The sequence below is a fragment of the Eubacterium ramulus ATCC 29099 genome, from assembly GCF_000469345.1.
Taxonomy (GTDB): Bacteria; Bacillota; Clostridia; order Lachnospirales; family Lachnospiraceae; genus Eubacterium_I; species Eubacterium_I ramulus.
The window spans coordinates 100,255-150,112 of record NZ_KI271096.1; the positions used below are offsets into that span (position 1 = coordinate 100,255).

The 49,858-nt window shown below is 44.4% G+C and carries 41 protein-coding genes, 1 tRNA gene and 2 other RNA genes; 39 read left to right on the forward strand and 5 right to left on the reverse strand.

Going from position 1 to position 49,858, the window contains the following annotated elements; all coding sequences use genetic code 11:
* Positions 1 to 54 precede the first annotated feature (54 nt).
* The 4 genes from HMPREF0373_RS03650 (at position 55) to purB (ending at position 5,687) form a co-directional block, all read left to right on the forward strand.
* Positions 55 to 1,404: an MATE family efflux transporter gene (locus HMPREF0373_RS03650; protein WP_044962734.1), complete on the forward strand. Its 1,350-nt coding sequence runs from the start codon at positions 55 to 57 to the stop codon at positions 1,402 to 1,404.
* 271 nt (positions 1,405 to 1,675) lie between these two features.
* Positions 1,676 to 2,557, forward strand: coding sequence for a phosphoribosylaminoimidazolesuccinocarboxamide synthase (locus HMPREF0373_RS03655; protein ID WP_021738252.1), 882 nt, complete (start codon positions 1,676 to 1,678; stop codon positions 2,555 to 2,557).
* A gap of 26 nt (positions 2,558 to 2,583) precedes the next feature.
* Entirely contained in the window at positions 2,584 to 4,032 is a 1,449-nt protein-coding gene (gene purF / locus HMPREF0373_RS03660) for an amidophosphoribosyltransferase (protein ID WP_021738253.1), read from the forward strand.
* A gap of 221 nt (positions 4,033 to 4,253) precedes the next feature.
* A complete protein-coding gene (purB, locus tag HMPREF0373_RS03665) occupies positions 4,254 to 5,687 on the forward strand; it encodes an adenylosuccinate lyase (RefSeq protein ID WP_021738254.1) in 1,434 nt (477 codons plus the stop codon).
* 516 nt (positions 5,688 to 6,203) lie between these two features.
* Here purB and HMPREF0373_RS03670 read toward each other — a convergent pair.
* A complete protein-coding gene (locus HMPREF0373_RS03670) occupies positions 6,204 to 7,052 on the reverse strand; it encodes an AraC family transcriptional regulator (protein ID WP_021738255.1) in 849 nt (282 codons plus the stop codon).
* A gap of 200 nt (positions 7,053 to 7,252) precedes the next feature.
* Between HMPREF0373_RS03670 and HMPREF0373_RS03675 the strand changes: the two genes are divergently transcribed.
* The 35 genes from HMPREF0373_RS03675 to HMPREF0373_RS03835 all read left to right on the forward strand — a co-directional run bounded on the left by HMPREF0373_RS03675 (position 7,253) and on the right by HMPREF0373_RS03835 (position 48,205).
* Entirely contained in the window at positions 7,253 to 8,422 is a 1,170-nt protein-coding gene (locus HMPREF0373_RS03675; RefSeq protein ID WP_021738257.1) for a galactokinase, read from the forward strand.
* A 56-nt stretch (positions 8,423 to 8,478) separates the two neighbouring features.
* Positions 8,479 to 9,975: a UDP-glucose--hexose-1-phosphate uridylyltransferase gene (galT, locus tag HMPREF0373_RS03680; protein WP_044962737.1), complete on the forward strand. Its 1,497-nt coding sequence runs from the start codon at positions 8,479 to 8,481 to the stop codon at positions 9,973 to 9,975.
* Positions 9,976 to 10,065: 90 nt separating this feature from the next.
* Positions 10,066 to 11,082, forward strand: a complete 1,017-nt coding sequence (gene galE / locus HMPREF0373_RS03685; protein WP_021738259.1) for a UDP-glucose 4-epimerase GalE — start codon at positions 10,066 to 10,068, stop codon at positions 11,080 to 11,082.
* 18 nt (positions 11,083 to 11,100) lie between these two features.
* Positions 11,101 to 11,613: a YwiC-like family protein gene (locus HMPREF0373_RS03690; protein ID WP_021738260.1), complete on the forward strand. Its 513-nt coding sequence runs from the start codon at positions 11,101 to 11,103 to the stop codon at positions 11,611 to 11,613.
* Positions 11,610 to 12,545, forward strand: a complete 936-nt coding sequence (locus HMPREF0373_RS03695; protein ID WP_021738261.1) for a helix-turn-helix domain-containing protein — start codon at positions 11,610 to 11,612, stop codon at positions 12,543 to 12,545. Before HMPREF0373_RS03690 ends, HMPREF0373_RS03695 begins: the two co-directional genes overlap by 4 nt.
* 388 nt (positions 12,546 to 12,933) lie before the next feature.
* Entirely contained in the window at positions 12,934 to 14,274 is a 1,341-nt protein-coding gene (locus HMPREF0373_RS03700) for an ABC transporter substrate-binding protein (protein WP_021738262.1), read from the forward strand.
* Positions 14,275 to 14,369: 95 nt separating this feature from the next.
* Positions 14,370 to 15,263, forward strand: coding sequence for a carbohydrate ABC transporter permease (locus HMPREF0373_RS03705; RefSeq protein WP_021738263.1), 894 nt, complete (start codon positions 14,370 to 14,372; stop codon positions 15,261 to 15,263).
* Entirely contained in the window at positions 15,256 to 16,086 is an 831-nt protein-coding gene (locus HMPREF0373_RS03710; RefSeq protein ID WP_021738264.1) for a carbohydrate ABC transporter permease, read from the forward strand. Before HMPREF0373_RS03705 ends, HMPREF0373_RS03710 begins: the two co-directional genes overlap by 8 nt.
* 171 nt (positions 16,087 to 16,257) lie before the next feature.
* Positions 16,258 to 18,264, forward strand: coding sequence for a beta-galactosidase (locus HMPREF0373_RS03715; RefSeq protein WP_021738266.1), 2,007 nt, complete (start codon positions 16,258 to 16,260; stop codon positions 18,262 to 18,264).
* Between the two features lie 54 nt (positions 18,265 to 18,318).
* A complete protein-coding gene (locus tag HMPREF0373_RS17245; protein WP_021738267.1) occupies positions 18,319 to 20,310 on the forward strand; it encodes a hypothetical protein in 1,992 nt (663 codons plus the stop codon).
* A 376-nt stretch (positions 20,311 to 20,686) separates the two neighbouring features.
* The gene (gene eno, locus HMPREF0373_RS03725) at positions 20,687 to 21,997 is read left to right on the forward strand and encodes a phosphopyruvate hydratase (protein ID WP_044962804.1); all 1,311 of its coding nucleotides are present in this window, start codon (positions 20,687 to 20,689) and stop codon (positions 21,995 to 21,997) included.
* 274 nt (positions 21,998 to 22,271) lie between these two features.
* A complete protein-coding gene (locus tag HMPREF0373_RS03730; protein ID WP_021738270.1) occupies positions 22,272 to 24,824 on the forward strand; it encodes a sialate O-acetylesterase in 2,553 nt (850 codons plus the stop codon).
* A 23-nt stretch (positions 24,825 to 24,847) separates the two neighbouring features.
* Positions 24,848 to 26,266, forward strand: a complete 1,419-nt coding sequence (locus HMPREF0373_RS03735) for a vWA domain-containing protein (RefSeq protein WP_021738271.1) — start codon at positions 24,848 to 24,850, stop codon at positions 26,264 to 26,266.
* Between the two features lie 39 nt (positions 26,267 to 26,305).
* On the forward strand, positions 26,306 to 27,823 hold the full coding sequence (locus HMPREF0373_RS03740; protein WP_021738272.1) for an ATP-binding protein: 1,518 nt from the start codon (positions 26,306 to 26,308) through the stop codon (positions 27,821 to 27,823).
* Entirely contained in the window at positions 27,798 to 29,267 is a 1,470-nt protein-coding gene (locus tag HMPREF0373_RS03745) for a leucine-rich repeat domain-containing protein (protein ID WP_021738273.1), read from the forward strand. The genes HMPREF0373_RS03740 and HMPREF0373_RS03745 overlap by 26 nt, the downstream gene beginning before the upstream one ends.
* A gap of 11 nt (positions 29,268 to 29,278) precedes the next feature.
* Positions 29,279 to 30,031 (forward strand): threonine/serine exporter family protein, encoded by a 753-nt coding sequence (locus HMPREF0373_RS03750; protein WP_021738274.1) that lies wholly within the window; start codon positions 29,279 to 29,281, stop codon positions 30,029 to 30,031.
* Between the two features lie 15 nt (positions 30,032 to 30,046).
* Positions 30,047 to 30,481, forward strand: coding sequence for a threonine/serine exporter family protein (locus tag HMPREF0373_RS03755; protein ID WP_021738275.1), 435 nt, complete (start codon positions 30,047 to 30,049; stop codon positions 30,479 to 30,481).
* A 176-nt stretch (positions 30,482 to 30,657) separates the two neighbouring features.
* A complete protein-coding gene (gene secG / locus HMPREF0373_RS03760; RefSeq protein WP_022035508.1) occupies positions 30,658 to 30,900 on the forward strand; it encodes a preprotein translocase subunit SecG in 243 nt (80 codons plus the stop codon).
* 97 nt (positions 30,901 to 30,997) lie between these two features.
* Positions 30,998 to 33,121, forward strand: a complete 2,124-nt coding sequence (gene rnr / locus HMPREF0373_RS03765) for a ribonuclease R (protein WP_021738277.1) — start codon at positions 30,998 to 31,000, stop codon at positions 33,119 to 33,121.
* Between the two features lie 43 nt (positions 33,122 to 33,164).
* On the forward strand, positions 33,165 to 33,632 hold the full coding sequence (gene smpB / locus HMPREF0373_RS03770; RefSeq protein WP_021738278.1) for an SsrA-binding protein SmpB: 468 nt from the start codon (positions 33,165 to 33,167) through the stop codon (positions 33,630 to 33,632).
* Positions 33,633 to 33,829: 197 nt separating this feature from the next.
* Positions 33,830 to 34,174, forward strand: a transfer-messenger RNA (tmRNA) gene (ssrA, locus tag HMPREF0373_RS16320).
* Between the two features lie 259 nt (positions 34,175 to 34,433).
* Entirely contained in the window at positions 34,434 to 35,108 is a 675-nt protein-coding gene (locus tag HMPREF0373_RS03775) for a response regulator transcription factor (RefSeq protein ID WP_021738280.1), read from the forward strand.
* A 155-nt stretch (positions 35,109 to 35,263) separates the two neighbouring features.
* Positions 35,264 to 36,733 carry a sensor histidine kinase gene (locus tag HMPREF0373_RS03780; protein ID WP_021738281.1) on the forward strand — a complete coding sequence of 490 codons (1,470 nt, stop codon included), beginning with the start codon at positions 35,264 to 35,266 and terminating at the stop codon, positions 36,731 to 36,733.
* Positions 36,734 to 36,751: 18 nt separating this feature from the next.
* A complete protein-coding gene (gene hisH, locus HMPREF0373_RS03785) occupies positions 36,752 to 37,372 on the forward strand; it encodes an imidazole glycerol phosphate synthase subunit HisH (protein WP_021738282.1) in 621 nt (206 codons plus the stop codon).
* On the forward strand, positions 37,372 to 38,133 hold the full coding sequence (hisF, locus tag HMPREF0373_RS03790; RefSeq protein ID WP_021738283.1) for an imidazole glycerol phosphate synthase subunit HisF: 762 nt from the start codon (positions 37,372 to 37,374) through the stop codon (positions 38,131 to 38,133). The genes hisH and hisF overlap by 1 nt, the downstream gene beginning before the upstream one ends.
* A 19-nt stretch (positions 38,134 to 38,152) precedes the next feature.
* Positions 38,153 to 38,827 carry a uracil-DNA glycosylase gene (gene ung / locus HMPREF0373_RS03795; protein WP_021738284.1) on the forward strand — a complete coding sequence of 225 codons (675 nt, stop codon included), beginning with the start codon at positions 38,153 to 38,155 and terminating at the stop codon, positions 38,825 to 38,827.
* Positions 38,828 to 39,028: 201 nt separating this feature from the next.
* A complete protein-coding gene (locus HMPREF0373_RS03800; RefSeq protein ID WP_022035511.1) occupies positions 39,029 to 40,036 on the forward strand; it encodes a deoxyguanosinetriphosphate triphosphohydrolase in 1,008 nt (335 codons plus the stop codon).
* A gap of 53 nt (positions 40,037 to 40,089) precedes the next feature.
* Positions 40,090 to 41,874, forward strand: coding sequence for a DNA primase (gene dnaG, locus HMPREF0373_RS03805; RefSeq protein ID WP_021738286.1), 1,785 nt, complete (start codon positions 40,090 to 40,092; stop codon positions 41,872 to 41,874).
* 65 nt (positions 41,875 to 41,939) lie between these two features.
* The gene (rpoD, locus tag HMPREF0373_RS03810) at positions 41,940 to 43,049 is read left to right on the forward strand and encodes an RNA polymerase sigma factor RpoD (protein ID WP_129899575.1); all 1,110 of its coding nucleotides are present in this window, start codon (positions 41,940 to 41,942) and stop codon (positions 43,047 to 43,049) included.
* A 1-nt stretch (position 43,050) separates the two neighbouring features.
* Positions 43,051 to 43,782 carry a tRNA (adenine(22)-N(1))-methyltransferase gene (locus HMPREF0373_RS03815; protein ID WP_021738288.1) on the forward strand — a complete coding sequence of 244 codons (732 nt, stop codon included), beginning with the start codon at positions 43,051 to 43,053 and terminating at the stop codon, positions 43,780 to 43,782.
* On the forward strand, positions 43,763 to 45,427 hold the full coding sequence (locus HMPREF0373_RS03820; RefSeq protein ID WP_021738289.1) for a nucleoside kinase: 1,665 nt from the start codon (positions 43,763 to 43,765) through the stop codon (positions 45,425 to 45,427). Before HMPREF0373_RS03815 ends, HMPREF0373_RS03820 begins: the two co-directional genes overlap by 20 nt.
* A gap of 49 nt (positions 45,428 to 45,476) precedes the next feature.
* An RNA gene (gene rnpB, locus HMPREF0373_RS15945) (RNase P RNA component class A) lies at positions 45,477 to 45,991 on the forward strand.
* Between the two features lie 142 nt (positions 45,992 to 46,133).
* The gene (locus tag HMPREF0373_RS03825; protein WP_049946805.1) at positions 46,134 to 46,574 is read left to right on the forward strand and encodes a hypothetical protein; all 441 of its coding nucleotides are present in this window, start codon (positions 46,134 to 46,136) and stop codon (positions 46,572 to 46,574) included.
* A gap of 102 nt (positions 46,575 to 46,676) precedes the next feature.
* Positions 46,677 to 47,522, forward strand: coding sequence for a DUF5685 family protein (locus HMPREF0373_RS03830; protein ID WP_044962746.1), 846 nt, complete (start codon positions 46,677 to 46,679; stop codon positions 47,520 to 47,522).
* On the forward strand, positions 47,519 to 48,205 hold the full coding sequence (locus HMPREF0373_RS03835) for a J domain-containing protein (protein WP_021738292.1): 687 nt from the start codon (positions 47,519 to 47,521) through the stop codon (positions 48,203 to 48,205). The genes HMPREF0373_RS03830 and HMPREF0373_RS03835 overlap by 4 nt, the downstream gene beginning before the upstream one ends.
* 254 nt (positions 48,206 to 48,459) lie before the next feature.
* Here the strand turns inward: HMPREF0373_RS03835 and HMPREF0373_RS03840 are convergent.
* The 4 genes from HMPREF0373_RS03840 to HMPREF0373_RS03855 all read right to left on the reverse strand — a co-directional run bounded on the left by HMPREF0373_RS03840 (position 48,460) and on the right by HMPREF0373_RS03855 (position 49,835).
* Positions 48,460 to 48,533 (reverse strand) — tRNA-Met (locus HMPREF0373_RS03840).
* 96 nt (positions 48,534 to 48,629) lie between these two features.
* Positions 48,630 to 48,953, reverse strand: coding sequence for a GHKL domain-containing protein (locus HMPREF0373_RS03845; protein ID WP_081695194.1), 324 nt, complete (start codon positions 48,951 to 48,953; stop codon positions 48,630 to 48,632).
* The gene (locus HMPREF0373_RS03850) at positions 48,940 to 49,188 is read right to left on the reverse strand and encodes a hypothetical protein (protein WP_044962749.1); all 249 of its coding nucleotides are present in this window, start codon (positions 49,186 to 49,188) and stop codon (positions 48,940 to 48,942) included. Before HMPREF0373_RS03850 ends, HMPREF0373_RS03845 begins: the two co-directional genes overlap by 14 nt.
* Complete coding sequence (locus tag HMPREF0373_RS03855; protein WP_021738296.1) at positions 49,185 to 49,835, reverse strand: LytR/AlgR family response regulator transcription factor; 651 nt, start codon at positions 49,833 to 49,835, stop codon at positions 49,185 to 49,187. Before HMPREF0373_RS03855 ends, HMPREF0373_RS03850 begins: the two co-directional genes overlap by 4 nt.
* Positions 49,836 to 49,858 lie beyond the last annotated feature (23 nt).

Here is a 49,858-nt window from a genome sequence, read left to right on the forward strand (position 1 = left end):
CACCAAGTCTCACGTGCGTTCGACTTGAATTTCTGGTAGAAGGAGTATAAGCAATTGAACGAAACATTTATGAAAGAAAAACCGATTTTCCCGCTATTGTTGTCGATGTCCCTTCCGATGGTCATTTCTATGGCGGTAAACTCACTTTACAATATTGTAGACAGTTATTTTGTGGCAAAGATCAGTGAGGATGCCATGACGGCACTCTCTCTGGTATTTCCGATTCAGAACTTTATTAATGCAGTGGCGATTGGTTTTGGTGTAGGTATTAATGCTATGATCGCCCAGTATCTTGGCGCGGGAAGAAGAGACAAAGCAGATGAGGCACTGACACAGGGGATGGTGCTGGCAGTGATCCACGGGATTGTCATGATGATTTTATGTATCATCGGCATTCCGTATTTTTTGAGATTATTTACCACAGATGCAAATGTGATCGCATTGGGGGTACGTTATGCAACGATTGTATTTTCTTTTTCTGTTATTCTTAGTGTGAATCTGACTTTTGAAAAAATGAATCAGGCGATTGGAAATATGAAAATCACCATGATAAGCCTGCTGATCGGATGTGGCCTGAATATTATACTGGATCCAATGATTATTTTCGGCATCGGACCATTTCCGGAACTTGGAATTGCAGGAGCTGCACTGGCAACCGGATTCGGACAGTGTGTACCGATTGTGATTTATATAGCTGCATATCTGAAAAGACCAAAGCGGGTGGCCTTCCGCCGGGAATATTTGCATTTGACCAGGGAAGTGACGAAGCGGCTCTACAGTATCGGTGTGCCGGCTATTTTGAATATGGCGTTGACCTCTGTATTGACCACAGCGCTGAATGCGATTCTGGCAGCATTTTCCCAGACATATGTATTGGTGCTTGGTATTTATTATAAACTGCAAACGTTCTTATACATGCCGGCTAACGGAATTATTCAGGGGATGCGCCCACTGATCGGCTACAACTATGGTGCAGGAGAGCATAAACGTGTGGAGAAGCTGTACCGCCTGACATTGCTCTTGAATATTTGCATTATGACAGCAGGCATGATCCTGTGCCTGACAATTCCGGGAAAACTGATGGGGGCATTTGCTGAAAATCCACAAACTATTCAGAATGGTGTGACTGCATTACATATTATCTGTTTCGGGTTCATTTTATCCGCAGTGTCTGTTACAGCCTGTGGTGCACTCGAAGGATTAGGGAAAGGAATACCATCTTTACTTATTTCCTTATCGCGTTATGTGGTACTGATTATTCCACTGGCATTAATTTTTAGTCGATTCTTTGGAGCTGCTGGCGTATGGCATGCTTTTTGGGTGACAGAAGCATTGAGTGCAGTATTTGCAGTGATAATCTATCGGCGTAGTGTGAAGGCAGAATCATTTATAGAAGCAGAATAGGAAATAAATATTAGAAATGCTAATAAAAGAGAAAAAATATACAAAAACACTAATAAATAAAGCGGGATTTTCTACATGCACTTTTCCATTCTGGAGCCTTTGTTGATTGACGAATGTTTTTCAAATGTATTATACTTAAATTACGTTGCAAAAGTTCTGTTTATGATAAATACAATGTATGTGGTTTGACCATGTTTTTGTAAACAGAATCGTTTGCGGAAAATACAGAGACTAAATAAGTACAATACAGAGAAAAGGGGAATCAATCGCTATGAGTATTCAGACATTCAAACCGGTGAAAGAGGGAAAAGTACGTGAGGTTTATGATATTGGTGACAGCCTGATCATTACCGCAACAGACAGAATTTCTGCTTTTGATGTAATTTTAAAAAATAAAGTAGAGAAAAAAGGTACGATTCTGACAAAAATGTCAGAGTTCTGGTTCGATTTTACAAAGGATATTTTACCGAACCATATGATTTCAACGGATGTAAAAGATATGCCAGAATTTTTCCAGAATGAGAGATTTGATGGAAACAGCATGAAATGTAAGAAACTTGAGATGCTGCCGGTAGAGTGTATTGTACGTGGCTATATTACAGGAAGCGGCTGGGCAAGCTACTGTGAGAACGGAACCGTTTGTGGCATCAAACTTCCGGAGGGATTAAAAGAATCCGAGAAACTGCCGGAGCCGATCTACACACCATCCACAAAAGCTGAGATCGGTGATCATGATGAGAATGTAAGTTTTGAGCAGACAGTGATCAATCTGGAGAAAATCTATCCGGGCAAAGGACAGGAGTATGCTGAGAAATTGCGTGATTACACGATCGCACTTTACAAAAAATGTGCAGAGTACGCATTAAGCAAAGGGATTATCATTGCAGATACAAAATTTGAGTTTGGTCTGGATGAGAACGGCAATGTCATCCTCGGTGATGAGATGCTGACACCGGACAGCTCCCGTTTCTGGCCATTAGAGGGATATGAGCCGGGTAAAGGACAGCCGTCCTATGACAAACAGTTTGTAAGAGACTGGTTAAAAGCAAATCCGGACAGCGATTACCTGCTCCCGGAAGAAGTAATTAAAAAGACAGTTGATAAATATAAGGAAGCATATGAACTGTTGACTGGAAAAGAATTCCAGGCATAAACCGCATAGTTGGAGGGAATAGATTCATGCTGGAAAACAAAATGGAACAGACCATTGCACAGGACGAATTACATGAGGAGTGCGGTGTCTTTGGTATCTATGATTTAGACGGACAAGATGTGGCATCTACCATTTATTATGGCCTGTTCGCCCTGCAGCACCGTGGACAGGAGAGCTGCGGTATCGCAGTCAGCGAGACACAGGGACCGAAAGGTAAAGTATCCAGTTTTAAGGATATGGGGCTTGTCAATGAAGTATTTGATGCAGAGAAACTGGAGCGTCTGAAAGGTGATATCGGTGTCGGTCATGTGCGTTATTCTACTGCCGGTGCATCCACCAGAGAAAATGCACAGCCGTTAGTGCTGAATTATGTGAAAGGTACACTGGCACTGGCTCACAACGGAAACCTGATCAACGCCAATGAACTGCGTCACGATCTGGAATATACAGGTGCAATTTTTCAGACAACCATTGATTCTGAAGTTATCGCATATCACATTGCAAGAGAGCGTTTGAAAGTCGGTACCGTTGAGGAAGCCGTACAGCGCGCTGCCGCAAAAATGAAAGGTGCGTATTCTATCGTTGTCATGAGTCCGAGAAAATTGATCGGTGCCCGCGATCCATATGGATTCAAGCCATTATGTATCGGCAAACGTGACAACTCTTATATTATTACATCTGAAACCTGCGCCCTGGAGACGATCGGTGCAGAGTTTGTACGTGATGTGAAACCGGGTGAGGTCGTTACCATTAACGGTGAGGGCGAGATTTCATCTGATATGACAAACGCCATTGATCCGTGCAAACAGGGAAGATGTATTTTTGAGTATATTTATTTTGCAAGAGCTGACAGTCACTTTGACGGCATCAGTGTCTATGATGCCAGAATTAAAGCCGGCAGATTCCTGGCGCAGGATTCTCCGGTGGAGGCAGATCTGGTAGTAGGTGTTCCGGAGTCCGGAAATGCGGCCGCTCTTGGCTATGCCATGGAATCCGGCATTCCATACGGTACCGCATTTGTCAAAAACAGTTATGTGGGACGTACTTTCATCAAGCCGAAACAGAGCAGCCGTGAGCAGAGTGTCCGCGTAAAATTAAATGTTGTAAAAGAAGCAGTTGCAGGAAAGCGGATCATTATGATCGACGATTCCATCGTGCGGGGAACGACATCTGGCCTGATCGTAAATATGCTGAAGGAAGCAGGCGCAAAAGAAGTGCATGTGCGTATCAGTGCACCGCCATTCTTATGGCCGTGTTACTTCGGAACAGATATCCCTGCCAGAGAGCAGCTGATTGCTTACAATCGTTCGATTGAGGATATCCGCGATCTGATCGGAGCAGATTCCCTTGGCTATCTGCGCATTGAACGTCTGAAGGAAATGGTGAGCGGTCTGCCGATCTGTGAGGGATGTTTCACAGGGACATATCCGTTAGCTCCGCCGACAGAAGACATTCGTGGCGAATACGAGCGATAAAATTTTATCTCAGTCGAGAAGACTCCCACTTCTGCAAGTGGTGAGTAATAACAAGTCTTTCTCAGTGGGAGTACAATCTCCGACTGAGATAAACGCTCCGCGAGGATGTGCAGTGATTCTGAGAAGAATATGTCAGCTTTCGCTGACCAGATTCACGCACCAAGTCTCACGTGCGTTCGACTTGAATGCAATGAAAATTAACAGAAATGAGGAGAACAACTATGAGTACAGATAGATATACAAGTCCGCTTTCTGAGCGTTATGCAAGCAAGGAAATGCAGTATATTTTTTCACCGGAAATGAAATTCCGTACATGGAGACGTCTCTGGATCGCACTTGCTGAGACAGAGAAGGAATTGGGCCTGGATATTACACAGGAGCAGATTGATGAGCTGAAAGCACACAAAGACGACATCAACTTCGAAGTAGCAAAAGAACGTGAAAAACTGGTGCGTCATGACGTGATGTCTCATGTTTACGCATATGGTGTACAGTGTCCGAAAGCAAAAGGCATTATTCATCTCGGTGCGACATCCTGTTACGTTGGCGACAACACAGATATTATTCTGATGTCTGAGGCTCTGAAATTAGTTCGTAAAAAACTGGTAAACGTTATCGCAGAGCTTGCAAAATTTGCCGATCGTTACAAAGAACTGCCGACGCTGGCCTTTACTCATTTTCAGCCGGCACAGCCGACTACAGTTGGAAAACGTGCCACATTGTGGACACAGGAATTTCTGATGGATCTGGAAGATCTTGATTATGTGCTTGACTCGTTGAAATTACTTGGTTCTAAAGGAACCACAGGAACACAGGCAAGTTTTCTGGAATTATTTGAAGGAGATCAGGAAACCATCGATAAGATTGATCCGATGATCGCAGCAAAGATGGGATTCAAGGACTGCTACCCGGTATCCGGACAGACTTATTCCAGAAAAGTAGATACCAGAGTATTGAATGTTGTTGCAGGAATCGCTGCAAGTGCACATAAAATGTCAAATGATATCCGTCTGCTTCAGCATCTGAAAGAAGTAGAAGAACCGTTTGAGAAAAATCAGATTGGATCTTCTGCAATGGCTTACAAGAGAAATCCAATGAGAAGTGAGCGTATTGCTTCCATTTCCAGATATGTGATGATCGATGCCTTAAATCCGGCGATCACATCCGCAACCCAGTGGTTCGAGCGTACACTGGATGATTCTGCAAACAAACGTCTCAGTGTGGCAGAAGGCTTCCTTGCTATTGACGGCGTACTTGATCTGTGCCTGAACGTCGTAGACGGACTGGTCGTGTATGATAAAGTTATTACCAAACATCTGATGAGCGAACTTCCGTTTATGGCTACAGAGAATATCATGATGGATGCTGTAAAGAACGGTGGAGATCGTCAGGAACTTCATGAAAAAATCCGTCAGCTCTCCATGGAGGCCGGTGCAAATGTAAAACAGAATGGTCTGGACAATAATCTTCTGGAACTTATCGCAGCAGATGAAAGCTTCGGCCTGACACTGGAAGATCTGCAGGCAAATATGGATCCATCCAAATATGTGGGACGTGCTCCGCTGCAGGTGGAAAACTTCCTGAAAAACCATGTAAATCCGGTTCTGGAAGCAAACAAAGAAATACTTGGAATGACAGCAGAAATCAACGTGTAAAATTCTGCTTCGTGTAAATTATTAAAGAACAAACTGAAAATAACTCCAACATGGACATGAAAAATTTTCCAACGATCCATTGTTTGGAGTTATTTTCAGTTTTGTTCTATTTACACTACGGCGCCATTACATGCCGCGCGTGCATATACGGGATTACTAAAATGCGCATTGTGTCGCACGCGCAAAAAACAGATGCGAGTAATGTTACATGGCGTGTTCTGCACAGAATGTTGATAACATAACATGCCGTCTGCCTGACCTTTGTAATTAGGTGAAGAATATTTTTATTGTTATTTTTCAATATGTAAATGGCGAAATCAGAGAAAATTTCCTCAACGAACGATTAAGTGAATGACCGAGTTTTACGAGGTTTTGCGCGAGTGGGAACGACCTCTTTTTCAGGCGTGGGAACGAGCGCGATGAAACCGAAGTGAAATGAGGGTAATGAACGTCTAGTGAGTGAGGAAATTTTCTCTGATTTCGCCTTAAATAAAAAACAAAAAATAAAAACAAATCTCAAGCCTCCCTGGGAACGGAAGTTTTGTGCTGCCGTGCATATTCCGTGGGCGGCATCCCCATCTGTTTATGAAATACCTTGGAAAAGTAGAGACTGTTTTCAAATCCAACGGATTCTGCAATATCGATCATAGACATTTCGTTATGCGTCAGCAGATAACATGCCTGCTTGATGCGATACTCACTCAGATATTCTTTCGGGGACTTGTTCAGTACCGCCTGAAATGCCCGGCACAGATAGCTACGGCTCAGCCCGACATATGCTGCCATGTCATTCACGGTAATGGGAGAACTGTAATTGGAAGAAATGTACTCAATGGTTTTTATGACATAACTTTCCTTACGGCTCAGTTTGTTCTTATTTTCTGCTTCCCTCATATAAATAGCAAGGAGCATGTACAGATAACCGGCCATTTCCACCGAGTTGATAAAGTCATTGCCCCGGGTATTGTAAATCTGGTTCATGCGCTGGTTGATCTCACCGCTGTGGATGTTATTGTAGGTCACCGGAAAGGATGGTGTGAACCGTGTGGCCTTCAGTATGGAAGGTGCATCGTTTCCGGTAAATCCGATCCAGGAATATTCCCATGGATTTTCCTTGTCGGCATAGTACCAGACTTCGTGATTTGGATAGATCAGAAAGGAATCCCCGGTCTTTAGTGTATAGAGTTTTCCGTTGCAGTGATAGTATCCCTTGCCGGTCACGATGTGGTGGATCAGGTAATGATCTTTCACGCCGGGTCCCCAGTGGTGGTTTGGGTCACATTTTTGATGGCCTACATTGCATACTGACAGGGAAAAAAGTTCATATTTGCGTATTTTGTAAGAATCTTTGTAAAAATCACTCATTTTTTTGCCCCCTATGATAAATCAAGATTAGCATAAAAGAAAAGAAAAAACAACATTTTTACATATTTTGCACACATTTCCATATAGGAATTTATGCAGAAAGAAAGTACAATGAACTTAATCAGAGCGGAAAAGAAAAACACTGGCTCTGGAGTGTTAAAATGTAATAAAAAGAAAAATGAAGAAGATGGAGGGGTTCGATGAAAGAGCAGTTAGTAAAAGTATTTAAAGAAAAATTTGGAAGCGAAGGTGATATCCGCAGCTATTTTGCTCCGGGCAGAGTAAACCTGATCGGTGAGCATACCGATTATAATGGCGGACACGTATTTCCATGTGCACTGACCATTGGTACCTATGCGATTGTCAGAAAACGTGAAGACCGCAACTTCCGTTTTTATTCTACAAACTTTGAGAGTCTTGGTGTGATCGAGGCGAGTCTTGATAATCTGAAATATGACAAAGCACTTGACTGGACTAACTATCCACTGGGGGTTGTATGGGCATTCATTGAGAAAGGCTACCCGGTTGACTGTGGTTTTGATATGCTGTTATTCGGAAATATCCCGAATGGTTCCGGACTTTCCTCTTCTGCATCCGTAGAAGTTGTAACCGGTGTAGCACTGCGTGATCTCTTTGGATATGATGATATTTCCATGATTGACATTGCATTGTTTGGTCAGTATTCCGAGAATAACTTTAATGGTGTAAATTGTGGTATCATGGATCAGTTTGCCATCGCAATGGGCAAAAAAGATCAGGCTATCTTTCTGGATACCAGTGATCTTTCCTATACATATGCACCGATCAAACTGGCAGATGAGAAGATTGTTATCGCATGCAGCAACAAGAAACGTGGTCTTGGAGATTCCAAATACAACGAGCGCCGCGCAGAGTGCGAGGAAGCTCTGGCAGAACTTCAGACAAAACTGGACATCAAAGCACTTGGTGAACTTTCTGAGGAAGAGTTTGAGGCAAACAAAGATCTGATCAAGAGTGAAGTACGTCAGCGTCGTGCAAAACATGCCGTTTATGAGAATCAGCGTACATTAAAAGCAGTAGATGCCCTGAAAGCAGGTAATCTGGAAGAATTCGGAAAACTGATGAACGCATCTCATGTATCCCTCCGTGACGATTACGAAGTAACCGGCATTGAGTTGGATACATTGGTAGAGAATGCATGGGAGCAGGAAGGCGTTATCGGTTCCCGTATGACCGGAGCAGGTTTCGGTGGTTGTACCGTAAGTATTGTAAAAACAGACTGTGTAGATAAATTTATTGAAAATGTAGGAAAAGCATATCTGGAGAAAATCGGTTATGCGGCTGATTTCTATGTAGTAGAAATCGGTGACGGCGGAAGAGTATTAGCATAATGCAGGAATGCCTTCGGCATTCTTACTGCTGTGTGATAGGAGGAGGAACATACGAAATGTCTGATTTATATGTGGCAAGACTGGTACAGTACGGAATTGAGTCCGGTCTGATCCCGGAGGAGGAGCGGATTTACAGTACGAACCAGATTCTTGAAGTAATGAAAAAAGATGATTATGAGGCACCGACAGCCGAAGAAGTCGGCACAGAGATCGATCTGGCAGATACATTGGGGCATCTTCTGGATGAAGCATTGGAGAGCGGTGTACTGGAGGATGGTGGAATCGTATCCAGAGATTTGTTTGATACAAAGCTGATGAACTGTCTGACCCCGCGTCCGGCACAGGTGATCGCGAAATTCCGTGAGGACTATGCAGAAAACCCGAAGAAAGCGACCGATCATTATTATAACTTCAGTGTGGCTACCAACTATATCCGTAAGGATCGTATTGCAAAAGACCGTCGCTGGAAAGTGCCGTCAGAGTATGGCGAGATCGATATCACCATCAATCTGAGTAAACCGGAAAAAGATCCGAAAGCCATTGCGGCAGCAAAACTGGCAAAACAGTCTGCTTATCCGAAATGTCAGCTTTGTGTGGAAAATGAAGGTTATGCAGGGCGTCTGAATCATCCGGCCCGTCAGAACCATCGTATCATTCCGATCACGATCAATGGCGGAAACTGGGGATTTCAGTATTCACCGTATGTATATTATAACGAGCACTGCATCGTATTTAACGGCGAGCATACACCGATGAAAATTGAACGTGCTACCTTCCGTAAACTGTTTGATTTTGTAAAACAGTTTCCACATTATTTCCTTGGGTCCAATGCGGATCTGCCGATTGTTGGCGGTTCTATCCTGAGCCATGATCATTTCCAGGGAGGACACTACACCTTTGCCATGGAAAAGGCAGAGTTTGAGAAGAACATTACCATTCCGGGATTTGAAGATGTGGAAGCAGGTATTGTGCACTGGCCGTTATCTGTGATCCGTATCCGTAGCAATGATGATGAAAGACTGGTAGAACTTGCAGATCACATTCTGAAAGCATGGCGTGGTTATACCGACGAAGATGCATTTGTTTTTGCAGAGACAGATGGAGAACCGCATAATACGATCACACCGATCGCGCGTATGCGTGATGGCAAATATGAGCTGGATCTGGCATTGCGTAACAATATCACCACGGAAGAATGCCCGTTGGGTGTATATCATCCGCATGCAGAGCTGCATCACATCAAAAAAGAAAATATCGGTCTGATCGAGGTAATGGGGCTTGCGGTACTTCCGGCCCGTCTGAAGAATGAGATGGATGAGCTGGCTGCCTATATTCTGGAAGGCAAAGACATCCGTTCCAATGAGACCATTGAAAAACATGCAGACTGGGTAGAGACTTTCCGTGATCAGTATACATTTACGGAAGAAAATGTAGAAGATATTCTGCAGCAGGAAATCGGAAAAGTTTTTGTAAAGGTACTGGAAGATGCCGGTGTATATAAATGCACCGAAGAAGGCAGAAAAGCATTTGACAGATTTATTGCAAGTTTATAGAATATAACTATTCAGGGGCGCATCGTAAACGCAATTTTACGGGCTGGTTCTGAACCGTTATAAAAATGTATATATAAGGAGGAAATTAGTATGCATATTTTAGTGACCGGAGGCGCAGGCTACATTGGAAGCCATACATGTGTCGAACTGCTGAACGCAGGTTATGAAGTAACTGTCGTAGATAATCTTTACAATTCCAGCGAAAAAGCACTGGATCGTGTACAGGAGATCGCAGGCAAAGCAGTGAAATTTTACAAAGCAGATATTCAGGACAGAGATGCCATGAACAAAGTTTTCGATGAAAACAAGTTCGATGCTGTTATCCATTTCGCAGGATTAAAAGCAGTTGGCGAGTCTGTCGCAAAACCAATCGAATATTATCAGAACAATATCGGCGGAACACTTGTGCTGACAGATGTTATGCGTCATCACGGGTGCAAAAATATCATCTTCAGTTCTTCCGCAACAGTATATGGAGATCCGGCAATCATCCCGATCACAGAAGAGTGCCCGAAAGGAACATGCACCAATCCGTATGGCTGGAGCAAGAGTATGTTAGAGCAGATCCTGACAGATATCCATACTTCTGATCCGGAATGGAATGTAGTATTACTTCGCTACTTTAATCCGATCGGAGCACACAAGAGCGGTAAGATTGGTGAAGATCCGAAAGGTATCCCGAACAATCTGCTTCCGTATGTCGCTCAGGTTGCTATCGGAAAATTAGAATGCCTTGGTGTATTCGGAGATGACTATGATACACCGGACGGAACCGGCGTGCGCGATTATATCCATGTTGTAGATCTGGCACTCGGTCATGTAAAAGCTGTTGAGAAGCTGGCAGATAATGAGGGTGTATCCATTTACAATCTCGGTACCGGAAACGGATACAGTGTACTTCAGGTAGTTCATGCATTTGAAAAAGCATGCGGACATGCGATTAACTATGCAATTAAACCGCGTCGTCCGGGTGATATCGCTATGTGCTACTGTGATCCGGCAAAAGCAAAGAAAGAGCTTGGCTGGGAGGCTCAGTATGGTATTGAGGATATGTGTGCCGATTCCTGGAGATGGCAGAGTCAGAATCCAAACGGATATGCGGACTGAAAGGATTTTTTTGACTGAATGAATGACTATAAGATTACGCAACAGGTAAAGCGGAAATCAAAACGGTTTGCAAAACCATTGTCCATATTTATGGTTGTGATGGCTGTGGTACTGGTAATTCTTGCAATCATTTTTGATACGGGACTGATGCTTCCTGCATTTTTGTTTGCAGTGCTGTACTATATTTTTTCTATTAATACTGACCGAGAGTACGAATATTGCCTGGAAAACGGCGTGCTGACTATAGCTGTGATCCGGGGAAAGCGGCGCCGGAAAACAGCACATACGCTGATGATGCAGGATATGGAAGTGATCGCACCGAACTGGCATGAAGCCGTGGCAAAATATCGCAAGAACGGTGGTACGGAAAAACTGAAAAAGTTTGACTATACTTCTTACGATGACAATATTCCGTATTATACGATGATCGTGTATGAGAACAAAGAAAAAATCAAACTGTTACTGGATTTGAACGACAGCATGCTGGAAGCAGTCAAACGTGTTTATCCGCAGAAGGTGTATATGCGATGAAAAAAGCAAAAGGTAAAATGGAATTGCGCTATTACGATATTCCGCAAAACGAGTTCCTGATTGCCTTACAGAATCAGAACTGGCAGAATAAATACCAGACAGAGGAAGACGGGCTTCACTTTCACAATCTGTTGGAGATCGGCCTTTGCGTTCAGGGATATGGTATTATGCGCCTGGAAGAAGAAAACGTACATTTTGAAACCGGTATGCTGAGTATTATCCCCGCAAATTTCCCGCACAGCACGATGCCGCAGGCACCGGAAGGAAATACATGGGCTTACTTATTTGTAGACCCGGAGAAGATCCTGGCATCCGTTTATCCGGATGATATTTTGATGCAGCAGAAGATGTTGGAAAATATCAACCAGAGAGCATACATCGGTAAAAAGGAGACGGTTCCGAATCTGAACCGCATTGTTTCTGCTATTTTTTATGAGATGCAGCAGAAACCGGATTTTTACCGGGAGAGTGTCAGAGGCCTTTCCTTGTCTCTGATGATGATGCTCGCCCGGCTGAACAATAAGCTGGGTCCGACTACGGAAGGTGTACGCCAGAAGAACGGATTCGATCAGATTCGTCCTGCACTGGAGCACATCCGTGATAATTTTGCCAATCCGACAAAGATTGCGCAGATTGCTTCTGTGTGTCATATGAGTGAGTCTCATTTTCGCAGACTCTTTGAGGAAAATATGGGAATGACACCGGTGGATTATCTGAATCAGGTCCGGATTAAAAAAGCCTGTGATATGATTCGTAAAACGGGGTATTCCATGGAAGAAATTGCTGTGAAGGTGGGATTTTCCACGACATCTACGTTTAACCGGAATTTCAAACGAATCGTGGGTACGTCACCGTATCACTGGAAAAAGTCACCGGAGAATTTTGAAACCAGACTGGCAGATTTCAATATACTGGTGGAAAAAGGCTGGTAAATATTATGAAAAAAGAAAAAGAATCATATGTGTGGTTAGAAAACAGATAACTGCCATATGATTCTTTTTTACATTACCATACGGTAATTGGTGAAAATATTGTAGAATCCCCGTATTTTATTCGTGAAAAACACGAAAAAGTGAAAAAAAATAGTCGAAAAAAAGAGAAAAATGCAAAAAAAGATAAAAAGAAGATACCATTAAAAATAAAAAATATGCAACATGACGATAAAAAGTCAAATATGCGTGTATCGTGAGAAAAAATGCGAACTATACTATATGTGTGTATAGTATAATATGTACATCTTGATGCAGGAGATAAAACAATATTTGATTAATATGAACAAATGACTTTATGCATCAGAATAATTCATGAGGAGGAGAAAACATGAAAAAGAAAGTAATTTCACTTATGCTCATTGGTGCTATGGTAGCTTCTATGGCAGCTTGTGGCAGCAATGGCGGTGACAAGGGTGGCACAAAAGACAATGACACATCCGCAGCAGCTGAGTCTGATGGCGGAGCAAGTGAGGGTGGCGACACCTTAACTGTTTGGACATGGGATCCAAAATTCAATATTCCGGCAATCAAAGAAGCTGCAAACATCTACAAAGCTGATCATCCGGATTTCAATCTCAAAGTAGTTGAGACATTATCCGATGACTGTGAGTCCAAATTAATCGCAGCAGCAGAAGGTGGAGATCTCTCCACATTACCGGATATCGTTCTGATGCAGGATAACTCTTATCAGAAATTCGTAACAGCTTATCCGGAAGCATTTGAAGACTTAACAGATTCCGGAATTGATTTCTCTCAGTTCCCGGCTGGAAAACTTGCTTATTCAACAGTTGATGGCAAAAACTACGGTGTTCCGTTCGATAACGGTGCTGTAATCGGTGCTTACAGAACAGATATTCTTGAGCAGGCTGGTTACACAACAGCAGATCTGACAGATATTGACTGGAACAGATTTATCGAGATCGGTAAAGATGTTAAAGCTAAAACAGGTACATATATGTTATCCGGACAGGCTGATTCCCCAGATACAATTATGATGATGCTTCAGTCCGCAGGAGCTTCCCTCTTTGATGAAGATGGAAAACCGGCTATGACAGACAATGCTGCATTAAAAGAGTGTATCGATATCTACAAAACAATGGTAGATGAGGGAATTTACCTCGAAGTAAACAAATGGGATGACTATGTAACATCTATTACAAAAGGAAGTGTTGCAGGCGTTATCAATGGTAACTGGATTATCGCTACTATCCAGGGTATGGAAGATACAGCTGGCAAATGGGAAATTACAAATATGCCGAAACTGATCAAAACTCCAAACGCAACAAACTACTCTAACAACGGTGGTTCTTCCTGGTATATTACATCCAACTGCAAGAACAAAGATCTGGCAATTGACTTCTTAAAGAGCACATTTGCTGGCAGCGTAGAACTTTATGATAAGATCCTTGCGTCAACTGGTGCTATTGCTACATACCTTCCGGCAGGAGAGTCTGAGAAATATGCTGAGCCAGTGGCATACTGGAGTGATCAGCCGATCTACAAGACAATTGTAGACTACTCCAAACTGACACCTGCAAACAATACAAGCCCATACTACTATGATGGACGTAATGCAATCGGAACACAGATCCAGAACATCATGAACGGTGCTGATACTGATTCCGCAATTGCTGATGCACAGGCTGAAGTTGAATTTTCTATGCAGTAATTCATTTCTGATTTTGAGATGACAACCTATTTTTAAAAATATGCGGGGGGCTGCCTGGCAGTTCCCCGAATATTATTTGCGAAGGGGGTTTTGAGGTGGAACCTAAGAAAAAAGGCATGACCTTAGTTGCAAAGCAGAAAGCGGCAGGATGGCTATTCCTGGTGCCGGCATCTGCAATGATTGCAATTATGAGCTTTTTCCCGATGGTAAAGGCATTTATCATTTCTTTACAGACTGGTAGAGGTCTGAATATGCACTTTGCCGGATTTTCAAATTATGTACGTATGTTCCAGGATAAAGTATTTTTACGTTCCGTTGGAAATACATTCTTTTACTTGATTATTCAGGTACCAATTATGCTTGTGCTTGCAATTTTACTTGCACAGCTTTTGAACAACAGAGATCTGAAACTGAGAGGCTTCTTCCGTACATGTGTATTCCTTCCATGTGCAACATCTCTGGTATCTTATGCATTGATCTTCCGTTTCCTGTTCGCTCAGGATGGATTTATCAATAATGCTTTAATCGGACTTGGTATTCTTGATACAGGATATAATTTCCTTGGAAATGCCATGAGCGCCAAGTTTGTAATCATTATCGCGCTGGTATGGAGATGGACAGGTTACAACATGGTATTTTACCTGGCCGGCTTACAGAACATTGAGTACTCCGTATATGAGGCAGCTAAAATTGATGGTGCCAACGGATGGAAGACATTCTGGAGCATTACCGTACCATTGTTAAAACCGACAATTATCATGACGTTTATCATGTCAATTAACGGTACATTGCAGTTGTTCGATGAGTCAGTCAACCTGACAAACGGCGGACCTGCAAATGCAACCATTACAATGTCACATTATATTTACAACTCATGTTTCGTGCGTTCTCCTAACTTCGGATACGCATCCGCAATGTCATTCTTCGTATTTATCCTTGTGGCAATCCTTGCGTTTATCAATATGAAAGTAGGTGATACACGTGACTAAAAAGAAAAACAAATCAATGATTCAGCGTCGTCTGATTCCTACTTATATTTTCCTTGCAATCGTGTCTCTGGTATCGGTATTCCCGTTCTACTGGATGATCATGGCTGCTACAAATGACTATGTTGATATTTCGAGAGGTAAATTAACATTTGGTACAGCAGCACTTGAGAACTTCAGAAATCTGATCGATCAGCAGCCGCTGGCACTGGCAATGAAGAACTCTTTCGTTTATGCAATTTCAGTTACCGTAATCTGTCTGCTCATCTGTTCACTGGCAGGTTATGGATATGAGATTTATCATGACAAATGGAAAGATAAATTATTCTCAGTTATCCTTCTTGGTATGATGATCCCTCAGGTAGCAACAATCGTTCCGTTGTACCGTATGTTTACAAAGGCACACCTGATCAATACAGCTGTTGGTTTCTTCCTTCCGATGATCTCCACGCCGTTTATGATCATGATGTTCCGACAGAATTCCCGTGCATTCCCGGTAGATATCGTAGAAGCTGCACGAATTGATGGTCTGAGTGAGATCAAAATCTTTTTCCAGATGTATATGCCGGTTATGAAATCCACATATGCAGCTGCAGCAGTTATTACTTTCATGAATGCATGGAATGCATACCTGTGGCCAAAGGTAATCATGACAGATGGTGATTCTCTGAATATGGTTATGTTGATCGCAAATATGACAGGTGGTTACAAACTTGATTATGGTATGATCATGATGGGTGTATTATTCTGCTCCATCCCGACTATGGTAGTCTTCTTTGTACTCCAGAAACAGTTTGCAGAAGGTATTACAGGTGCCGTTAAATAATGACGAGATAAATAGTCATTTCAAACATAATATTGCAACTTATGCAACCCCACGGTGGTTTCGCCGTGGGGTTTTTCAAACAGAGCAAAACCGGAAGTGTTATTCGGTTTTAATAAATAAAAAGGTTCTATACGGAATCAGAACTTAATAAGTTCGGAAAGGAAATGAAAAATGGGCGTGAAATTTGATCGTTTATGTTACGGTGGAGATTATAATCCGGATCAATGGCTGGAGTGTCCGGAGATTCTCGAAGAGGACATCCGTCTGATGAAGAAAGCGCATGTCAATACAGTTTCACTTGGTATTTTTGCATGGGCAAAATTGGAGCCGGAAGAGGGAGTATATGATTTTGAATGGATGGAAAAAATCATCAACCACCTGTATGAAAATGGAATTTATGTGTTTCTTGCCACTCCGTCCGGTGCGCGTCCGCACTGGCTGGCAGACCGTTATCCGGAAGTGCTGCGTGTAAATGAGATGCGTCAGAAAAATATCTTCGGACAGCGTCATAACCATTGCTACACATCTCCAATCTATCGTCAGAAAGTGCGCCAGATAAATATGAAACTGGCAGAACGCTTTGGAGATCATCCGGGTGTTTTAATGTGGCATATTTCCAATGAGTATGGCGGAGAGTGCCATTGTCCATTATGTCAGAGTGCATTCCGTGGCTGGTTAAAGAAAAAATATAACAACGATATCAAGGAAGTAAACCGTAAGTGGAATACGGCTTTCTGGAGTCATGATTATCAGAATTTTGATCAGATCGAGAGCCCGACACCGCTGGGTGAGACATCCATTCACGGACTGGTTCTGGACTGGAAACGTTTCGTCAGCGATCAGACGATTGATTTCTGCAAAGCAGAGATCCAGGCATTGCGGGATGCAGGAAATCATAAGCCGGTTACGACGAATCTGATGTATAATTTCTCTACAATCAATTATCATGAGATGGCGAAAGTACTGGATGTAGTATCCTGGGATAACTATCCGCAGTGGCACAAGGGACCGGAACGTCTTGTTGCTATGGATAACGGCATGCAGCATGATATTATGCGTACGTTAAAGAAAGAGCCATTTATCCTGATGGAATCCTGTCCGGGTCCGACGAACTGGCAGTCTGTCAGCAAATTGAAACGTCCGGGAATGTTGGAGACAGCGTCTTTGCAGGCGGTAGCGCATGGATCTGACAGTGTCATGTATTTCCAGATCAGAAAAGGTCGTGGCGGATTTGAAAAATTCCATGGTGCCCTGATCGATCATTATGGAAAAGAGGACGAGCGGACATATCAGGAGTGTAAAGAAGTTGGTGCAGACTTAGAACAGATCGATGAACTGAAACATGCAAATGTAAAAGCAGATGTGGCGGTTATTTATGACTGGGAAAACCGTTGGGCCGTAGAAGAAGCTCAGGGACCGCGTAATAAAGGCATGTTCTATAAAGAGACCGTCGAGAAGCATTATTATGCATTCCGTAAATTAGGTCTTAATGTGGATCTGCCGGATATGACGCAGGATCTGGATGGATACAAGATCGTGGTTGCACCGATGCTTTACATGTTCCGTGCCGGATTCGAAGAGAAAGTCCGTAAATTTGTGGAAAATGGCGGCACATTTATTATGACTTACTGGAGTGGTGTAGTAGATGAGAACGATCTGTGTGTACTTGGCGGAACACCGGGCGGTCTGATGGATGTCATGGGACTGCGCAGCACAGAAATTGATGCACTGTATGACGGCGAGACCAATGTAGTCAAAGCAGTTGTTGGTGATGTCTCTTATCAGTGCGAGCGTTTCTGTCAGTTGGTAGACGTAAAGACAGCAGAGCCGTTATTTGTATATGGCGAAGACTTTTATGCAGGAACACCGGCTATGACGGTCAATGAGTTTGGCAAGGGAAAAGCATATTATATCTGTGCAGATGCTGAGCAGAAATTCTTTGATAACGTGTATGAAGAAATTGTGACAAAAGCAGGGGTTGAAAGACCGCTGAAACAGCCAGTTCCGGAAGGCATCGAGGTGTGCACACGTCAGAGTAAGGATGCGGAATATGTGTTTATCCAGAACTTTAATAAAGTTTCAACTGCATTCAAACCGGAACTTGACGGGGCAGAAGTACTTTTCGGCGAAGTTACCGGGGAGATGAAACCGTTCTCAACCATTATTCTCAAACGGTAGGTTTCTGTTGGGATTCTTTGTATTAAAATGTAGAATCGGGAGAAGTTTAAGAAGATGGGAAAATTGTGTGAAAATCAGCAGGAAATTTATGCGGCCTATCGGGTTGCAAATCTGCTGGGTGTATATGAGGATTGTTCGCCGAATGGTTTTTATCAGAGATGGAAACAAAAGAATGCTTTCATGAAGGCGCAGGCGGAAGAGTTTGGAATTGGAAGTACCGATCATTTTATTGATGACGTTGAGCGGATTGTGGATCAGCGGCGTGCAGAAACGGAATGGAAGAATGCGGATGCATGGAAAAATGGAACAGCGGCTTTTGGTGCGCGGTATCTGACTCCGGAGATGTATCTGGATTATGAGCTGAAGAGTATACAGCTGGCTTTTGCGACATATAAGGGCGAACTGGTTGGAAATCATAAATGCCATGTTTATACAGAGGATGAGAAGCGGGCATTTTATGATGCAAACCAGGATCTGTTTACCAGGTATCATGGTGATCTGTTTTCGTATGAAGAAGTGGACCTGATCATTGAAAAGTGGTTAAAGGTACAGGAGTATCAAGATATCATAGAAAGTGTTGTTGCAAATACGCATTTGAATGAAACGACCGTAAACGAAATATCGGCACAGGATGTGTCAGATGAAAAGTCAGATAATGCAGTTCGGTGGATAACAGAGTTTGAAAAAATCTGGAATCAGATGCAGGAGGAGAAGCGTCTGAGAGAAGATAAAAGCTGCCCGGAAGAAACTAAAAGTGAAAGCAGCATAGGGAACTGTGGACATTGTTATTATGTCAGTTCGATTCACGGCGATGATGCGAATGACGGAACAGAGGATCAGCCGTTGAAGAGTTTATATGCGGTAAATCGATTGGATTTACAGCCGGGTGATCAGGTGTTACTGGAACGCGGTTCTGTGTTTGAAAATCAGTTTTTACACCTGAATGTGCAGGGGACAAAGGAACAGCCAATTTATATTGGTGCATATGGGAACGGTGCGAAGCCTTTGATCCAGACGAATGGTCAGGGCATCTGGTATCAGGATTATGGAAATGAGCTTGATGCACCGACACATGTATACAGAGGGTATGTTTCATCTGCGGTATTGTTATATGATTGCGAGTATCTGACGGTGGAGAATCTGGAGATCAGCAATAAAGGGGGCGTATTCGGAGAGACATATTCTGCTCCACACAAGATGAACCGTACAGGTGTGGCAGGAATTGCGAAGAACCGTGGAACGTTGCATGAAATACATCTGAGTAATTTATATATTCATGATGTAGAAGGTAATGTGTATGATAAACATATGAATAATGGCGGTATTTATTTTACCTGTCTGAAGCCGGAAGCAGAAGAAAAAACCGGCGTGGCACGATATGAGAATGTCAGTGTCAGAGGATGCCATCTGAAGCGGACAAGTCGTTGGGGAATTGCTGTTGGATACAGTTATAAATGCAAAGAGTTTATGACGGCAGAATTGCCGGATGAGTTGTTTGAACGGTATGGCCATCATAACATTTATATCGCAGACAATTATGTGGAAGAAATCGGTGGTGATGGCATCACCGTGATGTATGCCATGAAACCGCTGGTGGAGTACAATTCCGGTGACAGCTGTGCGTTGGAGATGAATGACCGCTATTATACTGAACCGGAGGACCGGGCAGGAAAAGTGGCGGCGGGAATCTGGCCATGGAAGTGCAAAGATGCATTACTTACTTATAATGAAATGCGTGATATGCGGTTGAATCAGGATAGTATGGCATGGGATGCAGACTCCGGGGATGGCACATTATATCAGTATAATTACAGCCATTTAAATGAGGGAGGCTGTGTCATGTTCTGCCTGGAAGAAGCCATTCATAATGAATTCCGTTATAATGTCAGCGTGGATGATCTGGGAGGGTTGATCAGTCCGTCCGGAAATCCGGATGCGTGGATCCATCATAATGTATTTTATCGCAGAGCAGAAGTGCCATTTGTACGACCACATATGGATGATGGAAAATATGTGGCTGAGGAGAATGAAATCCATCTGATTTAAAAAAAATTTGAAATAAATAGTAGAAGCAGAAAAGTGACTGGTGTGTATAAGCAATGAATGATACATGCCGGTCACTTTTTTTGGAATACTAACTTTGGTACAATTAGTGCAATTCTAACCTAAAGGTATTTTGTATGTCTTTTTTGTATAGACAACTATGTATTGATGTATAAAAAAAGAAGAATAGCGGATACTTTTATTTGAACGCAGAATAAGCAAGTGGCGAAAGTGGATTGCAAATGTCCGCTTTACCGCAGAATAAGCAAGTGGCGAAAGCGGATTGCGAATGTCCGCTTTACAAAGAATCGTCTGTTCTGGCTGAAAAATATCAGCTGTATGAATGGAAACTATACTTTTAATGCAGAAAGGAAAAAATATGGCTGTTTATCTGGAAATTGTGGATGTGTATGCGAGAGAGATTCTGGATTCCAGAGGGAATCCGACAGTGGAAGCAGAAGTGAACGTAAAGGACGGGGAACATGTATTTACCGGGCGTGCAAGTGTACCTTCCGGGGCGAGTACCGGGGAGCATGAGGCGAAGGAACTGCGGGATACGGATTCCGGGCGGTATCACGGAAAAGGCGTGCATCAGGCAGTGGTCAATGTCAATGACCGGATCAAGGCCGTTTTGCTTGGAAAAGATGCAGCGAATCAGGTGCTGATCGATCAGATTTTAAATTGTACGGATGGTACGGAGAATAAGTGCAATCTTGGGGCAAATGCGACGTTGTCTGTTTCTATGGCCTGTGCAAAGGCTTGTGCAAAGGCATTGAATCTGCCATTACACCGTTATCTGGGCGGAGTATACGGAATCCGGATGCCAATGCCGATGATGAATATTTTGAATGGGGGGCGTCATGCAGACAACACGGTGGATTTTCAGGAGTTTATGATCGTGCCGGTGGGGGCACGGGATGATGAAGGCAATTTTATTTTTCGGGAAGGACTGCGCTGGTGTGCGGAAGTGTATCATAGTTTAAAAAAAATTCTGGAAAAAGAAGGATATAGCACTGGCGTAGGAGATGAGGGTGGATTTGCACCGGATCTGAAAAACGCAGAGGAAGTGTTGGATTATCTGATGCGTGCAGTGGAAGAGGCCGGATATGAACCGGGCCGGCAGATAGCATTTGCACTGGATGTGGCAGCAAGTGAATTATATAACAAGGATTCCGGGGTGTATGATTTTCCGGGAGAGACAAGGCTGAAGCTGTCAGAAGCGATTTCACTGCCGGTGCATCGGACTACTGAGGAAATGATTTCTTATTACGAAGAACTGATTTGCCGCTATCCGATTGTATCCATTGAGGACGGGCTGCAGGAGAACGACTGGGATGGATGGTGTGAGATGACGAGGCGTTTGGGAGATCAGGTGCAGCTTGTGGGAGATGATCTCTTTGTGACAAATCCGAAACGTCTGAAAGAAGGCATCCGGAGAAAAGCAGGAAATGCGATACTGGTGAAAATCAACCAGATCGGGACTCTTTCCGAAAGCTTTGAGTCAATCGTGCTGGCGAAACGAAACGGTTACCAGACGGTGGTATCTCATCGTTCCGGGGAGACAGAGGATACCATGATCGCAGATATTGCAGTGGCTTTCAATTGTGGACAGATCAAGACCGGGGCACCCTGCAGGGGGGAGCGTACGGCAAAATATAACGAATTGCTCCGGATTGAGGAAATGGTGTAACTGTGTGATAACGGAGGAACTTTTTGCAGACAAAAAGAAAAATGAGAAACAGAGAAGAGACAGGCTATACGAACAGAGAAAAAACGGGAGGTCTTGTCAGAATGAATGAAATTTGTTATGCTATCTAATTAGTATTAATATGTTCATAAAATAGATAAAAAGGTGAACGCAAAAGAGAAGCACTAGTTGTTCCTGCAGGGAAATCTGCCTGGGATAGCTGCTTCTCTACATAAAAAGGTTTCAGATACAGGTGTAATAGGAAAAGAGGATTTTAATGAAAAAAAATTTTCAAAAGAGTTTGATATGGTTTATCTGTGCGGTATTTGTTTGTCTGTCAGGTGCGCAGACAGTCCGTGCGGCAGAGATTTCAGAACAGTCTGATCTGGCACAGCAGCTGGCTTACCAGGCAGCGTTGACGATGTATTATGATGACCGGTATTCGATCCAGAACGATTATCCGGATTATGTGATTGAGCGGATCAGTGGACAGATTGTGACGTCACGTCAGGTACAGAATGGTCAGGTCAGTTATGTCAGGGACAATAATGTACTGGTAAAGACTTCGGATACAACACTGACAGCTGCCGGCACCGGTACAGCGACAGTCGTACTGAAAAAGGGCAGTGGCAGGAATGCGCAGTATAGGAATCTGCGTATTGATGTAAAACCGGCACGGCTGACGTTGATTTATCTGCTGGGTCAGAGCAATATGGAGGGCATGTGCTCCTGGAATACAGGATATGAAAACGACAAAAATATTTTAAATACGGCAGGAGCAGTGTATTCTACTTACCTGCCGACTGCTATGAATCCATCGAACTATATGACTGATATTTTCTGGTCAGAGTATGGAACGCGTTACAATGCGAATAAATTTGTACCACAGGCTCTGACAAGTGCGTACTCACTGGCTGGAACTGAGTTGCAATATCCGTTAAATACACTGACGACAGAAGTGCTTCCAAACCGGGGGAAAGGTGGCATGGACAGTGCCATTGCCTATGAGTGGCGGCAGCGGACCGGAGATAAAGTGTGGATTGCCAATCTGGCATATTCCGGTTCCAGAATTTATGAGTGGGTACCGGGAAATGATGTCTATGAGCGGGCAGCAGTGACAGCGCAGCTTGTACGACAGGTTTATGCGGCAGAGATTGCAGCAGGACATTATACCACAGGAAATCAGCTTATGTTCTGGATGCAGGGGGAGCTGGACAGTCTGACAATACAGGCAGCGGATTACCGACAGTACTTCCTGAGCATGTATCAGGGTTTTACAGCGCGTGTTCCGGTGGAAAAATGTGGGATCATTATCACAAGAACTGCAGCCGGTACACACAAATATACGGATGATCTTTATCTTACAGGCCCTCGTATTGCACAGTATGGTATGGGTGCCAGCCCGGAACTGTCAAACATTTATGTGGTATGCAATGTGCATGAACAGTGGATTACCGATGAAGGGACGGCACAGTATTTCCGGAATCGCTATCCGTATGGCATTTTTACCTATCCGGTGCGCAATGGGGCTTATGCTATTCCGACTTGTATCAATGATGCTCATCATGATATCCATTTTTCCCAGATCGGGCATAATGAAAATGGCATTGTGGCGGCAGATAATATGTATGCAGTGGTATACGGTGCCTCTGCGGGTCAGAGAAATTTCGTCTGGAGAGATGCAGAGTATCAGGCAGTCAGTCAGGTGACGCTGCGCAAAAATAATGATATGGTGCTGGTTGGTATACTGGATCCGGTTTATCTGTCAAAACAGGTGAGTTACGTGACATCTGCCGGATTATCTTATGACTTCCGGACCGGAACACTGACGGCCGGTGCAGCAGCTGGGGATCAGTATGTGGATGCCCGGATGTCGGATGGTACATTGCTGGCGCGTCTGACGGTGCATGTGGTGGATCATTATGATTATGAGGATTCCGCCGGAAGACCATATACCGGATTGTATCAGCAGCAGGACGGACAGTGGATTTATGTAAAAAACGGATCCTGGGCATATGATTATACCGGTTTTGTCGCAAAAGATGGCGATTGGTGGTATGTGGAAAACGGCCGGATCACGTTCCATTGTAACGGGCTGGTAAGGGGGCTTGTAAATGGAAATGATACCTGGTGGTATGTCACCGGCAGCAAGGTAAACTTCTGTAATACAGTGGCCTCCAATGCCTGTGGCTGGTGGAAAATCACGAATGGACGGGTAGATTTTGATTTTTCCGGTCTGGCAGAAAACGCTTATGGCTGGTGGAAGATCACCAATGGTCAGGTGGATTTTAGCTATGTCGGCTATGAACAAAACGGATCCAACTGGTGGTATGTATATGGAGGCCAGGTATGCTTTCAGGCAACAGATGTCCTGCCGGGAACCGTAGGTGGTCAGTATGGCTGGTGGAAAGTCTGTGAAGGAAAAGTGAATTTCGATGATGATGTCTGTGAAAATGCCTATGGCTGGTGGAAAATTACCACAGGAAAAGTAGATTTTCAGTATACGGGCCTGGCACAGAATGCCTGTGGCTGGTGGATGATCCAGAATGGACATGTTAATTTTGGAAGTAACGGTCTGGTGGACAATGGAAACGGCTGGTGGCTGGTGAAAAATGGCGGCGTGGACTTTAACTATAACGGTCTGGTGGACAACGGAAACGGCTGGTGGCTGATAAGAAATGGCTACGTGGACTTTAACTATAATGGACTGGTGGACAACGGAAATGGCTGGTGGCTGGTGAAAAACGGATGTGTGGATTTTTCCTATCAGGGATATGTCCAGAATGAATGTGGTGTCTGGTGGGTCAGCAACGGTCAGGTACAGTTTTAACAAATATTAGAGGAGAAAAATGAATGCAGGAGACGGAACAGACACAGGAGCAGCAGGACACTGCACGGGAACTGGCGGGCAAAATCATGGTGTATGCCAGGGATGAACTGATGATATCCATGCGGTTTCTGGATCGGGCACTGTTTCGGATGCCGCTGATAGCGGCGGACAGTGTGGCGGCCTTTGGTGTGGACGGAGAGACGATGTATTACAATCCGGAGTATGTGCTGCATGCCTTTAAAAAAGAAAAAAACGCATGTACCAGGGCATTTTTACATATGATCTTTCACTGTATCTTCAGCCATCCTTTCCAGTATGAAAAACTAGATCGGGAGTGTTGGGATCTGGCAACAGATCTGGCGGTAGAACATGTGATACTTGATCTGAATCTGCAATCAGTAAAACTGGAGCGTGATGGACAGATGCAACGGATCCTGTCACGGCTGCAGAAACAGGTACCGATTCTGACGGCGGAGAAAATCTATCGCTGGCTCTGTGAGCATCCGGAGAAGGCGGCAGAGTTTTTCCGGGAGGAGCCTCTTTTTATGTGGGATGATCATCTGAAATGGATTCCGGTGAAAGAAACACAGAATCAGGACCGCAGAAATGATAGCATTACCACGGATACGCGGACGGCCATGATCGGCTGTCATGAGGCAGACACCGGAGAAGAAGGTGAACAGGAAGAGATTGATGAAGCACTGGTGGGGCAGCGTCAGGGAGAATGGCAGGAAGTCAGCCAGCATGCAAAGACGGATTTGGAAATGTTTTCCCATGAACAGGGATTTGGGGCAGGAAGCCTGCTGCTGAATCTGAATGCGGCATTGCGGGATAAGTATGATTACGGAGAATTTTTGCGGAAGTTTGCAGTACTTGGGGAAGAAATGCATGTCAATGACGATGAATTTGACTACATTTATTATACTTATGGTTTGCAGCTGTATGACAATATGCCGCTGGTGGAACCGCTGGAATACCGGGAGAACAAGCGTATCCGGGAATTTGTCATTGCAATCGATACATCGGGATCCTGTCAGGGAAAAACAGTGAAGCGGTTTCTGCGGAAAACTTATTCCATCCTGAAAAGCAGTGAGAGTTATTTTGAACGGGTAAATATCCACATCATTCAGTGTGATGAAAAAATTCAGCGGGATGTGAAAGTTACGACAGATGAAGAATTTGAACAATATATGCAGGATGTGGAGTTGTGCGGTTTTGGAGGCACCGATTTCTGTCCGGTGTTTGAATATGTGGACGGACTGATCCGCAGACATGAGTTTCAGGATCTGAAAGGACTGATTTATTTTACCGACGGACAGGGGACATTTCCGGAACGGATGCCGGATTATCAGACAGCATTTGTGTTTATCCAGGAAGGATATTCCATCCCGGAAGTGCCGGTGTGGGCAATCCGTCTGATCCTGGATGAAGAGGACGTATAGCAGGATATCGCAGGGAAAAGTACAGGAGGATAAAAGTACATGAATATACAGGAAGCAAAGGAACAGATTGAACAGGCGGTGCGTATTTATCTGATGAAAGATGAGTATGGCGATTACCGGATTCCGATCGAGCGGCAGCGGCCGGTATTTCTGCTGGGAGCACCCGGTATCGGAAAGACTGCTGTTATGGAGCAGATTGCCCAGGAGATGGATATTGCGCTCGTTTCTTATTCTATGACGCATCACACGAGACAGAGTGCACTGGGACTTCCGTTTATCAGTCACAAAAAATATCAGGGTGCAGAGTTTGATGTATCGGAATATACCATGAGTGAGATTGTTGCATCTGTATATGAGACGATGGAAGCGACCGGAAAGACCGAGGGAATCCTGTTTCTGGATGAAATCAACTGTGTATCCGAGACACTGGCTCCGTCTATGCTGCAATTTCTGCAGTATAAGACCTTTGGCAAACATCAGATCCCGCAGGGCTGGGTGGTTGCCACAGCCGGCAACCCGCCACAGTTTAACCGTTCTGTCCGGGAGTTTGATATCGTGACCATGGACCGACTGAAAGTGTTGGAAGTGGAAGCGGACTATGAGACCTGGCGTAACTATGGGGTGAACAAAGGAATACACGGTGCGATCCTGACCTATCTGGACATTAAAAAACAGGATTTCTATGTGATTGAAAATACTGTGGATGGAAAATCCTATGTCACGGCCCGTGGTTGGGAGGATCTGTCAGAGACACTTTATCTGTATGAAGAAAATAATTTTACCGTAGATGAAGTTCTGGTAGGACAGTACCTGCGCAACAAGCGTATTGCCCGGGAATTTTCTTCCTATTATGACCTGTATCAGAAATATAAAAAAGATTACCGTGTGGCACAGATCCTGGCAGGAAATGCAGATGCGGATGTGCGCAAACGTGCGAAAAATGCGGCTTTTGATGAGCGTATTTCCCTGCTGGGACTGCTGCTGGATGCCCTTCAGGAAAAAATCCGCCACAATGTCGAACTGGAAGATTCCCTGCGCCGGATACTTCCGGTCTTAAAGGAAATCAAAGCTGAGCTTGCAGCAGCGGATGACAGCGTAGATGCCGCTGCGATTCTGGAACATCGTGCGGATACGCTGCAGCAGGAGATGGAGCAGGAGGACAAAGCAAATGCGTTGTCGTCTTCTGCGCGAAAAGGCTATCAGCTGATCCTTCATACACTGCGTCAGGATGCAAAAGGGCTTCGTATGAAAGATATCCGTGATGCGAATGCAGCATTTTTATATATCAAGGAAGCTTTTGATGAACAGGTGGGCAGCATGCAGGCGGAAAGCAGCCGGATCAGTCAGGAACTGGCAAATCTCTTTGCTTTTGTGGAGAAAATTTTCGGAGACGGCAACGAGATGCTGATTCTCGTAACGGATCTGACTGTCAATGCGGACAGTATGAAGTTTATCAGCAGAAATGGCAGCAAAGAATATTTCAAATACAACAAAAAATATCAGTTATATGAGAGACAGCAGGAAATCGCAGATGCTTTGGAACAGTTACAGATATAGGGTTGAAGATGACAGTATCGTCATCGAAGATTACTGTGGGGAGGAACTGGATGTCAGTATCCCGGCAGAGATAGAAGGGCTTCCGGTAAAGAAGATTGCACCGGAGGCATTCAGCATCCACGGTGCAATGATTGAGCGTGTAGAAGTCCCGGGCAGTGTGACAGATATCGGAGACGGTGCCTTTAAGATGTGCATGAGTCTGGAAGAATTGGTGCTGCAGGAAGGTGTCTGCCGTATCGGAGAAAATGTCCTGCTGGTGACAGCAGTGACGCAGTTGTATCTGCCGACCACAGTGGAAAAACTGAAATGCCCATGGGAATGGGGAAAAGTAGCGATTGATGTGGCACAGGAGAATCAGCATTATTTTTCAGATGGATATGGTTTATATGAGAAACAGGAAGACGGGTATGCACTGGTGGCAGTGCGGGCAGAGGATCAGAGAGTCCGGTATACGGTGGCTTCCAACACAACGGTGATTGAACAGCATGCCTTTGAAGGACAGATGTATATTCAGGAGGTGGAACTGCCGGAAGGTGTGATCAGTATCGAGAAGGAAGCCTTTGAAAGCTGCCAGGCTCTACGGCGGATCGTATTACCGGAGGGACTGACCAGGATCTGCGCGGATGCATTTCGGTGTTGCATCAGTCTGGAAGGACTGGAACTTCCTTCTACGCTGAAAGATCTGGGAGAACATGCGGTGACGGATACTTACGGCTGGAGTCCGAGCATGAACGGCATTACGTATATGCGTGTGCATCCGGACAATCCATATTTTTATCATGATGCCAATGCATTTTATCAGAGAAGGGAGAATGGAAGCCTTCTGATCAAATATTTTGGTAAAAATGAGGTATGGAAGATTCCGGAAGAAGTAACGGAACTTGGTGCCATGGCATTGCGCCGTGCGAACCTGCGGGAAGTCATTATCCCGGAGACTGTAAAAAGCATATCGAAGGATGCTTTTGCAGAATGTGGCCGGCTGGAGTGCATGGAATTTGCGGCGGATGGCGTAAAACTGTATGTTCCGGAAAATCCGGTGTATCGGAAAGGAGAAATCAGCAGTCTGTTTTATCGGGACAACGCAGGGCAGCTGCATTATGATTATGAGACATATGATTCATTACTGGCGGACTGGTCCCAGATCCTGATCCGCTGCCGGATGGCAGCTTTCCGATTGGAATATCCGGTGCAGCTTCCGACGGCTCGAAAGCAGGCGTATGAAGCACTGATCGCGGAGCATTTGAAAGATCTGGTGTATGATATCTGCAAAAGGGACAGTCTGAGGGATCTTGCGGCACTTGGAAACGCCGGTATGATCACTGCAGAACATATTGAGGAAATGATCGACTGGACCACAGCGTGCCACAGAGGAAAACTTACCGGATATCTGCTGGAGTATCAACAGGAACATTTTACAGAAAATACATTTGATTTTTCTTTATAAAAGAGGGGAATATGCAGCAACTGAGAAAATTACAGAAACTGATTATCGGAATGGGGGAAGCACTGCTTTGTTATGGTGCTGAGATTTCCAGGGTAGAGGAAACAATTCAGCGCGTGGCGGATCACTATCAGGTGGAAGAAGTGGAGATGTATGTCATCACCAACGGACTGTTTGTGAATTTGCATCAGCAGGAGGATTATACATACACACGGTTGAAATATGTACCATCGATATCTGTAAATTTAAAAAAATTATGTGATATTAATGAACTGTCCCGCAGAATCGAACAGGAAAACCTGTCTATTGATACTGCCTTTGAACGTTTGCAGGAGATTCAGAAAGCAAAAAATGAACCGGTATGGGAGCTGGTGTTTTCTTCCGGTGTGGGTGCAGCTGCGTTTGGTTATCTCTTTGGCGGAAGCCTCTGGGATTGCCTGGCAGCGTTTGTGTGCGGTGTGATCCTGCAGCTGTTTTTCAGTTTTCTGGATGAAAAACAAGTCAATATTTCAAAGGTGTTACTGGATATCATAGGGGGACTGCTGGTGACGGTTATCTGTGTGGTGTTGAACCGCATCGGGGTATCAGAACATCTGGATCTGGCTATTACGGGTGCGATCATACCGATGATTCCGGGTGTGGCTTTTACCAATGGAATCCGTGACATTGTGGATGGTGATTATCTGTCAGGATGTGTCCGGCTTCTGGATGCCATTCTGGTATTTTGTTCCATTGCCATTGGTGTGGGGCTGGGGCTCAAACTATAAGGAGGAGAAATCAATATGCTGATTAATGCAATCGGACAGCTGGCTGCAGCATTTCTGGCAACTATCGCATTTTCCGTACTATTCCATGTGCCGAAGAAACAGTATATCATCTGTGGACTGACAGGAACCCTGGGATGGCTGGTGTATCTGCTGGTGAAGTTTTACTTTTCCAATACACTGGCATGTTTTGCGGCAACTGTGGTGATCGTATTCTGTGCACGGTTGTTTGCTGTCTGGCGAAAAGTGCCGTCGAACGTATTTATGATATCCGGGATCTTTCCTATCGTCCCCGGCATCGGTATTTATAATACAATCTACGATATTATGATCGGAGATGCAGCGGCAGCCATGAGCAGCGGATTGGAGACTTTTAAGGCGGTGGCAGCCATTGTGCTTGGTATCGTATGTGTCTTTGTAATTCCGAATAAATGGTTTCGGAGCCTGTGGTAGTTACCGTTCTGTCTGCGAATGATGCGTGTGCTCTGAACATAGTTGAGGTTAAATGTACAGTTTTAATGGGTTAAATTGAAAAAATAATTGCTTTTTAGAGTCAGATATGCTATCATATCAGATGATTATGGGTGTCTTAGGACATTTAAGAAGTTTAACCGTGGGAGGTGGATACAGTGGAAATCGCAAGAACAATCATACAGATCGTATTTATTATATTAAGTATTATCATGACAGTTATCGTATTAATGCAGGAAGGTAAGAACAATGGACTGGGAGCATTAACCGGTTCCGCCGATACTTATTGGAGCAAGAATAAAGGACGTTCCATGGAAGGAATGCTTGTTAAGGTTACAAGAGTTCTTCTGGCACTCTTCCTTATCATTTCCGCAGTACTGACAATTGGACGTTTTCAGTAAGAATACCTAAGAGGCTGTCGTTATCGACAGCCTTTTACTTTGTTTTTGCCTTATTCAGGAAAAGATATGGAAACGTTTTTTCGGGGGATAGAAAATTATGAGAAGAGAATTATTAGAAGAGAGAAAACAGACGGTATACGGACTGATCTGTGATGAGTTTTATGTACCAATGAAGGCAAAAGAGATGGCCATCCTGATGAATGTGCCGAAAGCTCAGCGTCACGAATTGCAGGAAGTGCTGGATGCACTGGTGGCAGAGGGCAAGATCGAAGTTTCATCGAAAGGAAAATATACGAAGGGAACAAGTCCGAATCTTACCGGTGTCTTTACGGCTCATGCCCGTGGCTTTGGCTTTGTTACCGTTGAGGGCGAAACAGAAGATGTTTTTATTCCGGAGAGCAGCACGAATGGTGCAATCCAGGATGATGTAGTGCAGATCGCACTGGTTCCTTCCAGTGGAAAACGTCGGGAAGGAAAAGTAGTAAAAATTGTGGAACACGGACTGAAAACGGTCGTTGGAACCTTTGAAAAAAGCAAAAATTTTGGTTTTGTCCGCCCGGACAATCCACGGATCAATATGGATATCTTTGTTCCGGCTGAGCGTTCCAAGGGTGCAGTCACCGGACATAAAGTAGTAGTGGAACTGACGTCTTATGGTGGAAGTGGCAAAAAACCGGAAGGAAAAGTTATCGAAATCCTGGGGCATGAGAATGATCCGGGAACCGATATCCTTTCTCTGGTGAGAGCTTACGGATTACCGATGGAATTCCCGGAGAAAGTGCTGAATCAGGCAGAACGAGTGGCAAAGGATGTGACATCTGCGGATATGGCAGGGCGTATGGATCTGCGGAACTGGCAGACCGTTACCATCGACGGTGAGGATGCCAAAGATCTGGATGATGCGGTGACATTGACCAGAGAAGGGGATTTCTGGCAGCTTGGTGTGCATATCGCAGATGTGACGAATTATGTGCAGGAACATAGTGCGCTTGATGTGGAAGCATTAAAGCGTGGTACCAGTGTGTACCTGGTAGATCGTGTGATCCCGATGCTGCCACATACGTTGTCTAACGGAATTTGTTCGCTGAATCAGGGAGAAGACCGTCTGACACTGAGTTGTATTATGAAAATCGACGGGAAAGGAAACATTGTAGATCATCGCATCGCGGAGTCAGTCATTAATGTGGATCGGCGTATGAGTTATACAGATGTAAATAAGATCATTACGTTGAAGGATCCGGAGAAAACCGAAGAGTATAAAGAGTTTGTACAGATGTTTTTCGATATGAAGGCAGTGGCAGATCTGCTTCGTGCAAAACGCCGGAAACGTGGTTCCATTGATTTTGATTTTCCGGAGACCAAGGTAATCCTGGATACACAGGGACATCCGGTGGAAATCAAACCGTATGACCGCAATCCAGCCACGAAGATCATCGAAGATTTTATGCTGGCGGCTAATGAAACCGTGGCGCAGGATTATTTTTGGCAGGAACTGCCTTTTGTATACCGTACCCATGAAGTTCCTGATACAGAAAAAATCAAAAAACTCAGTACGTTTATCAATAATTTCGGATACAATATCCATATCGGTTCTGATGAGGTGCATCCGAAGGAACTGCAGAAACTGCTGACAAAGATTGAGGACACTCCGGTGGAGGGGCTGATCTCGCGGTTGACACTGCGTTCCATGAAGCAGGCAAAATACAGCGTGGAGTGTGTGGGGCATTTCGGACTGGCGGCCCAGTACTATTGCCATTTCACATCACCGATCCGTCGTTATCCGGATCTGCAGATCCATCGGATCATCAAGGACAACCTGCGGGGAAGAATGAATGAGAAGCGGATCGAACATTACTGGAAAATTCTTCCAGAGGTAGCACAGCAGACCAGTCAGCTGGAGCGTCGTGCGGATGAGGCAGAGCGTGAGACGATCAAGATGAAGAAAGTGGAATATATGGAGAGCCGCATCGGAAACGAGTACGAAGGTGTCATTTCCGGCATTACAAATTATGGGCTGTATGTGGAACTGCCGAATACGGTGGAGGGCATGGTGCATGTGACCACTTTGCGTGGAGACTACTACAATTATGTAGAAAGTACCTATGAGATGGTAGGTGAGAACAGCGGTAAGAGCTATAAGCTTGGACAGACTGTAAAAATCCGTGTGATCGGTACGGACAAACTGGTGCGCAGAATAGATTTTGAATTGGTGGAATCTTAAAAACTTGGCTTCCGGCTGAAGGTTTAGTAAAGGTGGAAAACTTATGGGAAAAGACAGATACAAATTAGTTGCAAATAATAAAAAGGCCTATCACGATTATTTTATTGATGAGACATACGAGGCAGGTGTAGCACTGCATGGAACCGAAGTAAAATCTGTGCGCATGGGAAAATGCAGTGTCAAGGAATCCTTCATCCGAATTGAAAACGGGGAAGTAATAGCTTATGGATTGCACATCAGTCCCTATGAGAAAGGAAATATTTTCAATCGTGATCCGTTACGTCCGAAGAAACTGCTGCTTCATAAATATGAGATTAACAAACTGGCAGGAAAAATTGCAGAAAAAGGCTACACGCTGGTACCACTGAAAGTTTATATCAAAGGTGATCTGATCAAAGTAGAAATCGGTCTTGCCCGTGGTAAAAAACTGTACGACAAACGTCAGGACATTGCAAAAAAAGATCAGCGGCGTGAAGTGGAACGGGAATTCAAAGTGAAAAATCTGTATTAATGCCGGTTTGGCAAATGTCACTTTTAAATTTTTACTCAGAAACAGGACACAAATGAAACACTTTTTTTAGCTCAGTAAAGGTAAACTGTTGGTTTAAAGGGATGCTTTTCTCTTGACGAACCGAAAGAAATCTCATATAATAACAAAGATCAGAATGATAAAGATCTGATAACTGGCATGATCCGCCGAAGAAATTCGGGGATGTACTGGTTTCGACGGGGTTTTAAAAGCCGGAGAAGCGAGCCGTATGAAATGCGTTAAATTTCAAATCTAAATATAAACGCTGATAATAATAAATTAGCACTGGCTGCCTAAGTTGCAGCTTGTCTGACCGGGAGCACCTGCACTTTCGGATCCAGGCATCGACCATGCAGGAAACGACTTATACAAAGCTTTGCGTATAAGGGCGTAATATGAAGCTACTGAAACCGAAAACCGGTTACTGGGTGTTCGGCGGAGGGAATGTTAATACAGTGACTACGCTCGTAGAAGTACGGTGGCTGGAATTTCGGACAGGGGTTCGATTCCCCTCATCTCCATAAAATGACACCGAAAGCAATCGTGCTTTCAGGTGTCGTTTTTTGTTTGACCGAAAATCTCGGTGATTTTCTGTCAGAGAACAAGCATTTTGTGCAGGCAATGCGTACTTGCACGAGAAAAAATAGTAACTGTGGTTTAACTTGTGTTTTCCATAAAATAGACACATTTATCAGATATACTTTGAATGATAAAAAGAATCTTCTGTTTTAAAAACGGAAGATCAGATGTAAATCATATGGTAGAAAACCGGAGGAAGTCGGGATGGATAGATTAAAAATTCTTGTAGTTGATGATGAGAGCAGAATGCGCAAACTGGTGCGTGATTTTCTGGTAAAGCATGATTTTGATGTTGTGGAAGCCGGAGACGGTGAGGCAGCACTGGATTTATTTTATGATGACAAAGACATTGCACTGATTATTCTGGATGTGATGATGCCGAAAATGAATGGATGGGAAGTGTGCCGTGAAATCAGGGAATCTTCCAAAGTACCGATCATTATGCTGACTGCAAAAAGTGATGAGAGCGATGAACTGATGGGATTTGAACTGGGTGTGGATGAGTATATTTCAAAACCGTTTTCACCGAAAATCCTGGTGGCCCGGGTGGAGGCTATTTTACGCCGGACCAATCAGCTGAATATGGAAGGTAGTCTGAATGTCGGCGGTATCTGCCTGGATAAAAATGCACATACCGTTACCATAGACGGAAAAAATATTGAAATGAGTTTCAAAGAGTTTGAACTGCTTACTTATTTTATGGAAAATGTCGGTATTGCTCTTTCCCGTGAAAAGATTCTGAACCATGTATGGAATTATGATTATTTTGGCGATGCAAGAACGATCGATACACATGTGAAAAAGCTGCGCAGCAAGCTGGGTGATAAAGGAGAATATATAAAGACCATATGGGGTATGGGTTATAAATTTGAAGTTTAAAAAAACAGCCCCATATGGTCCGGGACCAGATGGTCAAGCTATGCGCATGCACGCCCATATCAGACAAGCTGATATGTCATGGGGCATGGGATATAAATTTGCAGTTTAAAAAAGCATCCCCATATGGTCTGAAAAATTAAAGGATAAGAAGTAGTATGAAAAAACATTCACTGACGCGGCAAATTACATCCATTGTCAGTCTGTTGGTAGCAGGTGCAATCCTGCTTTGCTGGGTACTGAATACGACATTGCTGCCGCGTTATTACATGCACAATAAAAAAGAAGTTCTGATGGAAAACTATCAGACAATTTCCAATGCCAGTGCACAGAACGAACTGGAATCGGACGAGTTTGCCGTTACCTTTGATAATCTGTGCTCCAATGGAAATATTATGGCACTGATCCTGCAGCAGGACGGAAAGGTACTGCGTTCTTCTGTGAATGATCTGGATGCATTACGGACGGAATTCTGGGATGTTCTTTTGCACGGGGATAAAATGGAAGTGCTGTATTCCAACAAGCAGTATCAGTTATTGAAAAAGACAGATACCCGTCTGGATTCGGAGTATCTTGTTCTGGTAGGTGTACTGGAAAACGGAGATATGGTACTGATGCGTACTGCGGTGGAAAGCATCCGGGAAAGTGCGGCAATTTCGAACAGATTTCTTCTGTTTGCCGGGGCAGCTGCCATTGTGGCAAGTATCCTGGTGGCATTTTTCACGACAAGACATATCACGAAACCATTGCAGCAGCTGACGGATATTTCCAAGCGGATGGTGGATTTGGATTTCAATGCAAAATATGAAAGTGATCAGTCCAACAGTTATGAAGTGGAGGAACTGGGAAACCACATCAACCGCCTGTCTGAGAATCTGGAACGGACGATTTCAGAACTGAAGACAGCAAATGTGGAACTGCAGGATGATATTGAGAAAAAGATACAGATTGATGAGATGCGAAAAGAATTTCTGTCTAACGTGTCCCATGAGCTGAAGACACCGCTGGCATTGATCCAGGGTTATGCGGAAGGATTGCAGGAGTGTATTAATGATGATGCAGAAAGCCGTGAATTTTATTGTGAAGTTATCATTGACGAAGCGGATAAAATGAACCGTATGGTGAAAAAACTGCTGACTTTGAATCAGCTGGAGTTTGGCAATGATCAGGTTATCATGGAGCGGTTTGATATGACAGAACTGATCCGTGGTGTGGCAAATTCCACAAGAATCCTCATGGAGCAGAAGGGTATCCGTCTGGAACTGGAAAATTCAGAGGAAGCCTGGGTGTGGGGTGACGAATTCAAAGTGGAAGAAGTGATTACGAACTATATGAGTAATGCCATCAACCATGCAGATGGAGAAAAGCTGATTCGTGTGTTCTACACACGTTCAGAAGATAAATTGCGTGTCAGTGTATTTAATACCGGACAGCCAATCCCGGAGGAAGATATTGAGAAAATCTGGGTAAAATTCTACAAAGTGGATAAGGCGAGAACCCGGGAGTACGGTGGAAGCGGTATCGGTTTGTCCATCGTAAAAGCCATTATGGATTCTTTTCACCAGCGATGTGGTGTCATCAACCATGAAGATGGCGTGGAGTTCTGGATGGAACTTGCCACAAAATAAAAGAGGAGAGTAAAAAAGATGATTGCAATTATTGACTATGACGCAGGTAACTTGAAGAGCGTGGAAAAAGCGTTGGCGCACATCGGAGAGGAAAGCGTTATTACCCGCGAGTTTCAGACAATTCTGAATGCAGATAAAGTTATTTTACCGGGCGTGGGTGCATTTGGTGATGCCATGGCGAATCTGAAGCGTCTGGAACTTGACAAAGTGATACGGGAACTGAATGAGAAGCAGACACCATTCCTTGGAATTTGTCTTGGACTGCAATTGTTGTTTGAGTGTAGTGAAGAAAGCCCGGATGTGGAAGGTCTTGGTCTGTTGAAAGGAAAAATCAGCCGGATTCCAGACAAAGAAGGACTGAAAATTCCGCATATCGGCTGGAATTCCCTGGATTTTCATAATAACGGAAGATTATTTGCAGGGCTGGAAGAACATCCATATGTATATTTTGTACATTCTTACTATCTGCATGCCGAGGAGCCGGGTATTGTGACCGCAACGACGGATTACAGTACCTGCATCCATGCTTCCGTGGAAAAGGGCAACCTGTTTGCCTGCCAGTTCCATCCGGAAAAAAGCAGTACGGTAGGATTGCAGATCTTGAAAAATTTTGCCGGAGTGGAAGGAGGACGCGCGTAATGTTTACCAAACGAATTATTCCATGTCTGGATGTCAATAACGGCCGCGTGGTCAAAGGGGTCAATTTTGTAAATCTGCGAGATGCCGGTGATCCGGTGGAGATTGCGGCAGCTTATGATAAAGCCGGTGCGGATGAAGTGGTATTTCTCGATATCACTGCTTCTTCCGATGCCAGAAATACTGTGGTAGACATGGTACGGAAGGTAGCGGAAAATGTATTTATTCCGTTTACCGTGGGCGGTGGTATCCGTACCGTAGATGATTTCCGTGCATTACTGCGGGAAGGTGCAGACAAGATTTCCATCAATTCTTCCGCCATTAATACACCGCATCTGATTTCAGATGCGGCAGATAAATTCGGCAGTCAGTGTGTCGTAGTTGCCATTGATGCCCGCAGAAGAGAAGATGGCAGCGGCTGGAACATATATAAAAACGGCGGCAGAGTCGATGTGGGTATCGATGCCGTGGAATGGGCGATGAAAGTAGATAAACTAGGAGCAGGGGAAATCCTTCTGACCAGTATGGACTGTGATGGAACGAAAGCCGGATATGATCTGGAGCTGACCCGTCTGATCGCAGAAAATGTATCCATTCCGGTGATTGCATCCGGTGGAGCAGGTACAAAAGAACATTTTTATGAGGCTCTGACGGAAGGAAAAGCAGATGCGGCACTGGCAGCATCTTTATTCCATTATAAAGAACTGGAGATTATGGATCTGAAAAAATATCTGGCAGACAAAGGGGTATCTGTACGCCGTTAAACAAAGGGGGAGAAAGTACATGCCACCAATTACAAATGACTGGCAGCAGCCATTGGAAGTAGAATTTAAGAAACCATATTACAAAGATTTATATAAGAAAGTGTTGGAAGAATACCGGAGCAGACAGATTTTTCCAAATCCGGATGATATCTTTAATGCCTTTCATCTGACACCATTAAAAGATGTCAAAGTCGTGATCCTTGGACAGGATCCGTATCATAATGACGGACAGGCGCACGGACTCTGCTTTTCTGTAAAACCGGATGTGGAGGTGCCACCGTCACTGGTGAATATTTATAAGGAATTGCAGGATGATCTGGGATGCAGGATTCCGAACAACGGATATCTGGTAAAATGGGCAAAGCAGGGAGTGCTGATGTTGAATACAGTACTGACAGTGCGCGCACACCAGGCAAATTCCCATCGCGGCATCGGTTGGGAGCAGTTTACAGATGCAGTCATCCGTGCCGTGGATGCACAGGATCGTCCGATTGTATTTCTGCTCTGGGGACGTCCGGCGCAGATGAAGAAAAGTATGTTACATAATCCGAAACATTTGATTTTGGAGGCACCGCATCCGAGTCCGTTGTCTGCGTACCGTGGGTTTTTCGGCTGTAAGCATTTCAGCCAGACCAATGCATTTCTGGAGAAAAACGGACTTGCGCCGATCGACTGGCAGATTGAAGATGTGTGATCTCGCTGGAATCGGACAGAAGCATCACTATGGGTTATGCATCTATCTGGTCAGTAGCCGGATGTAAGAAAAAATATTAAAAAATAAAAAGAAAAAAGGAAACAGGAAAATTACACGGAATATATAAAATAGGATATTTATGCTTTACAGGCAAAATGAACATGAAATCTTGTAACAAGATACAGGGAGTATAACCATCGTATGACAATTCGTGAACAGTTGGAATTATCAGAACGTACATATTTAAGCTCTTATGCGATGCTGAGTCAGGATTCGAGAGGGCGGGACAGAGAAGAACCGGAATGCGATATTCGTCCGGTTTTTCAGCGTGACCGGGATCGGATCCTGCACTGCAAATCTTTCCGGCGGCTGAAGCACAAGACGCAGGTATTTCTGTCACCGCAGGGGGATCATTACCGGACACGGCTGACCCATGCACTGGAAGTGTCACAGAATGCGAGAACTATTGCAAAGGCACTGCGCCTGAATGAATCGCTGGTGGAAGCGATTGCATTGGGACATGATCTGGGGCACACACCTTTTGGCCATGCTGGAGAAGGAATGCTGAATGAACTGTGTAACGGCGGATTCAGACACAATGAGCAGAGTGTCAGGATCGTGGAAAAGCTGGAAAAAGAAGGGAAGGGGCTGAACCTTACCTGGGAAGTCAGGGATGGTATTTTAAATCATCAGATCAGCCTGATGCCGTCTACATTGGAAGGCAAGATTGTGCGTTTATCTGATAAAATTGCATATATTAATCATGACATTGATGATGCAATCCGGGCTCAGGTGCTGCAGGAAGAAGACATTCCGGTTAAATATCGGGAAGTACTTGGTTTTTCCACGCAGGAGCGTCTGAATACATTGATTCATGACATTATCGAACAGAGCTGGGAAAAGAATGAAATCTGTATGTCACCGGATGTGGCGCAGGCTATGCAGGGGCTGCGTCAGTTTATGTTTCAGAATGTCTATACGAACCCGGTGGCAAAGGGTGAGGAGACGAAAGCAAAGGAACTTCTGGAACGTTTGTTTGTGTATTATCTGAAGCATATTGACCTGCTGCCTGGATATTATCTGCAGATGCTGGAGGACGGCGAAGAAAATGACCGGGTGGTCTGTGATTATATCGCAGGAATGACGGATCAATATGCACTGGCCAAATACAGTGAGTATTTTATGCCGAAATCCTGGCAGGTTTACTGATCTGTCCGGATGGCAATGACAGGTATAAAGATTGAAGTAAAAAGGAAGGTATTATGACTTACTATTCCGATGAACTGATTGAAGAAGTGCGATCCAGAAATGATGTGGTAGACGTCATTTCCGGTTATGTGCGCCTTCAGAAACGGGGAAGCACGTATTTTGGGCTCTGTCCTTTCCACAATGAAAAGACACCGTCCTTTTCTGTCTCACCGGGCAAACAGATGTATTACTGTTTTGGCTGTGGCGCAGGCGGGAACGTATTCACCTTTATGATGCAATATGAAAATTTTACATTTCAGGAGGCAATGCAGAGTCTGGCGGATCGGGCAGGCATTGAACTTCCGAAGCAGGAGATGTCTGCCGCCCAGCGGGAAGCCGCAGATCGGCGGAGCAGGCTCCTGGAAATAAATAAAGTAGCGGCAAAATATTTCTATATGCTGCTGCGCAGTCCACAGGGATCTCATGCGTTACAATATTTTGAAGAGCGTAAACTCAGCAAAGAAACCATGCAGCATTTCGGACTGGGCTATTCCAATAAATACAGCGATGATCTGTATCAATATCTGAAGAAGCAGGGCTACGAAGATGAACTGCTTAAGGACAGTGGTCTGGTTACCATTGATGAACGCCGGGGTGGTCATGACAAATTCTGGAACCGAGCGATGTTTCCGATCATGGATGCAAATAACCGGGTCATCGGATTTGGGGGTCGTGTCATGGGCGAGGGAGAACCGAAATATCTGAATTCGCCGGAGACCATGATTTTTGACAAGAGCCGGAATCTGTACGGATTGAATTTTGCCCGGTCATCCCGGAGACCGCATATTTTATTGTGTGAGGGATATATGGATGTGATTGCCCTGCATCAGGCTGGATTTGACAATGCAGTGGCATCTCTTGGAACGTCCTTTACATCCGGTCATGCCAATCTGCTGAAGCGTTATACGAAGGAAGTATACCTGACCTTTGACAGTGATGGTGCCGGAGTAAAAGCTGCCCTGCGGGCCATTCCGATTCTGAAAGAAGCAGGATTGACGGCGAAGGTCATTAATATGCGGCCTTATAAGGATCCGGATGAATTTATCAAAGCACTTGGGGCAGAAGAATATCAGAAGCGGATCGATGAAGCGGAAAACAGTTTTATGTTTGAAGTGCGGATGCTGGAGCGGGATTATGATCTGGCTGATCCGGAAAGCAAGACAAAGTTTTTTTATGCCGTTGCCCGGAAAATCCTGAATTTCGAGGAAGAACTGGAACGGGAAAATTATATTGAGGCTGTGGCAGCAAAATACCAGATCGGTTTTGAGCAACTGCGGTCGGTGGTCCGTTCCGAGGGAACCCGTGGAGGGCTGACCAGAGAGCGGGAACGTGCTCCGTTAAAGAGCGGAGTGAATGACAGAAAGAAGAAAGAAGATGGCATGAAGCAGTCCCAGCGACTGTTTCTGACCTGGCTGATCGAGGATGAGCGCCTGTTTGATCTGACGAAGGGCTATATCAGTCCCGATGATTTTACAGAGGAGATTTTCCGTGATGTGGCAAAAGTACTGTACGAGCAGCATGCCGCAGGGGAAATCAATCCGGCACAGATCATCAGCCGCTTTACGGACGAGGAACAGCAACGGGAGGCAGCGGCGTTGTTTCACGCACGCCTGCATCCGGTGGAAACCCGTCAGGAGAAAGAGAAAGCTTTAAAAGAAACGATCCTCAGGATTAAGAAAAACAGTATGGATGTACGCTCCGGAAAATTGGAGCCGACAGACCTGGCAGGCCTGCAGCGGCTGATCGAAGATAAAAAGCAGCTGGCGCAGCTACAGAAAATGCATATTTCATTAGATTGAGGACAAACTATATAGACTAAAAACATGGAAGGATGAACAAGATGGCAGAGAAAAACGATCAGAAAATGAGAGAAAGAGCAGAGCGGGCAGAAAAATTCCAGGCAAAACTTCAGGAACTGCTTGCACTGGCAAAAAAGAAAAAAAATATGCTCGAGTATCAGGAAATCAATGACCATTTCAAGGATTTTGCCCTGAGTCCGGAGCAGATTGATAAAATTCTGGATTTCCTGGAGGCAAATCATGTCGATGTCCTTCGTATTACAGACGATGATGACGATATCCTGATTGATGACGAAGATAATGATGTAGAAGTAGAGAAAATCGATCTGTCTGTACCGGATGGTGTCAGCATTGAGGATCCGGTGCGTATGTATTTAAAAGAGATCGGAAAAGTTCCGCTGCTGACTGCGGAGGAAGAGATCGAACTTGCAAAACGTATGGAACTTGGTGATCAGGAGGCGAAAAAACGTCTGGCAGAGGCAAACCTCCGTCTGGTTGTAAGTATTGCAAAACGTTATGTGGGAAGAGGTATGCTGTTTTTGGATCTGATTCAGGAAGGTAACCTGGGTCTGATCAAAGCCGTTGAGAAATTCGATTACAGAAAAGGATATAAATTCAGTACCTATGCGACCTGGTGGATCCGTCAGGCGATTACCCGTGCGATTGCCGATCAGGCACGTACCATCCGTATCCCGGTGCATATGGTTGAGACGATCAATAAACTGATCCGGGTGTCCAGACAGTTATTGCAGGAACTTGGACGTGAACCCACTCCGGAAGAAATTGCAGAGGAAATGAATATGCCGGTAGACCGTGTGCGTGAGATATTAAAAATCTCCCAGGAGCCGGTTTCTTTAGAAACTCCGATCGGTGAAGAGGAAGACAGTCACCTGGGTGATTTCATTCAGGATGACAATGTGCCGGTTCCGGCAGATGCAGCAGCATTCACACTGTTAAAAGAGCAGCTGGTGGAAGTTTTAAGCACACTGACAGACCGTGAGCAGAAAGTGCTTCGTCTGCGTTTTGGTCTGGATGACGGCCGTGCGCGTACATTGGAAGAAGTTGGAAAAGAGTTCAACGTTACCCGTGAACGTATCCGTCAGATCGAGGCAAAAGCACTGCGGAAATTACGCCATCCGAGCCGCAGCAGAAAGCTGAAGGATTATCTGGATTAATATGGCGATTCGTTTATCAAACCGGTTATCTGCATTGGCCAGTCTGGTATCGAATGGGCATCGTCTGGCTGATATCGGAACGGATCATGGATACATACCGATTTATCTGTGTCAGACGGGAATCATTCCTTCTGCCATAGCTATGGATATCGGAAAAGGTCCGCTGCAGCAGGCAACAGCCCATATCAAACAACAGGGACTCTCAAGCCGGATCAGGACGCGTCTGTCGGATGGACTGACTGCGCTGCAGCCGGGAGAGGCAGATACGATACTGATCGCCGGTATGGGTGGTGGTCTGGTGATGAAGATATTATCCCAGGGCACACATGCACTGACCGGCAGTGAAGAACTGATCCTGCAGCCACAGTCAGAAATTGCGCAGGTAAGAGCCTATCTGCGCACACATGGATTCCGGATTTTGGAAGAAGAGATGATCCTGGAGGACGGAAAGTATTATCCGATGATGAAGGTGGTGCAGGAGACAGCATCTGATCAAAGAGAAGAGACAGTTCAGGTGCAGGTGGAAGATGCCTTTGGTCCTGTATTATTACAGAAAAAACATCCGGTGCTGAAAGAATGGTTGCAGCGGGAATTACAGACCGTGGATACGGTCTGCCGTCAGCTTGCAGCGCAGCCGGAGAATGAGCGGATTACGATCCGTATGGCGCAGGTACAGGAAAAAAGACAATTGATTCTGGAGGCGTTGAAAAGATATGAAACAGCAGATGTGTAAGATTACGATACAGGGAACAGAGCGGGAATATCCGCGGGAGACAACCTTTCAGCAGATTGCAGATGAATATCAGTCACAGATGGAAAATGATATTGTGCTGGTGAAATTCCAGCAGGATCTGCGGGAGCTGCATCAGTCGGTACTCAGGGACGGAGAACTGGAATTTATCACCACTGCCGAAAAACCGGGCAGAGATACTTACCGGAGAAGTGTGACGCTTCTGATGGAGGCAGCGGCATGGAAGCTGTATCCGAACCTGGAGCTTCTTGTCCAGCATTCCATTGGTCAGGGCTACTACTGTGAATTCCGCCATGCGGATGCCATCTGTGTCCCGGATCAGAAGATGTTGCAGGCTCTGAAAGAGAAGATGCAGGCATTTGTGGAAGCAGATCTTCCTATCGTTAAATATAATATGAGCACGCAGGATGCATCTGCACGGTTTCGTCAGATGGGAAGAATGGATAAAGTCCGTCTGATGCGCTACCGCCGCAGTTCCAGAGTGAATGTATATGAATTGCAGGAATTCCCGGATTACTATTATGGCTATATGGTGCCTGGCACCGGTTATCTGAAATATTTTGATCTGATTCCGTACCAGAATGGATTTATGCTGATGTTTCCGGGAAAAGAAACACGGAAAGTGGCGGACTTTGAAGTAACCGATAAATTGTTCAACACATTAAATGATTCTGCCCAGTGGGGCATTGATATGGGAATCCGTACAGTGGGGGAACTCAATGATGTAATCGCAGCCGGCCGGATCCAGGATATGATCCTGGTGCAGGAATCCTACATGGAGCAAAAAATCGGTGATATCGCTGAGACGATTGCAGCAGACCGCAGGAAAAAGTTTGTGTTGATCGCAGGACCTTCTTCTTCCGGAAAAACAACATTTTCCCATCGTTTATCCATTCAGATGACGGCACATGGTCTGAAACCACATCCAATTTCTTTGGATGATTTCTATTGCAACAGAGAAGAGACACCGCTGGATGAAAATGGTGAGTATGATTTTGAATGTCTGGAAGCGTTGGACATTCCTCTGTTTAATCAGTGTATGACAGATCTGCTGGCGGGAAAAGAAGTGATACTTCCGGTGTTTAATTTCAAAACCGGTCACCGGGAATACCGTCAAAAACCGCTGAAACTCGGGGCGGAGGATGTTCTGGTGATTGAGGGCATTCACGGATTGAATGAAAAACTTTCCTATGAACTGCCAAAAGAAAACAAGTATAAGATATATATCAGCGCATTGACACAGCTAAACATTGATGATCACAATAATCTGTCCACTGCGGACGGACGGCTGATCCGTCGTATGGTACGGGATGCCCGCACCAGAAACACTTCTGCCAGGGAAACACTGACGCGTTGGAACTCTGTACGGCGTGGAGAAGAGAAAAATATCTTTCCATATCAGGAAGAAGCGGACGTAATGTTCAATTCGGCCTTGATTTATGAATTATCTGTGTTAAAATTATATGCGGAGCCTTTGCTCTTTTCCATCGATGCAGACTGCCCGGAATATCCGGAAGCAAAACGTCTGCTGAAGTTCCTGGATTATTTTCTTCCGGTACCGGGAGAGAATATCGGGCACAATTCGATTCTGAGAGAATTTATCGGTGGAAGCTGTTTTCATGTGTAGTAACGTCATACAAAGGTAACAGCATAATTTAAGTGAAAAGAATACAATTCAAGTAAGACAAATGATCGCGGCTGCAAGTGTCGAAAGACCGCAGGTGAGGAAAGTCCGGGCTTCATAGGGCAGGATGCCGGATAACATCCGGTGGAGGTGACTCCAAGGACAGTGCAACAGAAAGATACCGCGTTAGCAATGAGCCATGCGCAGACACGGATTCAGCAGATTTTCGAGTAAGCTTGCTTACAGAGAAAACAGGATGAATCCGGGGATGGATACGGCGAATGCCGTGTATCGAAAATTGCGCAGCAATTTGAGAGACCGCATGGCGGAGTAAAACAGGATTCTGTGTATTGCTCATTGTTAACGTAAGGGTGGAATGGCAGTGTAAGAGACTACCGCCCGGCTGGTAACAGTCGGGGCACATGTAAACCCCATCCGAAGCAAGACCGAAACAAAGCGTTGACGTGGCCCGCCAGCTTTAGGTAGGTCGCTTGAGGTAACTGGCAACAGTTATCCTGGATAGATGATCATTCACGACATAACCCGGCTTATCGTTTTGCTTGAATTGTATTTTTTGTTCTATTAACTTTTTCTAAAATGTTTGTGAAAAGACAATAGGTTTGTTGACATCAATTTGCACAAACTGTAACATAAGGTTATCGGTTCTGAAACAGGGACTTTATTAAATAAAAAGACTGAGGTGTTACAGGTGAGAAATCGTTTTCAACAATTTATGTATGGACGTTATGGTATGGATCAGCTCAATCGTTTTTTATCAACGATTGCATTGATCATTCTGGTAGTTTCTATGTTTATCCGCAGACCAATCGTCGAGATTGTCGCATTGGCACTGCTGTTCTGGTGCTATTATCGTATGTTTTCCAAAAATATTTCAAAACGTGCAGCTGAAAATCAGAAATATATGAATTTCAGATATCGTGCCGTATGTTTCTTTAAAAAGGGAAGAACCGGTGGTTCTGCAAGTTTTGCACAGAAGCAGGCGCAGCGGAAAGCACATCATGAGCAGAAAAAGATTTATCGTTTTTTTGCATGTCCGAACTGTGCGCAGAAGGTGCGAGTGCCGAAAGGAAAAGGAAAAATCTGTATTACCTGTCCGAAATGCCATACAGAGTTTGTAAAGAGAAGTTAGAGAAATCGCTTAAATCGAATGTTGGGATACAAATGGCAAAATGCTTGAAGAAAAAGCTGGATAAAATGCGAAAAGAAAAATGAGAATACAAGGAGTATGATCATGTTTGGATATATTTATGTGAATCGAAAAGGACTTTCGGAGGAAGACAGAAAAGATTATCAGTCTTACTACTGTGGATTGTGTCAGGCATTGCGTAAGAGCAGTGGGGTCAAAGGGCAGGTGCTGCTGAATTATGACATGACGTTCCTGATTATTCTGCTGTCCGGTCTGTATGAACTGGAGAATAAGGAAGAAGAATTTTTCTGTCCGTTGCATCCTGGGAAAAAGAAAATCGCATATATCAATGAGGTGACACAGTATGCCTCTGACATGAACGTGCTGCTGTCTTACCACAATCTGCTGGATGACTGGCAGGACGAGAAAAATTATCCGAAGCATGTGATGTCCATGATGCTGAAAAAGGATTATGCACGGATATCGCATAAATATCCGCGACAGGCAGAGGCAGTGGAAGCTTACATGAGAAAACTGAATATGCTGGAGCATAAGCGGGAAACGAATCTGGATGCGATCGCAGGTCTCACCGGTGAAATGCTGGGTGAAATTTTTGCATGGAAGGATGATATCTGGTCCGAAGAATTACATTGCCTGGGATTTTACATGGGCAAGTTCATCTATCTGATGGATGCCTACGAGGATCTGGAAAAAGATCTGCGGAAAAAAGAGTATAATCCTTTTGAGTCCATGGTAAAAAACAGTCCGCAGGATTTTGAGACATTGAGCAAACTGATCCTGACCAGTATGATGTCGGAGTGTTCCAAATCCTTTGAGCGGCTTCCGATTCTTCAGCATGCATCGATTATCCGGAATATTCTGTACTCCGGTGTATGGTCAAAATACGAGTATGTACAGGCAAAGAAGAAAAAGAGGAGGAAATCTCAGTGAGAAATCCTTATGAAGTACTGGGAGTATCGCCCGGTGCTACTGATGAAGAGATAAAAAAGGCATATAGAAAACTAAGCAGACAGTATCATCCGGATGCAAATGTCAACAGTCCGCACCCGGAGATCGCAGAAGAAAAATTTAAAGAAGTGCAGCAGGCATACACGCAGATCATGAAAGAAAAACAGCAGGGATATGCAGGAGGCTACCAGAATAGCAGTGCGCAGTCGGGGCCGTATGGTGCATACGGCGGATATGGCAGCTATGGCGGCTTTGGTGGATTTGATTTTAACGGTCAGAGCGAACAGCGTTCCCAGCAGAATGATTCTGTGAATATGCAGGCAGCTTTGAACTATATCCGAAACGGATATTATAAAGAAGCACTGCATGCGTTGAATGATATTCCGGCCGGACAGCGCAGTGCGAGATGGTATTTCTTCTCTGCAGTGGCAAATCAGGGAGCCGGTAATAATGTGGCGGCACAGGAGCATGCACAGCAGGCGGTGTCTATGGAACCGAGCAATATGGAATATCGGCAGTTTTTGCAGAATCTGCAGTTCGGCGGTACCTGGTATCAGAACATGGGATCAGCTTATCAGAGACCGGTATCCGGACTGTCACGGATGTGTGCCATCTGGTGTGGATTTATGATGTTTTTGAATTGCTGTTGTTTTCGGCCATTTTAAGACTGTGGCTGTGGAACAGTGATCAGTGGCGGAACGTTAATTTTTATAAAAGAAATCGGGATATCTTGTCTCCTCAGCTAGCAATCGCTTTCGGAGAAAAGATATCCCGATTTCTGTCTACACAGAGAGTAAAGCGGACATTCGCAATCCGCTTTCACTGACCAGAATCACGCACCAAGTCTCACGTGCGTTCGACTTGAATGCAGGATAGTGCAAAAAAAGACCTGTTGGAAATTCCAACAGGTCTTCAGAAGTAGCGAGAGGGGGATTCGAACCCTCGACACTGCGGGTATGAACCGCATGCTCTAGCCAACTGAGCTATCTCGCCACACGAACTCCTTTACTATACATGAAGTGGCGGGATTTGTCAACAGTTTTTTACATTTTTTTCTCAATCCACCTTCCAACCTTTTTTATGTTCGTCTCATTCCTTCGCCGTTGCTTCTTTCGTTCTTAGCTTTTGCGGAAAGAACAGCATTGCAGACGCGGTAAACATTCCGTCTTTATATTCAAATTGAATGGTTCCATTGTATTTTTCTACGGCCTGCGTTACGTTATGCAGTCCCCAGCCGTGAAAAGATGATCTGCGAGTTTTTCGTGGAAGTCCGTCATTCGTAAATTTGATTTCTCTGGATGGATTGGAAATGTCGATGATTACAAATTTCTTGATGCTCTGGATACGGATCTTCAATGAGGATGTCTGTTCCGGGAGTTTTGCGACGGCTTCGATGGCATTATCCAGTAAAATTCTTACGAACTAAAATGCACCCAACGATAAAAAGAATCAGAATGTACAGCAAAATGGAGAACATCGTATAGAGCAGATAGTCATTGATCTGTGTGTAAAATGGTGCCGCAACGCAGGAAATAAGGAGCGCGTACCGGTACTTGAACGTAGGATAAACGGCATGCAGCAATATAAAAAATATAAATACTTTCAGTACGGTAAAGCCGTAACCGGATATCATGAAGAATGTTGTCATAAAGAATTCCTCCATAATTTTTGCAGCAGTAATTTGAGTTCTTTGATACGTGCAAGACTGGCAGGAAGAAATTCACTGTTATCCAATTCAATCATGGTATCCTGAATAGATACGATATGGATCAGATTTACGATGATGCCTCTGTCAGCAAAAACAAAATCAGAACTGTTTAGTTCTTCCATAACTGGATTTAAACTTTTACGTTCTTTTATCTCGGTCTGGTTTGTTAGATGAAAAATACTGTTTTTTCCTTCGCGGGATATATATAAGATGTCTTTCAGTAATAATTTCCGATACATGCGCGTATTGGAGAGCGGATAATACTGATCAGTCTGCATATGAAGAATACGAAAAGCATCCTTTATGGCCGTTGGCAGTTTTTCCGGAAGCATTTCTTTTTCAATGTAACGGAATGCGGACAGTTCAAAGGCATCCAGTGCATATTTTGTGTAAGCAGTAATGAAGATGATCAGCGCACCAGGTAGATACGTTCGGATCGTTGCGGATAATTCCATGCCATTCATATGCGGCATTTCAATATCGGTCAGGATCAGATCAAAGAAATGCCCTTCTTCGATGTCATAACTCAGGCTTTCACTGCTGCTGTACAGCGTGATAGTAGCTGCTTCCTGATTGGATTTTAACAAAAGTTAGCAAGAATTCTCCTTCC

What these genes read in the sequence shown, in the direction of transcription:
- HMPREF0373_RS03655 (WP_021738252.1), top strand. Translation starts at nt 1,676, where the DNA reads ATGAGTATTCAGACATTCAAACCGGTGAAAGAGGGAAAAGTACGTGAG.
- purF (WP_021738253.1), top strand. Translation starts at nt 2,584, where the DNA reads ATGCTGGAAAACAAAATGGAACAGACCATTGCACAGGACGAATTACAT.
- purB (WP_021738254.1), top strand. Translation starts at nt 4,254, where the DNA reads ATGAGTACAGATAGATATACAAGTCCGCTTTCTGAGCGTTATGCAAGC.
- HMPREF0373_RS03670 (WP_021738255.1), bottom strand. Translation starts at nt 7,052, where the DNA reads ATGAGTGATTTTTACAAAGATTCTTACAAAATACGCAAATATGAACTT.
- HMPREF0373_RS03675 (WP_021738257.1), top strand. Translation starts at nt 7,253, where the DNA reads ATGAAAGAGCAGTTAGTAAAAGTATTTAAAGAAAAATTTGGAAGCGAA.
- galT (WP_044962737.1), top strand. Translation starts at nt 8,479, where the DNA reads ATGTCTGATTTATATGTGGCAAGACTGGTACAGTACGGAATTGAGTCC.
- galE (WP_021738259.1), top strand. Translation starts at nt 10,066, where the DNA reads ATGCATATTTTAGTGACCGGAGGCGCAGGCTACATTGGAAGCCATACA.
- HMPREF0373_RS03690 (WP_021738260.1), top strand. Translation starts at nt 11,101, where the DNA reads ATGAATGACTATAAGATTACGCAACAGGTAAAGCGGAAATCAAAACGG.
- HMPREF0373_RS03695 (WP_021738261.1), top strand. Translation starts at nt 11,610, where the DNA reads ATGAAAAAAGCAAAAGGTAAAATGGAATTGCGCTATTACGATATTCCG.
- HMPREF0373_RS03700 (WP_021738262.1), top strand. Translation starts at nt 12,934, where the DNA reads ATGAAAAAGAAAGTAATTTCACTTATGCTCATTGGTGCTATGGTAGCT.
- HMPREF0373_RS03715 (WP_021738266.1), top strand. Translation starts at nt 16,258, where the DNA reads ATGGGCGTGAAATTTGATCGTTTATGTTACGGTGGAGATTATAATCCG.
- HMPREF0373_RS17245 (WP_021738267.1), top strand. Translation starts at nt 18,319, where the DNA reads ATGGGAAAATTGTGTGAAAATCAGCAGGAAATTTATGCGGCCTATCGG.
- eno (WP_044962804.1), top strand. Translation starts at nt 20,687, where the DNA reads ATGGCTGTTTATCTGGAAATTGTGGATGTGTATGCGAGAGAGATTCTG.
- HMPREF0373_RS03730 (WP_021738270.1), top strand. Translation starts at nt 22,272, where the DNA reads ATGAAAAAAAATTTTCAAAAGAGTTTGATATGGTTTATCTGTGCGGTA.
- HMPREF0373_RS03735 (WP_021738271.1), top strand. Translation starts at nt 24,848, where the DNA reads ATGCAGGAGACGGAACAGACACAGGAGCAGCAGGACACTGCACGGGAA.
- HMPREF0373_RS03740 (WP_021738272.1), top strand. Translation starts at nt 26,306, where the DNA reads ATGAATATACAGGAAGCAAAGGAACAGATTGAACAGGCGGTGCGTATT.
- HMPREF0373_RS03745 (WP_021738273.1), top strand. Translation starts at nt 27,798, where the DNA reads ATGCTTTGGAACAGTTACAGATATAGGGTTGAAGATGACAGTATCGTC.
- HMPREF0373_RS03750 (WP_021738274.1), top strand. Translation starts at nt 29,279, where the DNA reads ATGCAGCAACTGAGAAAATTACAGAAACTGATTATCGGAATGGGGGAA.
- HMPREF0373_RS03755 (WP_021738275.1), top strand. Translation starts at nt 30,047, where the DNA reads ATGCTGATTAATGCAATCGGACAGCTGGCTGCAGCATTTCTGGCAACT.
- rnr (WP_021738277.1), top strand. Translation starts at nt 30,998, where the DNA reads ATGAGAAGAGAATTATTAGAAGAGAGAAAACAGACGGTATACGGACTG.
- smpB (WP_021738278.1), top strand. Translation starts at nt 33,165, where the DNA reads ATGGGAAAAGACAGATACAAATTAGTTGCAAATAATAAAAAGGCCTAT.
- HMPREF0373_RS03775 (WP_021738280.1), top strand. Translation starts at nt 34,434, where the DNA reads ATGGATAGATTAAAAATTCTTGTAGTTGATGATGAGAGCAGAATGCGC.
- HMPREF0373_RS03780 (WP_021738281.1), top strand. Translation starts at nt 35,264, where the DNA reads ATGAAAAAACATTCACTGACGCGGCAAATTACATCCATTGTCAGTCTG.
- hisH (WP_021738282.1), top strand. Translation starts at nt 36,752, where the DNA reads ATGATTGCAATTATTGACTATGACGCAGGTAACTTGAAGAGCGTGGAA.
- hisF (WP_021738283.1), top strand. Translation starts at nt 37,372, where the DNA reads ATGTTTACCAAACGAATTATTCCATGTCTGGATGTCAATAACGGCCGC.
- ung (WP_021738284.1), top strand. Translation starts at nt 38,153, where the DNA reads ATGCCACCAATTACAAATGACTGGCAGCAGCCATTGGAAGTAGAATTT.
- HMPREF0373_RS03800 (WP_022035511.1), top strand. Translation starts at nt 39,029, where the DNA reads ATGACAATTCGTGAACAGTTGGAATTATCAGAACGTACATATTTAAGC.
- dnaG (WP_021738286.1), top strand. Translation starts at nt 40,090, where the DNA reads ATGACTTACTATTCCGATGAACTGATTGAAGAAGTGCGATCCAGAAAT.
- rpoD (WP_129899575.1), top strand. Translation starts at nt 41,940, where the DNA reads ATGAGAGAAAGAGCAGAGCGGGCAGAAAAATTCCAGGCAAAACTTCAG.
- HMPREF0373_RS03815 (WP_021738288.1), top strand. Translation starts at nt 43,051, where the DNA reads ATGGCGATTCGTTTATCAAACCGGTTATCTGCATTGGCCAGTCTGGTA.
- HMPREF0373_RS03820 (WP_021738289.1), top strand. Translation starts at nt 43,763, where the DNA reads ATGAAACAGCAGATGTGTAAGATTACGATACAGGGAACAGAGCGGGAA.
- HMPREF0373_RS03830 (WP_044962746.1), top strand. Translation starts at nt 46,677, where the DNA reads ATGTTTGGATATATTTATGTGAATCGAAAAGGACTTTCGGAGGAAGAC.
- HMPREF0373_RS03850 (WP_044962749.1), bottom strand. Translation starts at nt 49,188, where the DNA reads ATGACAACATTCTTCATGATATCCGGTTACGGCTTTACCGTACTGAAA.